The sequence below is a fragment of the Streptomyces sp. 3N207 genome (assembly GCF_052246355.1).
In the GTDB taxonomy this organism is placed as follows: domain Bacteria; phylum Actinomycetota; class Actinomycetes; order Streptomycetales; family Streptomycetaceae; genus Streptomyces.
In genome coordinates, this window is record NZ_JBQQBV010000009.1 from 1 (window position 1) to 55,320 (window position 55,320).

Consider the following 55,320-nt stretch of genomic DNA (forward strand, 5'->3'; position numbering starts at 1 on the left):
CTTCCCCACCACCGCCCGGGCCCTGGAACAGCGCAACGACATGCTGCGCAAACTCAGCACCATGCCCCCCGCCACGGAGGGACGACCGGCCCACTCGGCCCTCACCCTGCCCGAATTCATGCCCACGACGTGAACCCGGGCACGCGCACGGACGACGGACGCCACCGGAATTTGCCGCTCTGGCCTTGGAGTTCAGCGGCGATGGACTCGGAACCCGGCAGGCCGACCCGGACATCGGGATCGGCCCCATCGCCACAGACGGTGCGAGGGCTCGCTGAGCGGAGTACGCCGGACAGCGCCGCCTCCGACCGACCGGTCAGTATGCCCTCAGTGCCTTCGCGCAGGGCAGTTCGTCGGCGCGTAACGGTTCAACGTCAGGTCCGTCGCCCGGGTCCGATCCTTCTCCTGGCCCCCGGCGACGCGGCTGCCGGACGAGCCCGATCAAGGCTCAACCGGCATGTGACGGCTAGTTACGAGGGCGCGGCGGTCAGCCGTCCGGCGAGCCGCAGTCCGATGCCTTCAGCCGGTTGCTGGAGCACCGGGCGGCCCAGGCGACCACCAGGAGACAGACGCCCATGAGCGGATATCCCATGACGATCTTGGCCACGCCCCGCGCATCGACCTTGTCCGCTTGGTAAAGGTGCCCCTGGACGGCGTACCGGACGCCGAAGAGGAAGTAGTCCTTGGCGGATCCGGTCCGCCAGGAAATGCCGGCGGCGATCGCGACACCGAGCATGCCGCCGATGGCGGGCACGATCGACTCCTTGCGCCTCAGCCGGTCTGCGGCGATGGCCACCGCGACGACGCTGGGGGACGTGTGACGTGCGTCAGAGACGGAAGGCTGCCTGCTCGGCGCGCCGCCGAATCGGCGGAGAGCGCACGCGACATGTGTCCGGGTATTCCGAAGGGCGGTCAGGTCACGTCCGACGTCCCGGGCTCGGCTGGCCCGCGATCGTCAAGCCCGTCTTCGGCAGTGGCACCGTCGGTGTCACCGTGGTCGAGTCAGGGACGGTCGGAGGCAGTTCACGAGTGTGTTGCGGCGGTTGGCGGCAGTCCTGGACCGGCTGGCGGAGGCGCGTAGGGTGTCCCGATGCGCTTGCTGAACCTGCGTCACTCGGCCCGTGCGATCGTTCTGGACGAGGAGGACCGCATCCTGCTGTGCAGGTTCGCCCTTCCGGAGAGGGTTGTCTGGGCAGCTCCGGGAGGAGGCATCGAGGCCGGTGAGACACCTCACGCGGCACTGCGCCGCGAGCTGCATGAGGAGATCGGGCTCGTGATCGACGGGACGCCGCCGCACGTGTGGCATCGGAGAGTCGTCGCGTCCGGCTATGTGCGCGGGTATGACGGCGCGATCCAGGACTACTTCCTCGTCCGCACCGCGGCCTTCCAGCCAAACGGTGCACTGTCGAGGGACGAGCTGGCTGCCGAGAACATCACGGGGTTTCGGTGGTGGCGGCTGGCGGAGATCACCGACTACCAAGGGCCCGATGTCTTTGGTCCGCGTGATCTCGCCGGTCCACTGACGAGGTTGATCAAGGATGGAATCCCCGACCAGCCACTGCAGCTTGGTCCGTGAGTCTGATGACCCGTTGGTGAATGACCTGGTGTTCCAGTGGTGAGGCCGCTCGGCACTTGACGGCCAGGAGCCGGCGCTGCGCGGACTGTTCGGGGACGTGGAACGGACAGCGGGCGCAGGCCAGCCGGTGCGGGCAGTTGGCGAAGAAGTCATAGCTGCAGTAGCCCTCGCCCAGGTCGTCGTACTTCCCGGGTTGTTCTCCGCCTGCGGCGGCTTGGGTGAAGGATGGGCTCGCGGTCGATGAGGACCTGGATGGCGCGCAGAAGTGGTCGGCCTTCTTGCAGGCGGCGGGTGAGGGTGCGCTCCAGGATCGCGGCGTAATAGCGGGTGCTGGCGCGTTTCTGCCCGGTCTTGCGGTCGGTCGGGTCGGGCTGGGGCGGCCGGATGAGCCAAGCGTCGATGAGCTGGCCGACGATGGGGTCGACGGGCCATTGGTTACTCTCCGGCCCATAGAAGGAGGAGGCCATGGCACTGGTCAAGAAGGGCGCACGCCGCATCACCGTCGACGGCGTCACCTACCGATGGAGAACCCGAGGGCGACCAACTTATGACCAGGGACTGGTCTGGGGTCCGCTGACTTACGCCGTCGAACATGCCGAGACGCCGGGCACCACTTTGGTGGTCACCACCGACCAGCCGCATCCGAGCAACTCGTTCGACATCCCCGCCAGGCCCGTACTGCCCGCGGAGGTGGCCGCCACGATCCGCACGGCTCGCGCCAAAGGCTGGACACCTGAGAAGCCCGGATCCCCCTTCCTTCTCAACCAGGCCCAGGGCTTCGTGCCTGCTGGCTGACCGGCACAGCCGCAGCAAACTGCGCTGGAAGCGGGGGAGTCCCTAGTTCCGCTCGCGCGCGGGATGGACGTCAGAAATCGAAACTCCCCAGATTCTCCCCAGGTGTGATCACGGCAGGCCGCTGGGTCGGACCAGCCCGGCGGTCCGCCGTGAATCCCAAGGACAGACGGGCGTATAACCTGGGAAAATGCTCCCCGAAGTCACAGCCACGCGCTACGTCACACCACTGCGCGAGGGCGGTTCGCTCCCCGGTCTGGTCGAGGCCGACGACCTGGGGACCTATGTCATGAAGTTCACCGGCGCCGGGCAGGGCCGCAAGACCCTGGTGGCCGAGGTGCTGTGCGGTCGGCTCGCCCGGCGGCTCGGCCTGCGGGTGCCCGAGCTGGTGCGGACCTGGCTCGATCCGGTGATCGGCCTCGCCGAGCCGGACGAGGAGGTTCAGGAGCTCCTGAAGGCGAGCGGTGGGCTCAACCTCGGTATGGACTTCCTGCCCGGCTCGCTCGGCTTCGATCCGCTCGCCTACCAGGTGGGCCCTGAGGAGGCCGGCCGGGTGGTGTGGTTCGACGCGCTGGTGAACAACGTCGACCGCTCCTGGCGCAACCCCAACATGCTGGTGTGGCACGGCGATCTCTGGCTGATCGACCACGGTGCGACGCTGATCTTCCACCACAACTGGCCCACCGCGCAGGCCGCAGCGGAGCGCCCCTACGACGCCTCCGACCACGCACTGGCCCCCTTCGCGCCGCTGACCGAGGAGGCCGCGGCCGAGCTGGCGCCGCTGGTCACCGAGGAACTGCTGTCCGAGTGCGCCGCCGAGATCCCCGACGAATGGCTCGTGGACGAACCGGGCTTCGAGAACCCGGACGAGGTACGCGCCGCGTACACCAAGGTCCTGGCGTCCCGCGCCCGTACGATCCATGAGCGGATCACGCTCGGCGAGCCGAGCAAGGACGGGACCTCGCAAGCGCCGGGGTGGCTCACCGGGAAGGGCGGCGATGCCAAGTGACGCGGATTCGGACGGCGGCAGGTGCGCGCAGCGATCTCGACGTGTTCGAGTACGCGCTGCTGCGTGTTGTTCCCCACATCGAGCGCGGCGAGCTGATCAACGCGGGCGTCCTCGTCTACTGCCGGGCGCGCTCCTTCCTCGGCGCCCGCACCCATCTCGACGAGGACCGGCTGTTCGCCCTCGACCCGTGCGCCGACGTCCAGGGCGTACGGGCCGCGCTGCACGCCGTGGAGGGCGTCTGCAGTGGGGGCGCGCAGGCCGGGCAGGCCGCCGGGGAGGACGTGGGCCGCCGCTTCCGGTGGCTGGTGGCGCCGCGCAGCACGGTCGTCCAGCCCGGCCCGGTGCACACCGGGCTGACCGCCGATCCGGAGGCCGAGAGCGAGCGCCTGCTGGATCTGCTGGTGCGGTAAGGCGCCTGCGGGCCGGAAGGGGCTGCCTCGGTAGGGGCGGGCGTTGACACCGCATCGCCCGCCCCATAGCGTCACGACTGCCAAAGGTACTAAGCGGTTGCTCACCATCTCAGGCCGAGGAGATACCAGCATGTCCAGCACCGAGCAGCGAGTCGCGATCGTGACGGGCGCCGCCCGAGGGATCGGCGCGGCCACGGCCGTCCGCCTGGCGGCCGAGGGCTGTGCCGTCGCCGTCCTCGACCTCGACGAGGCCGCCTGCGCGCAGACCGTCGAGCAGATCACCGAGCAGGGCGGCAAGGCGATCGCCGTAGGCTGCGACGTCTCCGACTCCGCGCAGGTGGAAACCGCTGTCAGCCGCGTGGCCGAGGAGCTCGGGGCGCCCGTGGTGCTGGTGAACAACGCCGGTGTGCTGCGCGACAACCTGCTGTTCAAGATGAGCGACAGCGACTGGGACACGGTCATGAACGTGCACCTGCGGGGCGCCTTCCTGATGTCCCGCGCCTGCCAGAAGTCCATGGTGGACGCCGGCTTCGGGCGCATCGTCAACCTCTCCTCGTCCTCGGCGCTCGGCAACCGCGGCCAGGTCAACTACGCGGCGGCCAAGGCCGGAATGCAGGGCTTCACCAAGACCCTCGCCAAGGAACTGGGCAAGTTCGGCATCACGGCCAACGCGGTCGCCCCCGGCTTCATCGCCACCGACATGACCGCAGCCACCGCCGAGCGCGTGGGCATGAAGTTCGACGACTTCAAGGTCGCCGCGGCCGGCCAGATCCCCGTCCAGCGCGTGGGCGAGCCCGCCGACATCGCCAACGCGGTCGCGTTCTTCGCCGACGAGAAGGCCGGCTTCGTCTCCGGCCAGGTGCTGTACGTCGCCGGCGGACCCCTCAACTGACGGCCGGCGAGGAGCGGAACGGATGACAGAGCAGACAGCGGGCGGAACCAGGCCCGACACCGGGAAGGTCGCGCTCATCACGGGCGCCAGCCGCGGAATCGGCTACGGCATCGCCGAGGCGCTGGTGGCGCGCGGCGACCGGGTGTGCATCACCGGGCGGAACGAGGACGCGCTCAAGGAGGCGGTCGAACGGCTCGGCTCCGAGCGGGCGATGGCCGTCGCGGGCAAGGCGCACGACCTCGATCACCAGGCGGCCGTCGTCGAGCGGGTGATGGAGACGTACGGGCGCGTCGACCATCTGGTCAACAACGCGGGCACCAACCCGGTGTTCGGGCCGATGGCAGAGCTGGACCTGGGCGTTGCACGCAAGGTGTTCGAGACGAACGTGATCTCGGCACTCGGTTTCGCACAGCGCACCTGGGCCGCCTGGCAGCAGGAGAATGGCGGCACCATCGTCAACGTCGCCTCCATCGCGGGCATCTCGGCCTCACCGTTCATCGGCGCGTACGGCATGAGCAAGGCGGCGATGGTCAATCTGACCCAGCAGCTCGCGCACGAGTTCGCGCCGAAGGTGCGGGTCAACGCGGTGGCCCCGGCCGTGGTCAAGACGAAGTTCGCCGCAGCGCTCTACGAGGGACGCGAGGAGGAAGCCGCCGCCCGCTATCCGATGGGCAGGCTCGGCGCGCCTGAGGACGTGGCGGGTGCCACCAAGTTCCTCACCTCCGACGAGGCGGGCTGGATCACCGGTCAGACGCTGACCGTGGACGGCGGTCTCTTCCTCAACGCGGGCGTCGAGTAGCCGGGACGGGCGCCCGAGCGGCGGTCGCACCCCGGTGCGTCCGCCGCGCAGCCGATGTCCTTCCCGGCGCCGAACGGCTGACTCGGCTCCCTCGCGGCCCTCGGCCGGAGCGGGGCGCAGCGTGCCCGCGGGTCATTCGGTGCCGTGCGCAGGGGTGCGTTGCTCCTCTTCGTGCTCCCCCGCGTGTTCCCCTTCGCGCTCCTCGACGGCGGCGCGGAGCTGGGCGAGGAACTGTTCGGCGGCTCGGAGCTCCGGGCCGTCCAGCTGCACGGCGTCGAGCGTGGCCGTATAGCGGATCAGTGCGGAGCGCGGGTTGTCACGTGCCGCTTTGTCGGCGGAGACGCCGCCCTCGACCATGGTGCGCACGCGCTGCTGCCGCTGCTCGCGCAGGAGGCCGTAGACGCGCGACGGGGTGAGGCCGATCGCGGCGGCGATCCGGTCGGGCTTCATGCCGCGGATCGCGGCGTCCTCGACGACACGGGGTGTGACGGCCTGGGCGACTTCCCCGGCGATGCGCAGTGCGCGCACGTCGTCGAGGTCGAGCTCGTGGGCCAAGCCGTCGAGAAGGGCGGCCGTCTCCTTGCAGTCGTCGCGGCGCTGGTCGTATCGGTCGGCTATCCACCGGACGTATGCGAGCGGGTCGGTGCCGTTCTCGGGGTCTCCGCCGGCGGCGATGATCTCGGCACGGCGCGCACGGTCGAACTCCTCGACGGCTTTCATCATCTGCGCGCGGAACCGCTCGACGCTGCTCACGACGGCCGCGGCCTCCCCGGCGGGCGAGGTCGGCGACTTGGAAGTGTCGGTGCCCCCGTTGTGCGTCGCTGCCGGCCCGTCGTCGGTGCCGGTCGGCCGGTCGTTGCTGCTCATGCCTGCTGCTCCTGTCGATGACCGGGGGCCCCGCCTAGGGGCGCGGGACAGACCGCTCACTGTAGCGACTTGTGAAATTGCTACACAAGCGGATTCATGGCGAGGTCGGGGGTCGGGCTCGGCATGGCAACTCACCATCGGCGAGCGGGAGTTGCCGTAAGTCGTACGCCCGATGCGAGTCGGCCGAAGACCCGCTCGCCGAACCGGAACCCGCGAACCGGGAGAAGAACGAACTCTGCGGAAGCTGATCCGCCGTGCCGTGTGCAAGCGCATCCGCACCAGCGCTCGCACCGAACGCACCGTTCAGCCCCTGGGCGAGCCGGAATCTGGGCGGACGAGTACGGCACCGTACGGCCGCTTTTCGCAGGCCCAAAGGCGTCTGTTCACCTGGACCGGCCCAGCTCATCGCAGTCGGACGTCTTGTTCCGCTCCGTTGTCGGCAGTGGCTGGGGTAATGTCCAAGCAATTTCCCGTAGTTGGGTGTTGCCTCGGACCAAGGGCGCACCCCAAGGGCATCGCACCAGCAGTACAGGCACCGCCGACTGAGGAGCGCGCACGTGTTCATCCGGAACGGGCTGCCGAGAGTCGCAGCGACCATACTCCCCCTCGCACTTGTGGCCGGGTGCAGTTCGCTCTCTCCCGGCGACGGGGGCAAGGAGCACCGGATCGTGGTCGGCACCACAAGCGCTCCCAGCTCCCTCGATCCGGCCGCCGCATGGGACGGTTCCTGGGAGCTGTACCGGAACGTCTTCCAGACCCTGATGACCATCCCTAACTCCGGCACCACCCCTGAGCCGGAGGCCGCCAAGGACTGCGAGTTCACCGACTCGGCCAGCCGGGTCTACCGCTGCAAGCTGCGTGAGGGGCTGAAGTTCTCCAGCGGCCGGCCGCTGGACGCCCAGGCGGTCAAGCACTCCTTCGACCGCATCGCCTCGATCGACGCCCCCTCCGGCCCGGCGGCGCTGCTCAGTAACCTTGAGCAGGTCGACGTCCGGGGGAGTCGCACAGTTGTCTTCCGGCTGAAGAAGTCGGACGCCACCTTCCCGTTCATCCTCTCCACCCCCGCGACCTCCCTCGTCGACCCCATGGACTACCCGAGGGCCACCCAGCACCCGGGCAACTCGGTGACCGGCTCGGGACCGTACACGCTCAAGGACTACATACCGGGCAAGAAGGCCGAGCTGGTCAAGAACCCCGACTACAAGGGCAGCGCGAAGGTCAGGAACGACGCGGTCACCATCCGCTACTACAAGCAATCCACCACCATGGTCAGCGACCTCAAGGGGGGCCGAATAGACGTCACCTACCGCGGGCTGACCCCGGAGCAGATCCTGGAGTTCCAGGACGCCACCACCACGGGTGACACCTCCATCGACCTGAGCGAGATGACCGGCTCCGAGGTGCACTTCCTGGTCTTCAACCGTAAGGACAAGCAGGCCGCCAAGCCCGCCGTACGCCGGGCCGTCGCCCAGCTCGTGGACCGTAAGAAGCTGGTGCGGGAGATCTACGATCGGACGGCCGACCCCCTCTATTCCATGGTCCCGGCGGGCATCACCGGGCACACCAACGCCTACCTAGACCGCTACGGGGAGCCCGACCCCAAAAAGGCCCGCAAGACGCTCCGGGACGCGGGCATCTTCGACAAGGTGAACCTCACCCTCTGGTACGCCAAGGACCGCTACGGCGACGCGACGAGCCGGGAGTTCGCCGAAATCAAGCGGCAACTGGAGGACTCCGGCCTCTTCGACATCACCCTCAAGTCACGCCCGTGGGATACGTTCCAGAAGGGCTACCTCAAGAGGGAGTACCCGGTCTTCGGCCGCGGCTGGTCGGCCGACTTCCCCGACGCGGACAACTACATCACGCCCTTCGTGGGTGAGAAGAACGCGGTGGGCACCCCGTACCCGGACCGGAAGCTGACCGAGGAACTGCTGCCGTACTCACGTCGGCAGAGCGACCGCGGAGCGGCCGGGCAGTCGTTCGCGAAGGTCCAGCAGACGATGGCCGACGACGTACAGCTGCTGCCGCTGTGGCAGGGCAAGGTCTATGTCGCGGCGGAGAAGGACATCGCGGGTGTCGAGTGGGCGGTGGACGCCTCGGTCATTCTGCGCGTGTGGGAGCTGTACAAGAAGTCGAGTTGGTAGCGGCCTGCGGGGCTGTCAGAGCCGGGCGGTACCTTCGGAGCGATCACTGATCACCGCTCGCGATCACTGATCACCACTCGGAAGAGCACCACCGCAGCGGAGGTAACAGCGCGTGAAAGAGATGCTGCCCCAGTCCTGGCAGGGCGTCCTCGGGGAGGAGACCGAGAAGCCCTACTTCAAGGAACTGGCGGAGTTCGTCGAGGAGGAGCGGGAGCGCGGCCCCGTCTACCCGCCCCGTGAGGAGGTGTTCGCCGCCCTCGACGCGACCCCGTACGAGCAGGTGAAGGTGCTCATCCTGGGCCAGGACCCGTACCACGGCCCCGGTCAGGGGCACGGGCTGTGCTTCTCGGTCCGCCCGGGCGTCAAGACACCGCCCTCGCTGCGCAACATCTACAAGGAGATGCGTGACGAGCTGGGCCACGCCGTCCCGGACAACGGCTATTTGATGCCCTGGGCCCAGCAGGGTGTGCTGCTGCTGAACGCGGTGCTGACGGTACGCGAGGGCGAGGCCAACTCGCACAAGGGCAAGGGCTGGGAGAAGTTCACCGACGCCGTGATCCGCGCCGTCGCCGACCGCCCCGACCCGGCGGTGTTCGTGCTGTGGGGCAACTACGCGAAGAAGAAGCTGCCGCTCATCGACACCGAGCGGCATGCGGTGGTGCAGGGCGCTCACCCCTCGCCGCTGTCGGCGAAGCGGTTCTTCGGCTCCCGGCCCTTCACCCAGATCAACGAGGCCGTCGCGGCCCAGGGGCACACCCCGATCGACTGGCGCATCCCCGATCTGGGCTGAGTCACCCGGCCCGGGCCCAGCCACCTGTCCGGGCCGTGCCCTCCGGTCCGGGCCGAGCCACGAGGACCGGGTCGTGTCTTCCGGTCCGGGCTGAGCCCTCCGGTCCGGGCCGAGCCACGCGGAGCTCCTCCCGAGGTGAGCGCCATTGTCACAGGCGGCCGTTAGCGTCGTAGACCCAGCACACGGCGAACGGGAGGAGCCCCTCGTGGCGGAGCCCCAGCAGGACGCCCCCCAGGGCGAGCAGGACGCGACGATGGTCAGGATCGGCCAGGCGATCATGCTGCACCGCGGTGGTGACCGGGAGGAGGCCCGGAACCGCTTCGCCGCGCTGTGGACGGAGACCGACACGGACGCCGATCTCTTCTACCGCTGCACCATCGCGCACTACATGGCGGACACCCAGGACGACCCGGCCGACGAGCTCGCCTGGGACCTGCGCGCCCTCGCCGCCGCGGACGCCCTGGACCGGGACCGGGTCAGCTGGGGCGAGCACCAGCTGGCGGTCCGCTCGCTCTACCCCTCCCTGTATCTCAACCTCGCCGCCGACCACGTCAAACTCGGCGACGAGGAGGCCGCCCGGGGCGAGCTGGAGCGAGCGCGGGGCAAGCTGGACGCGCTGCCCGCGGACGCGTACGGAGAGGGCATCCGTGCCGCCATCGAGCGCCTGGAGAAGCGGATCGCCGACGGTGCCGCCTCGCCCGGCGGAACCGCGGACGGCTCCAGCGGCGGCTCGGATCACCTGCCGTAGGCATCTGCCGTAGATGGAGCGCTGACCGTAGACGGAGCGCTGACGTGCGCGGATCACTTGCCGTAGGTGGCACGGCAGATGCGGGCTTGGGCGCTGTCCGGGTCCCACCGCCCGTACGTCTCGCCCAGCTCGCACATGCCGGCGCCAGTGCCGGACCGGCCAGGGCCCTGGCCGCGCCCGTGCTGTCGGTGTGCGCCCGCGCCGCCGGGTCCGCCGCCTTCCGCCCGCCTTGGCCCCGCACCGTCATCTCCGGCTGCCGGAGCCTGCACCTGGGTGCCGGGCAGCGGAGCGGGACGGGGAACGGGCTGCTGCCCGGTGCGGGCCATCGCGTCGGTCGCGGTGCCGCTCTCGCGGGTGCCGACGGAGGTGCCGTGTCGCCGTGGGTCTTCCGGATCGTGCAGGCCGCGGGTAGTCCCGTGCTGGGGAAGCTGGGACAGCGCCTCCTTCACGAGAGGGCGCACCAGGCGGTGCGACGGCGCCGCGCGACCGGTGGGGGAGTGCTGGGGCGAGGGCCCGTCGCCGGGAGTGGGGCCGCCCGGGACGGTGAGGCATCCGGTCGTGGCCGAGAGCGCCACTCCCGCTACGGCCATGGCTTTCGTCATACGAGACACTCCGGTAACTCTTCCCACCGGCGCCCCCGCCGGGAAGTCCCCCCAGGAGTGATCACGGAGCGCTCAGAAGCCCGTTGCCCCGTCGATGCGCTCCCGCAGCAGGTCGGCGTGGCCGTTGTGCCGCGCGTACTCGCTGATCATGTGCAGGTGGATCCAGCGCAGGGAGTTGGTCCAGGTGGGCCGCCGAGGGTTGGTGCCGGCGTCGTCGAGGGACCGCCGGGCGGCGGACTTGCGGGCCCTGTCGACCTCGCGCTGCCAGATGGCCAGCGTCCCGGCGCCGGTGTCGGTGTCGGTCACCACGAAGTCGTCGTCGGGGGCCTCCTCGGTGAAGTAGATCGGGTCGGAGTCCTCCTCGCCGAACACGAACCGGAACCAGTGGCGTTCCACGTCGGTCATATGCCGCAGCAGCCCCAGCAGAGTCAGCCCGGACGGCGGGGCCGAGGCGTTCCGCAGCTGCTCGTCGCTGAGTCCTTCGCACTTCGCGGCCAGCGTGGCGCGGTGGAAATCCAGCCACTGCTCCAGCAGTTGTCTCTCGGAGCCGCTGCCCTGGGGGAGCGGAAGCCCGCTCACGGCTCCGACCGGGCGTCTCTGCGACTGTTCGGCGCCGTTGGGCTGTTCCTCTTCGGTCGTCATGCGGCCATCTTCGTCGCGGGAGCTGCGCGGAGCGACAGTTTTCCCAGCGACCGCTGAGGCGAGGGGCGCACGGCGCGGGGGCCCCGTGGTGCGTTGCCGCGTCAGCCGCGGGGCTCCAGCATCCCGCTCAGGATCTCCTCCAGGCTGGCCCGCAGTTCCTCCTCGGTGGGGACAACCGTGTTGAAGGTGCCCGCCGTGCAGGTGAACAGGATGCCGTCGCACCAGGCCAGCAGCGCACGGCCGCCTTCAGCAGGGCAGCGCGGGTCCGTGCGTGGTTGGACGTGGAGCCCAGTGGCAGCCCGGCTGTCTCGTCCACGGCGCGGTACGAGGCGTGGCGACATCACGTGGAGTCATGGCGGCAATCTGGCGCCCGCCGGAGCGCACGTATGCTGCGCAGACGCAGACGCAGACGCAGACGCAGACGCAGACGCAGACGCAGACGCAGACGCAGACGCAGACGCAGACGCAGTCACCCGTTCGACAGTGAGGGAGGGCCCGTGAGGATCGGTGTGATCGGCCTCGGTGACATCGCCAAGAAGGCGTATCTGCCGGTGCTCATGGCCCAGCCGGGCCTGGAGCCGCATCTGGTCACCCGCACCCCGGCCACCCTGGCGGCCGTCGGCGACGCCTACCGGGTGCCGGACGCGCACCGGCACACCGGCCTCGACGGGCTGCTCGCCACGCGCCCTGACGCTGCGTTCGTGCACGCCGCCACCAACGCCCATCCGGAGCTGGTGCACCGGCTGCTGGACGCAGGCGTGCCCACCTTCGTCGACAAGCCCCTCGCCCGTGAACTCGCCGACTCACGTGCCCTCGTGGAGCTGGCCGAGCGGCGCCGCACCAGCCTCGCCGTCGGCTTCAACCGGCGGCACGCTCCCGGGTACGCGCAGTGCCTGGAGCACCCGCGCGACCTGATCCTCCTCCAGAAGCACCGGGTGGGCCTGCCCGAGGAGCCCCGCAGGATGGTGCTGGACGACTTCATCCACGTCGTCGACACCCTCCGCTTCCTCGCCCCCGGCGAACCGGACGACGTCGAAGTGCGGGCCAGGATCCGCGACGGGCTGCTGCACCATGTGGTGCTCCAGCTCGCGGGCGACGGCTTCACCGCGCTCGGCGTGATGAACCGGCTCTCGGGCTCGGCCGAGGAGATCCTGGAGGTCTCGGGGCAGGACACCAAGCGCGAGGTGCGCGATCTCGCGGAGATCGTGGACCACAAGGGCCAGCCCAGCGTCCGGCGCCGCGGCGACTGGGTGCCCGTCGCCCGGCAGCGCGGCATCGAACAGTGCGTGCTCGCCTTCCTCGACGCCGTACGGGAAGGGCGGACGCTCAGCGCACAGGACGCGCTGCGCACTCACGAGCTGTGCGAACGCGTCCTCAACGACCTTCTGGAACAGTCGCACTGAGCTCCGCGCGCTCCCGGGCCCGTCGCCTCCGCGCCGCCCGCGCGCCCTCCACCACGCCGTACGCCAGCAGTGCGGTCGGCGCCAGCCACAGCATCCAGTCCCCGTGGCGTACGTACAGCGTCGTACCCGTGGCCAGCGGCACCTCGATGAGCTGCACGGAGCTGGTGTCAGTACCCATCGGGGCGCCGACCCGCTCGCCCTCGGGGCCGTAGAAGGCGCTGATGCCGGTGAGCGTCGAGTGCACCATGGGCCGCCCGGACTCGGCGGACCGCAGCGCCGCCAGCGACGCGTGCTGCTCCGGGGCCCAGCTCTGCTGGAAGGTGGAGGTCGACGACTGGGCCACCAGCACCCGGGCGCCCTTCGAGACCAGCTGTCTGCTCATATCGGGGAACGCCGTCTCGAAGCAGATCAGCGGCCCGAACCGCAGCCCGTCCGCGCGCATCACCACCGATGTGCGGCCCCTCTTGCGGTCCTCGTCCGCCGCCCGGCCCACCGATGTGGCCCAGCCGAGCAACGCGCGGGCCGGGATGTACTCGCCGAAGGGCACCAGCCGCATCTTGTCGTAACGCTGCCCGGCCAGCCCGTGCTCGTCGACGAGGACGGAGCTCTTGTAGATGCCCGGCCGGTCGTCCCGCCGCGAGTCGACGTTCACCAGCAGCGGCGCACCCGTCTGCCGGGAGAGCGTGGCGAGCCTGCGCACCAGCGCGGGGTGCGCGTTGAGGTCGTAGCCGACGCTGCTCTCACCCCACACCACCAGGTCGGGATCGCGGTTCGCCAGCCGGCGGGTCAGCTCCTCGCCGCGCGCGAACCGCTCCTGACGCGAGAGCGTCTCCCCGATCTGTACGACGGCGATGCGGGTGCTGCCCGCGGGCTGGGGCTGCGGCGCCCACAGCCACACCGCGCTGGTGATGACGGCGACGCACACCAGCCCCACCACGGCGGCCACCCGGGCGCGGGGCGCGGTCAGCACGGCGGCCAGCAAGGTGTTCACCGCCACCAGCAGGAAGCTCACCAGCCATACGCCGCCCACCGAGGCCAGCCGCAGCGCAGGTCGAACCTCCCACTGGCTCGCGCCCAACAGCCCCCACGGTCCGCCCAGGTACTCCCAGGATCTGACCAACTCCGCCAACAGCCAGCCCGACGGCACCAGCACCACGGCCGCCGCCAGCCGCCCGGCGCCCGGAGTGCCGGCCAGCAGCCGATGCACCAGCCAGCCCCACGGCAACCACAACAGCCCCAGCAGGGCGGCGAGGAGGAGGATGAACACATGCAGGTTCGGCATCAGCCAGTGGTGCATCACCAGCATGAACCCCGTACCGCCCAGCCAGCCCGCGAACGCAGCAGCGCGGCCCGAGGGTGCGTTGCGCAGCACCAGCAGCCACGGCACCAGCGCGACGTACGCCAGCCACCACAGCGAGGGGGCGGGGAACGCCAGCACGGGCACGGCGCCCGCCCCCAGTGGCAGCGCCACGCGAACCCAACGGGACGCCGGCCACGGACGCATGGGCCCCCTCCTTCATCCGGTGCTCCGATCACCAGTGTGCGGGAGGGGGTGCGGGCGAGCGAGGGGGCGTGCGGGGGCGGGCGCGGCGCGGCTGTGCGCGGACATACGCCGCGGCCCGCATCGGCCGCGCCCTCGGTCGCCGTTGGGGCGGGGCAGCCGGACGGCCCTGGTCCGTTACGGCGCGGGCACCGGTTGGCGGCCCGCGGGAGTGCGAGAGGCGGGGACGACCACGGTGCGCGTCGCCGCTTCCGGCGCCTGCTGTACCGCGAAATCGGCCTCTGCGGTCCGACCCGGTCCGCTGTTGCTCCGCGGTCGCGGCTCCCGGGGCCGGGGCTGCGGAGTCTCCTCCGCCCGTACCTGCCGGGTGCTGTCGGACGACAGCACGACCAGGCCCCAGGCGGCCAGCGCCCCGGCGCCCAGTGCCAGCACCGTGCCCGTCGCGCCGTACCGGAAGCCCTCGCCCAGCAGGAGTATCCCCGCGGCTGCGGCGACCACCGGGTTGGCCACGGTGGCGGTCGCCAGCGGTGTGGCCAGTCCGCCGTCCCGGTAGGAAGCCTGCGAGCTGGCCAGCCCGGCAGCCGCCAGCACCGCCGTCAGCACGGCCAGCGGCACGAAGGTGGCCAACGGGGCAGAGGTCCAGCCGTCGGCGAGCGTCTTCACGAACACCGAGGCGGCGCCGTACGCCACCCCCGCGGCCAGCGCCAGCGACACGCTCCGCAGCATGGCGGCGCGGCTGCCGGGGCGGCCGTGGCCCAGCCGCCGCACTCCCGTCGCCGTACCCACCAGCAGCGCGAGAGCGCCCAGCACACAGCCCGCGAGGACGAACTGGCCGCCGCCCTCCAGGGAATCGGCCCCCCGGTCACCGGTGAGCAGCAGAATTCCGGCCAGCCCGGCCGAGACGAGGACGATGCCCCGCCAAGCGGCCGGGGCCACCTGCCGCCGGCCCAGGAGAGCTGCCATCGGAGCGGCGAGGACGAGCGTCAGTACGCCGAGCGGCTGGACGACGGTCAGCGGCCCCAGGCCGAGCGCGACCACGTGCAGCAACCCGCCCGAGCCCTGCAGCACGGCCGCGGTCCACCACATGCCGGAGCGCAGCAGCCCCCATCGGCTCGGCGCTGTCGTCGTGGCGATCCGCTCCTGCACGATCGCGGCCAGCGCGTAGCTGACCGCGGAAACCAGGGACAGCAGCACCGCCGTGGTCAGTGCGCTCATATCCGGTCCGCGCGGCGCGGGTTGGGCATCGGGTTCATGCTGTCCACGATTCCGCGCACGCGGTGATCTGTCGTCACCTGTCAGCATCGTCTTGATGTACAGCCAGCGGAGTACGGCACCGAGCCGTGTCCCCCTGCCAGGTGACACCCCGGGGATGACCGGCATGCCGGTCAGCGGACGGCCCGGCACCGACCGTGGTGCGGTCTACGGCTGGGTCGGCAGCGGGCCCTCGCCCGAGACCTCGACCGGTCCGAAGCCGCTGCCCAGCACGGTGACCCGGCAGACGCGCCCGTCGGCCAGCCGCAGCCGCGCCGTGTCGCCCTCCAGATCGGTCCACAGCCGCCGGTCGCCCTCCGGCCTGATGGTGCCGGACCACGCGGTTCCGGGGCCGGTGGTCTCCGTGAACAGCGCCACGTCGACCGGCACCTCGGCGGCTCCGGTCAGCAGGGTCGCGGGACCACGGTAGAAGTTGTCCATACGGCCAGTGTGGCAGTCCTCGCCCCACCCGGCACTGCTGTACACAGCGGGATCGCTCGCCGCGGACCGACGGAACCCCGCCGCCCGCACGGTGCGGGGACGGGGTCCGACGGCCGACGTGCATCAGTTGCTGTCGTAAGACCTCAGAACTTGTTCTTGCAGTAGTTCTGAACGGCCGGGCTCAGGATCGGGATGCCGATGGGGTTGCCGCAGGCGTTCACGCCGACGTTCAGAGAGCCCGGCGATTTGCCATGGGGATCGTCGTTGGCGGCTGCGGTCCCCGCTGTGGAGCCGAGCAGGGCGATGGCGCTGAGGGCGCCGGCAGTGATGGCAGTACGGATTCGCATGTTCGCTCCCGACAGAGGGGTGGTTGTTGTCTCCACGCCCACCGTGACGGCGTACGGACATGTCGCGCATTTCGGGCTACTCCGGCCGGGTGTCCGTGTTGGTACGGTGCCTGCCGAGAGGGCCGTGTTAGGGCACGGAAGGGGGCCGGGAATGAACGCAGAGCAGGAGCCGGGGCACACCGCGGACCTGGAGCGGGAAGAGGCGGCCCTGCTGCCGGACAGTGAGCCGGTTCCGGGGCGGCGGGTGCTGTGCCGTATGTGCGGGCAGCCGTTGCGTGACCGTGCCTCGCGGCTGTGGGGCCTGGGCCCGGACTGCCGTCACAAGCTGGCCGTACGCTCAGCGCCCACGCCGCCCCGGCGCGAGGTCGACCAGGACGCGCTGCCCGGGCTGTGAGCTGCGGGCTCCTGGCGCGTCTGCGCGGGGATCCGGGAACGCGCCGGAATCATGGGAGAGTCCACCGGCGAAAGGCAGTTCCCGTGTCCCAGCCACCACAGCCCGGACCGCACCGGGACGACCACCGCCGCTCCCGCCGCCGCTCCGGCACCGAGCCGCTGACCGCGCGCAGCGATATCTGGCTGCGCACGCTGCTGTCGTCCATCGGAGTGCCGTTCTTCGCCGCGGCCACGGCGCTGTTCGCCTGGTGGGCCGCGTCCTCCGACAGTCACAGTTCGCCCAGCGACCGGGTGCTCATGGTGCTGGCCGCGGTCTGCGGCGCCCTGGCGCTGGGCGCCGCCGTCGATCTGCTGGTGCTCAGGCGCAGACGCCGCCAGGAGCGCGAACAGCGCCGCTGATCACCCGTTCAGCCGCCCGGCTCAGCCCACCGACTCGCCCGCGTGCGGACTGATCACGCCCGCCGCCATCAGGGCGAAGAGCACGAGCCCCAGCAGAATCCGGTAGATGACGAACGGCATGAAGCTGCGGGTCGAAATGAACTTCATGAACCACGCGATGACGACATAAGCCACCATGAACGCCAGCACCGTGGCGAAGATCGTCGGCCCCCAGGAGACGTGGCCCTCGCCGATGTCCTTCAGCTCGAACAGACCGGAGGCGAGCACCGCGGGAACGGCCAGCAGGAAGGAGTATCGGGCCGCCGCCTCGCGCCGGTAGCCCATGAACAGGCCGCCGCTGATCGTGGCGCCCGACCGGGACACCCCGGGGACCAGCGCCAGCGCCTGCGCGCAGCCGAAGAGCAGACCGTCGCGCACAGTGAGCTGTTCCAGGGACTTGCGCTCCCGCCGGGCCCGGTGGCGGCCGCCCTTGGAGTCGCGGGCCGCCATCCGGTCGGCGATGCCCAGGACGATACCGAGCCCCACGAGCGTCGTCGCGATCAGCCGCAGATCGCGGAAGGGGCCCTCGATCTGGTCCTTGAAGGCCAGCCCGAGCACACCGATCGGAATGGAGCCCACGATCACGAGCCAGCCCATCTGCGCGTTGTGGTCGCGGCGGGCCTCGCTGCTGTAGAGCGAGCGGAACCAGGCCGCCACGATGCGGCCGATGTCCTTACGGAAGAAGATCAGGACGGCTGCCTCGGTGCCGATCTGGGTGACGGCGGTGAACGCTGCGCCAGGGTCGTGCCAGCCGGCGAACGCCGCGACCAGCCGCAGATGCGCGCTGGAGGAGATCGGGAGGAACTCGGTCAGTCCCTGGACGAGTCCGAGGACGAAGGATTCAAACCAAGACATCGGCGGAGGGGCTCGTCCCTGTGGTAGTCGGGGTCAGTGGTGGGAGACCGGCTCGGATGCGGCCGTCGAGCAGGCTTCGGGCGGAACGGCGGGGCGGGCCTCCGTACCCGACGCGCCACCCTTCAGATGGGCGCGCTTGCGCCAGGCGACCACGCCGCCCGCCAGCCCGGAGAGCGCGATGAAGCCGAACGAGGCCAGGAAGACCGGTGAGGTCGGCTTCGCCGCGCTGCTGCCCGCGATGACGTACGCCGCGGTGTTGGGCACCGAGCCGAGCGCAGTGGCGCTCAGGAAGGCGGGCCAGCTCATCCGGGAGACGGCGGCGCCGTAGTTGGAGGCCGCGAACGGCACGCCCGGCAGCAGCCGGATCACCAGCATCGAGCGGAAGCCGCGCCTGCTCAACTGCCGGTCGGCGGCGGACAGCCAGCGGCCGCGGAGCAGCGTTCGCAGCGCGTCCTGGCCCAGCATCCGGCCCAGTCCGAAGGCGATGCCCGCGCCGATCACCGTGCCGGCCGTCGCCGAGAACGTGCCCGCCTGGGCGCCGAAGAGGACACCAGCCGCGACATTGAGCACGGGCCGCGGTACGAAGGCCGCGGTGCACAGCCCGTAGGCGGCGCCGAACAGGGCGACGGCCGTACCGCCGGCAGCCTGGGGAGACCAGCCGTGGGTGAGTACGCGCTGGGGCTCGTACAGCAGCATCGTCGTCGCCGCGCTGGACAGCAGCACGGCGAGCAGGGCGAGGCGGGACCAGGGAGAGAGCAGGGTCCTGGTGAGACGGCTGGGGAGTCCGTCTGGCTGCGTGGCGGGGACGGGCACGGTGGGAGCGTAACCGACGAACCGGCACCTCCGCCGTTCGGGGCTGTACGGAAAGCCCGAAAAATGCCGCTCCGCAGCGGTGTTCGCTCCCCGTCCACCACCGCGTTCACCTGGTACGGAGAGCCTCGTGCGGAACTTCGGCAGGGCGGCTTCGAAAACCGTTCGACGTCCGGCGGCCGGCGAGTGATGATCGGTCGGTGTTCCGGCAGTCCCGTCTCTGTGCTCCGGCCGCGGTCGCGGCCGCCCGGCGGGCTGCCCTCTTCCCGACCCGGGGCGTGTGTGTCCGCCCCGTCCCTCCCGGCGTCCGGCTCCGCCGACGCTGACCCTTCCCGGATCGATCGAGGACCCCACAGGGGGAGGGTCGGTCATCTCTTGGGGTCCGCCTCGTCCCGCACCGGTCCAGGAGGGCACCCATGTCCGGCCACACCCACCCGTACCCCACCCCGCATCTGACCATCGGCACGCTGGGCCACCAAGGGCACGGCAAAACCACTCTGGCCGCGGCGCTGGCCGCCGCCCGCACACCCGGCGCAACCGGCCCCCGCTCACCCGCGTATGCCGGCCCCCGCTCTCCCGGGTATCCGGACCCCCGTTCACCCGCGGATCCGGAGCGGCTCCGACGACGATTCCGGTACGCGACCGACACCCGGCACTACACCCTGCTGGATCCCGCCGGAAGTCCGGAACATCCCCTTGGGTCCCGCTTTCTGCGCGGCTTGGACGGTGCGGTGCTCGTCGTCTCCGTGCTGGAGGGCGTACGGCCCGGTACCGCCGACCACCTCTCGCTCGCGCGTCGCAGCGGCCTCGCACATCTGGTCGTGGCCCTCACCATGGCCGACGCCGGCAACGACGAGCTGACGGAGTTGGTGGAGATCGATGTACGGGCGCAGATGACGGCGCACGGCTTCGCGGGGGAGACGCTTCCGGCCGTCCGGGTCTCCGCCCGCCGCGCACTGGAGGGCGATGCGCGGTGGAAGGCCACGATCGAGGCGCTGCTGGATGCCGTCGACACCTACGTGCCCTCGCCTGAGGTGCTCTGAGCGGCTCTGCGGACCTCACAATGGAGCAGTGGACACCGAAGCACACGGGGAGCAGATACCCCGCACCCGAGCCGTCGCGGGCGGCACGGCCAAGCTGCTGCCGGACGTCGACCGGGCGCGCGCCTGGCTGCTGACCGTGGACGGTGCGCCGCAGTCGTACGTCGACCTGGATGCGCCCGAGCACCTGGAGTTCGAGTACGCGCGCCGGGTCGGCCACCTGCTGGATGTCACGGCGTCGCCGGGGGTGCCACTTGACGTGCTCCACCTCGGCGGCGGAGCGCTCACGCTGCCCCGCTATCTCGCCGCGACCCGTCCCGGCTCCCGGCAGCGGGTGGCCGACCCGGACGCGGAGTTGACCGCCTTCGTCGCCGAGCACCTTCCGCTCCCTGAGGGCGCGCACATCGCGGTGGAGGCGGCGGACGGGCGGGCCGTGCTGGAGTCCTCGGCACCCGGCAGCGCGGACGTACTGGTGGCCGACGTCTACGGCGGCTCGCAGGTCCCCGCGCATCTGACCACGTTGCCGTACGCGAGGGAGGCGGCGCGGGTGCTGCGGCCGGGTGGCACCTATGTGGCCAACCTCGCCGATGCCGCGCCGTTCCGCTTTCTCGCCTCCCAACTGGCCACGTTCGCTGCGGTCTTCCCGCAGCTGGCGGTGGTCGCCGAGCCCGCGGTACTGCGCGGGCGGCGGTTCGGCAACATCCTGCTGATCGCCTCGCGGCACGAGCAGCCGCTGCCGGAGCTGGCCCGACGCTGCTCGGCTGATCCGTTTCCCGCCCGGGTCGAACACGGCGCGGCGCTGGGGCGCTTGATGCGCGGCGTACGGGCGGTCGAGGACGGCGACGCTGTGCCGTCCCCGGAACCGCCGGACGGCGCCTTCAGCATCGGCTGAGGGCGCCGTCCTGGGCCTGGACCGCGGAGGCGGTGCGGGGTCAGCCGCGGGGCTCGTTTCCGCCGCCGTCGTAGTTGCGGAGGCTTCCCATGATCTTCTTGATGGTGGCGTCCGAGAGCTCGTCCTTGACGCCCGCGTCGGTGTAGAGGACCCAGATCGCCAGGTCACCGTTGCTGTTGATCCAGGACGCCGTGACCACCTTGCCGGCGCTGGTGGCGCACTTGTCGTCCGTGGGCGCCCCGGTGACCTTCGCGGTGGCGGTGTGCCCCTTGATGCCGTGCTTGTTCTCGAACGGCTTGGACTTGGAGACCTTGAGGGTGCCCTTCTGCTTCTGGTCGTAGCCGGCTATCGCGAAGTTGCCCGCCGCGATCCGCGCGGCCTCCTTGGTGGTCTTGGAGCCCTGCCCGCCCTTGGTGCCGACAGCGGCGCGGCTGCTCTCCTTGCACCACTCGTCCTTGAAGTAGGCGGGCGACGACATGGCGACCAGGACCTTGCCCTTGTCGTTCTCGAAGCCGGTGATGGTGCCCTCGCCAGCGAGCGTCCAGTCCTTGTTGTCCGGCACGTCGAAGGCGGAGTACCACTTCGGGTTGACGACGGTCTGCCAGCCGGAAACCACGGGCTCCGACGGGTCCTTGGAGGCCCCGCCGCCGCCACCCGGGTCGTCCTTCTTGCTCTTCTCCGGCTTCGTCTTCCCAGAGGGCGAGGCGGACTTGTCGGCCTTGTTCTTCTTGCCGCCCTTGTCATCGCCCCCGAGGACGACGACGCCTGTCACAGCTGCGGCGATGACCGCGACCGCGGCGACGATCGAGATGATGACCGTCTTCTTCCGGTCGCCGCCCCCGCCGCCCATGGGCGACTGCGGGCCGCCGGGCATGCTTGCCTGCCCCCACTGCCCCGACTGGCCGGGACCGCCCGGCTGCTGGCCGTACGGGTACGACGGTGCGCCTTGTTGGCCGTAGCCGGACGGCTGACCCGCCGGCGGCTGCTGCCCGTAGCCGGGCTGCTGGCCTGAAGGCTGTTGCCCGTAGCCGGGCTGTTGGTAGGGGTTCGGCTGCCCGTAGCCGGGCTGCTGATACGGGTTCGGCTGCTGCGGGTTCTGCTCGCCCCCGGGCTGCTGCTGTCCTGGCCACATGGCCGACAACCTTATGGTGCGTTCCTCGCACCGACTACGGGTCCCCTCCGATCGGTACCTACCCGCTACATGAAGGGGGGCGAAGGGGGAAGGAACGCCCCTCCCGCGCAGGGGTTACTCGATGGTAACGTGCGGCCATGACCACACAGTCACAGCCGGACATCGGCGAGCTGATGAGGGCTTCCGTGCCCATGGCCCGCACCCTCGACCTCGAGTACCTCGAGACCTCGCCGGAGCGGGTCGTCGTCTCCCTGCCCGACCAGAGCGCGTACCACAACCACGTCGGCGGTCCGCACGCCGGCGCGATGTTCACGCTCGCCGAGTCCGCGAGCGGCGCGGTGACCATGGCCGCGTTCTTCGACCAGCTCTCCCGGGCCGTGCCGCTGCCGGTGCGCGCCGAGATGGACTTCAAGAAGCTCGCCAAGGGCGTCGTCACCGCCACCGCCGAGCTCGGCCGCCCGGCGGCCGACGTGGTCGCCGAACTGGACGAGGGGCAGCGCCCCGAGTTTCCGGTGAAGGTCGCACTCCGGCGTGCGGACGGCGCCGTCACCAGCGAGATGACCATCGTGTGGACCCTGCGGCCCAACGACTGACCTCGTGTGTTTCCCGGCTCTGGCCGCACCGGCGGCACAGGGCTGTCGGTGCGGCGGGTGTGCGGTCGAGTAGGCTTCCGGGTTCGTGCTGCCATGACAGCTCGTGCCCTGATGTCTTGAGAGGAAGCCGCAGTTGCACATCCAGGAGTGGCTGGAGAGTGTCCCGGCCGTCAGTGTGTACCTCCTGGTGGGGGTGGTCATCGGACTGGAGAGCCTGGGCATTCCGCTGCCCGGGGAGATCGTTCTCGTCAGCTCCGCACTGCTGGCCTCGCAGCAGGGACACATCGACCCGGTGATCCTGGGCACATGTGCCACGGTCGGTGCCGTCGTGGGCGACTCGATCGGGTACGCCATCGGCCGTAGGGGCGGCAAGCCGATGCTGGAATGGCTGGGCGGGAAGTTCCCCAAGCACTTCGGGCCCAGCCATGTGGCCACCGCCGAGCGTTCCTTTCAGCGGTGGGGCATGTGGGCCGTCTTCTTCGGCCGTTTCATCGCTCTGCTGCGCATCTTCGCCGGACCGCTCGCGGGCGTGCTGAAGATGCCGTACTGGAGGTTTCTGACGGCCAACGTGCTGGGCGGAGTGGTGTGGGCGGGCGGTACGACCGCCGTCATCTACTACGTCGGCATCGTCGCCGAGGCGTGGCTCAAGCGCTTCTCCTGGGTCGGACTGGTGGTCGCCGTGCTGATCGGCCTCGGTTCCATGCTGATCGTCAAGCGCCGCGCGGCGAAGACGGCGGCGGAGGATGCTGTAGAGGCGGAGGATGCTGTAGAGGAGGACGCACCCGCACGGGTGCCGGCCTGTGACTAGAGCTTGCCCAAGCTTCGCTGGGGGAGGCACCCCGTAAGGGGCGCGGGGAACTGCGCGACTGGGCACCGACACAGCCGCAGGCTGCGGACGTCGGGCAGGGGCACCCTCTCAGCAGCCCCCGGACAAGGAGGACACAGTGGTGCAGCGCGGACTGATCGTGACCGTCGGCGGACACGAACCCCGGCTGGATCCCACGGCGTTCAACGCGCCGACCTCCGTGATCGCCGGTGAGGTCACCCTGGCCGCCGGGTCCAGCCTGTGGTACGGCGCCGTGATGCGTGCCGACGCCGGGCCCATCGTGCTGGGCGAGGGCAGCAATGTGCAGGACAACTGCACCGTCCACGGCGATCCGGGCTTCCCCGTCACCGTCGGCGCACACGTCACGGTGGGCCACAACGCGGTGCTGCACGGCTGCACCGTCGAGGACGAGGTGCTGATCGGCATGGGCGCCACCGTCCTCAACGGCGCGCACATCGGCGCCGGTTCCCTCGTCGCGGCACAGACCCTGGTGACCCAGGGCACCGTCGTGCCGCCCGGTTCGCTGGTCGCCGGGGTGCCGGGCAAGGTACGGCGCGAACTGACCGACGAGGAGCGGGAGGGCGTGCGCTTCAACGCGCTCGCGTACGTCGAGTTGGCCAAGCAGCACCGTGCGGCGTCCGTCGGCGAGGGAACCGCGCACCCCTGAGCGGGGCAACCGCCAGGTTACTGGTGAGGAACCTCACCAGGGTGAGCGAGCGCCGGGGCGCTACCGTGACGGCGTGCCCCTCAGGAACGCGCTCTCCTCCCTCAGCTCCCGCGCCGTGCACGGCATCTGGCGCCGGTTCCAGCGCGCGGGAGCCATCACGGCCGAGCGCCCCGGGCCGTACGCGTTCCGCCGACTCGGCACCGGGACCCGGCTCGCCTTTCCGCAGGGGACACTCTTCGGAACGCCGTGGATCGAGCTGGGCGACCACTGCATCGTCGGCCAGGACGTCACGCTGACGGCCGGGATGATGCCGGAGCTGGACCTGGGGCCCGAGACCGTGCTGCGGGTGGGGAACGGCGTGGTGCTGGGACGGGGCAGCCATGTCATCGCGGACACCGAGGTCACCATCGGGGACGACGTGTTCTGCGGTCCGTACGTCTACATCACCTCGACCAACCACTCCTACGACGATCCGGCGCGGCCGGTCGGTAAGCAGTGGCCCCGTACCGCGCCGGTCGAGATCGGGGCTGGCAGCTGGATCGGCGCGGGAGCCGTCGTACTGCCGGGCGCCAAGCTGGGGCGGAACGTGGTGGTCGCGGCGGGTGCCGTGGTGCGGGGTGAGGTGCCCGACCACGCGGTGGTCGCGGGCGCCCCCGCCAAGGTGGTGCGCCGCTTCGACCCGGAGCAGGGCTGGCAGCCACCGCTGCGCACCCCGCCGCCGGTGCCCGTGCCGGAGGGCGTCACCCCGCAGGAACTGGTTGCCCTCGCCGAACTGCCCCGCCAGCACGGCCGGCCGGACGGCGACACGGAGGGCGCGGAGGGCGCGGAGGGCGCGGAGGGCGTGCAGGGCGCGGAGGACGGCGTGGAGGGCGCGGAGGACGCCGCGTCCGACCGCTGAGGCCGGAGGCGGTCAGCCCGAGGCGAGCAGCACCGTGCCCAGCAGCGCCAGCCCGGCGCCCGCGGTCTGCATGGCCCGCAGCCGCTCCTGGAGCACGCCCCGGGCGGCCAGCGCGGTGACGACGGGGTAGAGCGAGGCGAGCACGGCGGCGACCGTGACCGGGCCGTGCTGCGCGGCGACGGCGTACGTGCCGTTGGCGGCGACGTCGGCCAGTCCGACGAAGGCCAGTGCGGGCAGTGCCGTCCACACCGCCCGCATCCCCTCCTCGGGAAGCGCGGGGGTACCCCGCCGTACCGAGGCGTAGAGCGCGCCGCCGCCCACCAGGACGTTGACCACCCGCTGCACGAAGAGCGTGAGGAAGAGCCCCGTGACGGTCGAGGACGCCTCGGCGACCAGGCTCATCGTCGCACCGAAGCCGAAGGCGGCGACGACGGTGAGCAGGATCGTGCGCTGCTGTACGGGCGCCCCGCCACCGCCCACGCCACCGGCCAGCACCACGCCGGTGACGGCGACCAGGGTGCCCACCGCCTGCACCATGCCGGGCCGTTCGCCGTGCAGCACCATGCCGACGGCCACCGGAACGGCCACGCTGCCGAGGGTTGCGACGGGGGAGACCACGCCCATCGGGCCGATGGCCAGCGCCCGGTAGAAGCACAGCATCGACACCGGTCCGATGGCCCCGGCCGCGACCGCGCACCACAGCAGGCGGGCGTCCAGCTCGCTCCAGGCGCCCGTGCCGAGCACGATGGCGCCGAGCACCAGGCAGGCCGCGCCCTGCGAGACGACCACCACGGTCAGCTCGCGCAGCCGTTTGCTGAGCAGCCCGCCGCCGAAGTCGGCCAGCCCCCATAGGAGACTGGTGGCCAGCGCGAAGACAGCGGTCATGACGGAATCCCTCGCAGTACAGTGTGGTGAACGCTTAAGTCCAGCACACCGTAGTTCACCATAGTGCACTCTGTCATCTATTATTTTGGATGGTGCGGAACACCGTGACGGACCTCGACAACCTCACGCAGGCGCTGGCCCGCAATCTCAAACATCTGCGGGCCGAGCGCGGCTTCACCCTGGACGCGCTGGCGGCGCGGGCAGGCGTCAGCCGGGGCATGCTCATCCAGATCGAACAGGCCCGCACCAACCCCAGCGTCGGCACCGTCGTCAAGATCGGCGACGCTCTCGGAGTCAGCATCACCTCGCTGCTGGACTTCGACCAGGAGCCGCAGGTCCGGCTGGTCCCGCCGGAGCAGGCCGTACGGCTGTGGTCCACCGAGGCGGGCAGCCACAGCACCCTGCTCGCGGGCACGGAGGCGCCCGGTCCGCTGGAGCTGTGGAGCTGGAAGCTGGTGCCGGGCGACACCAGCAGCTCCGACCCGCACCCCATCGGCACCACCGAGCTCGTCCACGTCACCGTGGGGACGCTCACCCTGGAGGTGGACGGGGACAAGTACACCGTCCCGGCCGGAACCTCCGCCTGCTTCGAGTCCCACGTACCGCACGGCTACCGCAACGACGGCACGGAAACCGTCGAGATGACGATGGCCGTCTCGGTCCCCGAACCGCGCTGACCTAGCATCGCGCGGTTGGCTAAGGTGCCGGTATGCGAGCGCCCATCGGAGACTTCGACAACGCCCGGCCGGCCCGCGAGGTGCTGGACCAGTTGGCCGCACCTGTCGCCGCCGCCGTCCGCGGCTGGGAAGGCCCGGTCGCCGCCGACCAGTTGCTCCGCGTCGACACCGATCCGGAGAAGGCCGACACCGCCGCCTTCGTCGAGACCTACGGTGCGGACCTGCTGGAGTCCTCGGCCAACTGTGTCGTCGTCGCCGCCAAACAGGGCGGGGTCCGCACCCTTGCGGGATGCGTGGTGCTCTCCTCCTGCCGCGTCGATGTCAACGGAGCGGTGCGGCGCACCCTGGGCGCCCGGAAGGTGTCCTTCGCGCCGCACGAGACCGCCGTCGGCGAGACCGGCATGGAGTACGGCGGCATCACCCCCATCGGGCTGCCCGCCGACTGGCCGCTGCTGCTTGACGCCGAAGTCGCCGCACTGCCCTGGGTGTTGATCGGCAGCGGCAGCCGCAGGGGCAAGCTGATCGTCCCCGGCAAGGCGCTGGCCGCGCTGCCCGGCGCCGAGATCGTGGAGGGGCTGGGGCAGCGCGGCTAGCTCCGCACTCAGCCCTGCGGCTGCCGGGTGGCCGCGTCCAGCGTGCTCACATCGAGCGACAGCGGAATCGAGTGCTCGGCGAAGCCCATGGACCGGTACATCGCCTCCGCCTCCGGCGTCGCATGCAGATCCACGCGCGTGACGCCGCTGCGGGCGAACTCCTCCAGCAGCGCGGCGGTCGTCGCCCGCGCGTAGCCGCGACCGCGGTACCGCTCGTCGGTGCATATGTTGAAGACGAAGCCGAACAGCCCCCGCGGGCTCACCGGTGCGGGCAGCCGCTCCTCGATCCGGCCCACCGCGCACGCCGCGAGGTGGGCCGACGCCCCCGCGCCGTCCACCACGAACGCCAGCAGCGGCGAGTTCTGCTGCGCGAGCTGCCGACGCGCGACCCGGACGGCTTCCTTCTCCCACGGCCCCGGCTCGTCCCGCCCGCTCATCGCGGCGAACATGAGCCTGCGCAGCCGTACGATCTCCTCGGCGTCGTCCGGGGTCGCTTTACGTATGTCGATCATGCGGCGGAGATTACCCGGAGGCTTTTATCGCGGTGATCGAGTTTTCCGCCGGACATGGTCCTGGGGGCTCGCCCCCAGGCCCCCGCGGGCTCAGCCCAGGCGGGGGATTTCGATTGCGGGGCAGCGGTCCATCACCATGCGGAGGCCGGCCGCGCGGGTGCGCTCATTCGCTGCCTCGTCCACGACCCCGAGCTGGAACCAGACGGCCTGGGCGCCGATCGCCACTGCCTCGTCGGCGACCGGCCCCGCAAGGGCCGAGTTGACGAAGACGTCCACCACGTCCACGGAGAAGGGGATGTCCGCGAGGCTCGCGTAGCCGCGCTCGCCGTGCACCGTCTCCGCCTTCGGGTGGACGGGCACGATCCGCTTGCCGTAGCGCTGGAGCACCTGGGCCACCCCGTACGCGGGCCGGGAAGTGTTCTGCGAGAGGCCCACCACCGCCCAGGTGTCACCCAGCTCGGTGAGGATCTCCCGTACCGTCCGGGAATCGCCGTCCATCGGTGTCTCTCCTCCATAGCAGCCCTTTCCTGGGACAACGGCTCGCACCCCGCGCCGATTCCCGTGGCCCTGGCCATAGGCTGGCGGGATGCAGCAGGAGCAGCAGCCCGAGGGGCCCGCGGAGTACATCACCGTCGCGGCGGAGGGCGTGCACGAGACCGAGGTCAACCGCTCCCGCTTCCTGTGCGCCCTCGCCCCCGCCGCCACCGAGGCCGAGGCGCAGGAGTTCATCGCGCGGGTCCGCAAGCAGCACCCCGGCGCCAACCACAACTGCTCGGCGTACGTCATCGGTGCCGACGCGAGCATCCAGAAGGCGAACGACGACGGGGAACCGGGCGGTACCGCGGGCGTGCCGATGCTCCAGATGCTGCTGCGCCGCGAGGTCCGCTACGCGGTCGCAGTCGTCACCCGCTACTTCGGCGGCGTCAAGCTGGGCGCGGGCGGCCTGATCCGCGCGTACGGCGGAGCGGTGGGCGAGGCCCTGGACGCCGTCGGGACGGTCACCCGGCGGCGCTTCCGGCTGGTGACGGTCACGGTCGGCCATGAGCGTGCCGGACGCCTGGAGAACGATCTGCGCGCCACAGGCCGCGAGGTGCGCGAGGTGCACTACGGCGCCGAGGTCACCATCGAGCTCGGGCTGCCCGACGCCGATCTGGCCGACTTCCGCGGCTGGCTCGCCGACGCGACCGCGGGCACCGCGCGGGTCGAGGTGGGCGGCGAGGCGTTCGGCACCGTCTGAGCGAACGGGACGGGCCGCGCGGCCAAGGGGTCCGGCACGGTGTGGTGCGGTGCCGTACGGAGCCGCACATCGCGCTCGGTCCGGGGTGCGGTACGCGCTGTCAGTGGTGGGCCTTAAGGTCGTTGACCATGCGTCTGCTGCACACCTCGGACTGGCATCTGGGCCGGAGCTTCCACCGCGTGAGCCTTCTCGATGCCCAGCGCGCCTTCCTCGACCATCTGGTCGCCACCGTCCAGGAGCGCGCGGTGGACGCCGTGCTCGTCTCCGGCGACATCTACGACCGCGCGGTTCCCCCGCTCGCCGCGGTCGAGATGTTCGACCACGCGCTGCACCGGCTGGCCGAGCTCTCCGTGTCCACCGTGATGATCTCCGGCAACCACGACTCGGCCCGCCGCCTGGGCGTCGGCTCCAAGTTGATGGGCCGCGCGGGCGTCCACCTGCGCACCGCTCCGCACGAGTGCGGCACGCCCGTGCTGCTCGACGACGCTTCCGGGGGAGGCCAGGTCGCCGTCTACGGACTGCCTTATCTGGAGCCCTCGCTGGTACGGAAGACCCTCGGCGTCCGGCGCTCCGGGCACACCGCTGTGCTCCGCGCCGCGATGGACAAGGTCCGCGCAGATCTCGCCACCAGGCCCGCCGGGACCCGCTCCGTCGTCCTGGCGCACGCCTTCGTCACCGGGGCCGAAGTCTCCGACAGCGAGCGGGACATCACCGTCGGCGGGGTCGCTTCCGTGCCCGCTTCGGTCTTCGACGGCGTCGATTACGCCGCGCTCGGCCATCTGCACAACTGTCAGTCCATCACCGAAAGGGTGCGCTACTCCGGCACCCCGATCGCCTACTCCTTCTCCGAGGCGGGCCACCCCAAGTCCATGTGGCTGGTCGACCTCGGCCCCGGCGGTGAACTCGCCGCCGAGCGGCTGCACTGCCCCGTACCGCGCCCCCTCGCCCGGCTGCGCGGCACGCTCGACGAGTTGCTGGCGAACCCGGACCACGAGCAGCACAAGGACTCCTGGGTGGAGGCCACCCTCACCGATGCCGCCCGTCCCCACGACCCGATGGCCCGGCTGGCGAGGCGCTTCCCGCACACCGTCAGCCTCGTCTTCGCACCCGAGCGGGAGGAGACCGACGACGGGCGCTCCTACGCCGTACGGCTGAAGGGCCGCACCGACCGGGAGATCGCCGAGGACTTCGTCGGCCACGTACGTCCCGGACGGCAGGCGGCGCCCGAGGAACGCGAGATGCTGGGCCAGGCACTCGAAGCGGTGCGGGTCGCCGAGTCCGCCGAACCGGGCGAGCCGCCTGCCGCCTCCCGTACAGGGCCTGCCGGCTCCCGTACGGCGCCCACGGTGCGCCCCGCCGACGGCGGCAGTCGGCGTCCGGCCGTCGACAGCGGGCGCGAGGTGGCACGTTGAGGCTGCACCGGCTCACCCTCACCGCCTTCGGCCCGTTCAGCGGCACCCACACCGTCGACTTCGACACCCTCTCCTCGGCCGGGCTCTTCCTGCTGCACGGTGCCACCGGCGCGGGCAAGACCTCGGTGCTGGACGCTGTGTGCTTCGCCCTCTACGGCGGCGTGCCCGGCGCCCGCCAGCAGCCGGGCGGCACCCTGCGCAGCGACCATGCCGACCCGCACACCCGCACCCAGGTGGTCCTGGACCTGACCGTCGCAGGGCGGCGGCTGGAGATCAGCCGCGCCCCCGAGCAGCTCCGCCCCAAGGCCCGCGGCACCGGCCTCACCCGTGAACGGGCCCGCTGCGAACTGCGCGCCTGGGACCCGGCGACCGCCGAGTGGCACGGCCTCAGCCGCTCCAATCAGGAGATCGGTGAGGAGATCAGCCAGGCGCTCGGCATGAGCAAGGACCAGTTCTGCCAAGTGGTCCTGTTGCCGCAAGGCGACTTCGCACGGTTTCTGCGCTCCAATGCCGAGGACCGGGCGAAGCTGTTGGGGCGCCTGTTCGACACCGGCAGGTTCGCGGCGGTGGAGGAAGAGCTGGCGCGGATGCGCAAGAGCGCGCAGCACGAGGTGATCTCGGCCGACGAGGAACTGCTGGCCCTCGCCCACCGGATGCGGCAGGCGGTCGGCGACCCGGCCGAGTTGGGCGAGGGCCCGACGGACGCGCCCGAAGCGGACTCCGTACCCGGTCAGCGCACTGGCCCGGCGTCCACCGCCACATCTGGCAGCACCGGCGGCGCGCCGGCCCGCACCCGCGGCGGCGCGCGTACCGGTACCCGGGCCAAGCAGGCCAAGGCCGCCGAGCGGGGGAGGCTCGCCCCGGGCGACCCGGGTCTCACCGACGCCGTCCTGACCTGGGCGGCACAGGCCCGCTCGTACGCCCGCGAGCGCCTCACCTCCGCCGCTCTCGACGCCGAGACGGCGCGCGAGCGGTACGGCATCGCCGTACGGGAGTTGGAGGCGAGCCGCGAACTCGACCGCGAGCAGCAGCGGTTCGCCCGCGCCCGGCAGCGCGCCGAGGAGCTGACGGCCAGGAGCCAGGAGCGGGACGCGCTGCGGCGCAGGCTGGAGCGGGCACAGGCTGCCGAGGCCGTGGCACCCGCACTCCGGCTGCACCACGCTGCACGCGATGAACACGCTCAGGCCCGCACCGCCGAACGGAACGCCCGCGCCCACCTCCCGCAGACCCTGGCCGACGCCGGGGACGAGCGGCTGTCGGCCCTGGAGCGGGAGCTGCGCCAGGAGCTGGGCGCACTACGGGCCACCCGCGAGGAGGAACCGCGGGCAGCCGGGATCGAGGCCGAACTGCGCCGCTTGGACGCCGAGTCCCGGGCCGACGAGGAACTGCTCCGCGAGGCGGGGGAGTGGCTGGCGGGCTGGGAGGAGCAGCGGCACGCCCTGCAGCGCCGGGTGGACGAGGCGCTGGAGGCCGCCACCCGCGCCGAACGCCTCGCGGGCCGACTGCACCCGGCCCGCGCCCGCCTGCAGGCCGCCCGCCGCCGCGACGAGCTCGCCGTCGAGATCGAGACCGGTGCCGAAGACCTCCGGAGCGCCAGGGAAGAGGCCGCCCAGGCAAAGGAGCAGTGGCTCGCCCTGCGGGAGCGGCGGCTGCGCGGCATCGCGGCCGAGCTCGCCGCGAACCTGACAGCGGGCGAGCCGTGCGCCGTCTGCGGCTCCACGGCACACCCCGATCCGGCGCGCGAGGAGCCGGACCACGTCGACCGCGCGGCCGAGGACGAGGCGCTCGCCGCCTCGCAACGGGCTGCGGAGCGCCGCCAGTCGGCCGAGCAGCGACTCGCCGCGCTGCGCGAGAGCCACAGTGCCGCGCAGTCGGAAGCGGCGGGGGAAGACATCCGGCCAGAAACGGATGAAGCAGCCGGGGAAGACGTCCGGCCAGGAGCGGCCGGGGACGCGAGCGCCGAGGCGCTGGCCGCCGCCGTCATTGCGCTGGAACACGAGCATGTGCAGGCCCACGCACAGGCGTCCGGCACCCATGAGGCCCGCGAGGTGCTGGCCGCCGCCGAGCGGGAACACGCCGAGAGGCAGACCGCGCGCCAGGACGCCGAGCGCCGTGCCGCAGCCCGCACTTCGACCCGGGACGCGCTCCAGCGGGAGCTGGCGGCCCTCACCGAGCGGCTGACGAAAGCCCGCGGCGAGGCTCCCAGCGTCGCAGCGCGCTTCGCCGAACTGGAGCGCCGCGTAGGGCTGCTGTCCCAGGCTGCGGAGGCGGCGCGTACGGCAGTCCGCACTGCCGAACGGCTCACGGACTCAGCCGCGCAGCTGGCGGACGCCGCGCGCCGGGCCGGTTTCGCCGACGCCGCCGACGCCGGACAGGCCGTGCTGCCCGAGTCCGAGCAGCGCGAGCTGCGCGCGCGGCTGGAGCGATGGCAGACCGAAGAGGCTGCCGTACGCGAGGAGTTGGCCGACCCGGTGCTCGCCGCGGCGGCTGCCAGACCGGCGGCACGGCCGGAGGCGGCCCAGGCCGTCGCCGAGTCCGCCGAGGAGCGGCTGCGTGCCGCCGACGCCGAGCACCACGCGGCGCGCGGCCGGGTGGCGGCGCTGGAGGAGCTGGCCGGGCGCGCCGCCGACCGTGCCCGTCGGCTGGCGCCGCTGCGTACGGCCTACGACCGCATCGCCCGGCTGGCCGGGCTCGCGGCAGGCACCTCCGCGGAGAACGAGCGCCGTATGCGACTGGAGTCGTATGTGCTGGCCGCCCGGCTCGAACAGGTCGCCGGGGCCGCCTCGGCGCGGCTCGCCCGGATGTCCGACGGGCGCTACACACTGGTGCACTCCGACGAACGGGCCTCCGGGCGCGGCAGATCCGGGCTGGGACTGCATGTGGTGGACGCCTGGACGGGCGCCGAGCGGGACACCGCCACGCTCTCCGGCGGCGAGACCTTCTTCGCCTCCCTCGCCCTCGCCCTCGGCCTCGCCGACGTGGTCACCGAGGAGGCCGGCGGCACCCGCTTGGAGACCCTCTTCATCGACGAGGGGTTCGGCAGCCTGGACGAGCAGACGCTGGACGAGGTGCTGGACGTGCTGGATTCCCTGCGCGAGAGGGATCGCTGCGTGGGCATCGTCAGCCATGTGGCCGACCTGCGCCAGCGGGTGCCGGCTCAATTGGAGGTCGTCAAGTCGCGTTCGGGCTCCGCATTGCGGCACCACGCGGCCCCCGCGGATGGCTAGGCATGGCGTGCCGGTCCGGCGGTGCCGAACCCACCCCAGGCGGGGGGCGCGTTCGGCACCGCCGGTAGTACGGCGGAAAAGGGTTGCTCAGAGCACCGAGAGCTCCGCCACCAGGTCATCCAGCCCCAGGGAGCCGAGCGAGAGGGCTGCCATGTGCCAAGACTTGGCATCGAAGGCGGCGCCGCGCTCGCGCTGCGCCGCATCGCGGCCCTCCAGCCAGGCGCGCTCGCCCAGCTTGTAGCCGATGGCCTGGCCCGGCATGCCCAGATAACGCACCAGCTCGCTCTCCACGAAATCCGCGGGGCGCCCGCTGTGCATGCCGAAGAACTCCTGCGCGAGCTCCGGGGTCCACCGCTCGCCCGGATGGAAGGGGGAGTCGGCGGGGATCTCCAGCTCCAGGTGCATGCCGATATCGATGATCACCCGGGTGGAGCGCATCATCTGCGCGTCCAGATAGCCCAGCCGCCGCTCGGCCGTGGTCAGGAAGCCCAGCTCGTCCATGAGCCGCTCTGCATACAGCGCCCAGCCCTCGGCGTTGGCGCTGATCATGCCGATGGTCGTCTGGTAGCGGGAGAGCCTGTCGGCGACGTACGTCCACTGCGCGAGCTGCAGATGATGTCCCGGCACGCCCTCGTGGTACCAGGTGGTGACCAGGTCGTAGACCGGGAACCGGGTCTCTCCCATGGTGGGCAGCCAGGTGCGGCCCGGCCGGGAGAAGTCCAGCGAGGGCTGGGTGTAGTACGGCGCGGCGGCGCTGCCGGGCGGGGCGATCCTGGCCTCCACCCGGCGTACCGGCTCCGCCAGCTCGAAGTGGGTGCCGTCCAGCGCGGTGATGGCCTCGTCCATCAGCCCCTGGAGCCACACGCGTACCGTCTCGACGCCCTCGATGGCCTCGCCGTGCGTGTCCAGGTAGCGCAGCGCCTCCCAGGGGGTCTTCGCGCGGGGGAGGATCTTCCCGGCCTCGGCGCGCATCTCGGCGAGCAGCCGGTGGAACTCCTCCCAGCCGTAGCGGTACGCCGCCTCCAGGTCGAGGTCGGCGCCGTTCCAGTAGCGCGACCAGAGCGCATACCGCTCGCGGCCCACCGTCTCGGGGGCGCCCGCGATGCCCGGTGCGTACACGTCCCGCAGCCAGTCGCGCAGTTCGGAGATGGCGCGGGTGGCCTCGGCGGCGGCTTCGCCGAGTTCGGAGCGGAGGGAGTCGGGGCAGCCGCCGGCGAACTGTGCGAACCAGCCCCGGTCGTCCTCCAAGTCCTTCTCACCCAGCCACTGCGCCAGCTGTCCCAGCACTGTCGAGACTTGGCGCGGCCCGGCGTACAGGTCGCGCGAGAGCCCCTCGGCGAGGGAGGCACGGTACCCGTCGAGCGTGACCGGCATCGCGCGCATCCGGGCGGCGACCGCCTTCCAGTCCTCCTCCGTCTCGGACGGCATCACGGTGAAGATGCCGCGCACCGAATGGAGCGGCGAGTGGATGTTGCTGACGGCGCGCAGCCCCTCGCCCGCCTCGTGGACGGCCAGCTGGGCGGTCAGCCGCTCGTGCAGCAGCCGTGCGCAGCGCCGCTCCTCGTCACTGTCGCCGCCGGGCCGCGCCTGAGCCGCTGCCAGCTCCTCCAGGGTGGTGCGGCACAGTACGGCCATCGCCTCCTGGCCCGCGGGCGAGAAGTCGGGCAGCTTGCTGTGGCTCTCGGGCACCCCGAGGTAGGTGCCGGAGATCGGGTCGAGTTCGACGAGCGCGTCGACGTAGGTGTCGGCCACCTGGCGCGGCAGGGGGCCGGGGGTCGCTGTGTTGATCGCATCGGACATGGGCCCATCCTCGTACGCCGGTGCCCTCGCCGTCAGCACCGGGACGGCGCAGCCGGGGCACCGGAGCCCGGTGCAGGCGCGGTGCTCAGCGCGGTGCCACCGCAGCGGACGCCAGCGCGGCGGTCACCACCAGGGTGCCCTCCTCGACCTGGTAGTCGAGCGGCAGCCCGAGTCCGCGCATCGCCGCGACCATGCCCGTGTTGGACGACTGGGTGACCGCGTAGACGCTCTCGCAGCGCGTCTCGCGTGCCATTCCGATCAGCCGTCGCAGCAGTGCCGAGCCGATGCCCCGGCGCTGCCAGGCGTCCTCGACCAGCAGCGCCGCCTCCGTCTCGTCGCCGTCCCACAGCAGATGCCCGAGCGCCACCAACTCGCCCGCGGGTGACTCCACGGCGAGGGTGCGGCCGAGGCGGGGGGAGAGCAGATGCCGCAGATAGCGGTCGGCGTCCTTGACGGGGCCGTGGTAGCGCCGGCTGAGCGTCTGCTTCGAGCAGCGGGCGTGCATGGCCAGCGCCGCTTCCAGATCGCCCTCATCTGCGCGGCGGATGGTGACAGCCCGGCCCTCGGGCAGGGTCAGTGCGTGCTGCTCGCGCGGGGTACGCCGCCCCAGCCGCGCGTCCAGCTCCACCAGGGCGTGCGCCCGCGCGAACTCGGTGGGGGTGAAGGGCACATGGTGCCGTTCCACGACGATCTCTCCTCCGGCAGGGTCGGGCAGGCGCAGCAGCGTACCCTCCAGTGTGCCCTCTGCGGGGGTGTCGCCGGGGACCGAACGGATCGTGCAGCGGCCCAGCAAGGTCCGGAGGGCCAGCGGGAGTTCGGCGGTGTCCAGGGCTGCCCGGGTGGCCAGGCCGAGGATGCGGGTGGGGGTGTCGACCAGATCGTGGGCGTCGGCCCGCTCGGTCCAGGTCTCGCTGCCGCCCGCCTCGGACAGCAGCCGGGCCAGCTCGTGCGGCTCCAGTGCCGCGGGGGTGCGCAGCAGGAACTCGTCCACCGTGCGGTCGCCGAGCGGGTGCGTCTGGAGCGTGAGGATGTCGACCCGGCCGGCAGCCAGTGCACTGCACACCCGGGCGAGGGAGCCCGGTTCCTCGCGTACGGTCGTCCGCACCCGCCACAGCGCGGTGGCGTCGTCGGGGCCCGGGCCGTCGGCGCGGGTGCTCTTGCCGGAACGTTCGCCGTACTGTTCCCGGGCGCGCCAGGCCCGCCAGCCGTTCCGTGCGGCCAGCGTCGCACGGTGCCAGGGGCCGGTCGTCGCGCCGGTCGCGGTGCCCGTCTTCTTCTCGGCAGAGTCATCAGCCATACGGCCACCCTGCTGGACGGTCATTGCCTGACCACGAACGAAGCATGACAGGTGCGTAAAATGAGCGCCTGGCGGTCAAACGCCCCTTTTTGGCTGACTGTTGAGCGTTCATCCTGTAGCAGGCCACTCCCGGGTCAGCCGCCGCAGCACCTGCCCGCACCGGTGTGCGTACAGCCGTTGCAGCACCCGCACCACGGGACCCGCCGCGCGGGTCCACCACACCGCCGGCCTGCTGTAGGCCCACACGGTCAGCCAGACCCGGTCGTCCTCGGCGTGCTCGACCAGGAACGCCTCCTCGCCGCGCTCCGGATGCCCCGGCAGCGTCCCGTACGCCCATCCGGCGCGGCGCTCCTCCACGACGGTCCACACCACCCGGCACGGCCCGTACACCCGCAGCCGCCCCACACCCAGTCCGACCGTCACCCGCACACCGGGTGCCGCCCGTTCGGCGTCCGTCTCCACCCGTACGCCCATGGCACGGTGCATGCGCCACTCCAGCAGGGCCAGCGAGGCCGCCGTGAAGGCGGCCTCACCGGCGCCCAGCCGGGTGCGTACGCACAGCGGATGGAAACCGGGCGGTGTCACCCGGTGTGCGGTACGGCCGACGGGTGTGTAGCTGAACGCGGGCTGCTGTGCGGTCACGGCCGGCCCTGCCCGCGTTACTGACCCACCCGGCCTGGTTCGAGCACCTTGGTGAAAAGCACCGCACCGCTCTCCTCGCGCAGCCGCACCGTCATCTCGCCGGTCGAGCCGTCGATGTCCACCTGGCCGAAATACTGTCCGCCCTCGCTGGGCGGCGTGTTGGGGCGGGTCGGGGCCTTGATGAACTTCTGGTCGGGCCCGAAGGTGCCGTCCAGCTTCAGCGCACCGAACCCGCCCGCGTTCAGCGGCCCGGAGACGAACTCCCAGAACGGCGCGAAGTCCTTGAACGCCGCACGGTCGGGGTCGTACCGCTGAGCACAGGTGTGGTGCACGTCCGTGGTGAACCACACGGTGCCGGTGATCCGGTGCTGCTTGATGTGCCGCAGCAGCTCCGCGATCTGCAACTCCCGACCGAGCGGGGCGCCCGGGTCGCCCTGCGCGACCGCCTCGAAGTCGGTCTTGCCGTCCGGTACGACCAGCCCCAGCGGCATGTCCGAGGCGATCACCTTCCACACCGCGCGGGAGCGCGACAGCTCACGCTTGAGCCACTTCAGCTGCCGCTCGCCCAGGATGCCCTGGGTGTCGTCCGGCTGGCGGCCCGGCGAGTTGGCGTTCCGGTAGGCGCGCATGTCCAGTACGAAGACGTCCAGCAGCGGGCCGTGCCGCAGTACGCGGTAGACGCGCCCGTCCTCGTCCTTGGGCGGCAGCGTGCTGACGGGGAAGTACTCGCTGAAGGCGCGCAGCGAGCGGGCCGCGAGGGTGGAGACGTTCTTCTCGGTGTACCTGTCGTCGTCCAGGATCTCGCCCGGGTACCAGTTGTTGAGCACCTCGTGGTCGTCCCACTGCACGATCGAGGGCACCTGCGCGTTGAACCGGCGCAGGTTCTCGGCCAGCAGGTTGTAGCGGAAGTTGCCGCGGAACTCCGCCAGCGTCTCGGCCACCTTGGACTTCTCCTCGGTGGTGACGTTCCGCCACACTCCGCCGTCCGGCAGCTCCACCCGCTCCTGGATGGGCGCGTCGGCGTAGATGGTGTCGCCGCTGTTGAGGAAGAAGTCCGGGTTCAGCTTCCGCATCTGATCGAAGATCGGGTAGCCGCCCCGGTCCGGGTTGATGCCCCAGCCCTGGCCCGCCAGGTCACCGGACCACAGGAAGCGCACATCGCGCCTGCGCGCCGGCGCCGTACGGAACGTCCCCTGCACCGGCCGGCCGGAGCGCCGCGGGTCGTCGGGGTCGCTCAGGAGCACCCGGTAGTGGATCTGCTCGCCGGGCGGCAGCCCGTGCAGCGCCGTACGCCCCGTGAAGTCGGTCTCCGGGCCCACGACCGGGCCGTACCACCGTTTCGGGTTACGGAACGTCTCGGTGGCCGCCGTCTCCACCACCATCCGCGCCGGGCGGTCCGCACGTACCCACACCAGCCCGGAGGACGCCGTCACGTCCCCGGCCTGTACGCCCCACTCGGCTGCCGGGCGGCCGCGCCGTACCTGGGCCGGCGCAGCGGCGCTGAGCAGCGGCAACGACAGCGCCGCGCTCGCGCCGACCGTGCCGCGCAGCACTGCCCGCCGCGCGGGGGATCTACCGGTCGCCGGATCGCCTTGTGCCATGTGCGGGCCTCCTTGAAACATGCGGTGTCGAAGAGTCTGCGGTACGCAGGCGTCAGCTGTTGCCTGTGTTACCTGTATCCCGTCCGTGTGCCGTACACACGAAGCCACAGTGAACACCGGTGTCACACCGGACAGAAGGGGGGCGCCGCGACTCCGTGTGTCCGACCGCTCCCAGCGGCCTAGGATGCCGCTTCACGGACAACTCCACCCGCATGCCGCCCGCTCGCTCCACCCCGGCCCAGGAGGCCCGATGACCACCAGCCGTACGCCTGCCCAGCTCCGTGCGGACATCCGGGCGTGGGCCGGCGCGCCGCACGGTCCCGAGCGTGTCGCCCGGGCGGCGGATCTGGTCGCGGAGGCCGAGGCACTGGCGGAGGCGGGCACCCGGGAGGGGCGGGCCGCACTGGGTGCTGCCCTGCTGCATCTGGCCGCCAGCCGCGCCTTCGGCTCCGCGGCGCGCACCACTCCGGCCCCCGTCGCGCGGGCACTGCGGCTGTGGGACCAGGACCCGGAAGCCTTCGACGCCGACGCCGCGTTCGCACTGCTGTGGTCCCTCAGGTGGGTGGTGGAGGACCTGGTCGCCGACCCGGAGACACCGGTGGCGGACGTCGACGAGTGGCTCACCCTGATGGCCCGCAGCCATGCCGACGCGGGGCTGTCCCAACGTGCCGTGTACGCCCGCGAGTTCCTCGCAGCCCAGCGGTTCGGCAACCGGCCGCGCGCCGCCCGCGCCTACGACGACTGGCTGGCGGCCGAACGCGACCGGAGCGCCGACTGCGCGGGCTGCGAGCTGGCCTGGCGCGGCAGGGCGCACGCCATCCGTGCGGAGGAGGCGGAGGCCGAGGCGCCCGGCAGCGGGGCGGCGGAGGACGAGGCCGCGCTGCGGATGTGGGAGCCGGTGCTGCGCGGCGAGTACCCGTGCGACGGACGGCAGCCGTACGTACTGGCCGCCTCGCAGGCCCCGCTGCTGCGCCTGGGCCGCACCGCCGAGGCCCGCAGCAGGCACCTCGCCGGCTATCTGCTGGTCCGCGAGGCGCCTGCCGAGCGCGGCTCCCTCGCACGGCATGTGGAGTTCTGCGCCCGCACCGGCAACGAGCCACGCGGGCTGGAGATCCTCGCCGAGCAGGACGAGGCACGCTGGGAGCCGCAGGAGGACGCCCCCGGCTACGAGGCGTGGCTGTCCGCCGTGGCGCTGCTGATGCGGCGGCTCGGCGATCTCGGCCACGGTGCCCTTCGCGTCCCCGGGCCCCCGGGACAGGACTGGGACGCCGCATCCCTGCTGGAGTACGCCGCCGCACAGGCACAGGACGTGGCAGACCGGTTCGACCGGCGCGCCGGCACCACGCTGCACGGCGCGGCCGTCCGCGCCAGGCTCGCCGCGCAACCGCTGGCCGCGCACCTTCCGCTCGGCGTCGGCGCAGTGGCGCTCCCACCGGCCGGTACACCGTCAGTGGGAGGGGCCGGGACCGGGGCAGCGGCGGAGACCGCGGCTGCGGATCCGTACGGGCTGCTGGACGAGGCCCGGCAGCTGAGCGCCGTCGGGCATCCGGACGCGGCAGCCCGGTGGGCCGCAGCGGACGAGGCCGTCGCCCGTACCGGCGTACGGCTCGGCGAGGGCGAGCGGGCCGAACTCCTCGACCACCGGGCCATGGAGCTGGCCCGTACCGACCCGGCGGCGGGCGCCGCCCGCTTCACGGAGGCGGCAAGCATCTTCGCCGGTGCGGAGCTGCCGGGCGAGGCCCTCGCGTGCCGGGCCCGCGCCGCTTTCGCGGCCTCCTTCGCGCCGGAAGGGACGGCGGTGCCGCCCGAGTCCGTCGAGGCGCTGTGCGCGGAGGCCGAGCACCTGCACGCCGAGGGCCGCATCAGCACCCGGCACGCCACCGCCGTGCTGCTCACCCGCGCCCGGCTGCGGGCGCACGACCTCGGCGGGGCACACGACGGCGCCGGGAACGGAGGTGGTACGCCCTTCGACGCGGCGAACCCGGCCAACCAGTCGCAGGCTGCCGACACCGCGGACACCGCCGGGGCGGAGCAGGCGGACGGGGCCGCGGACCTGCTGGGACCGGAAGCCGACGCGCTCGACGCCGAGCTCGCCCACCTGGTCGCCCTGGCCATGCCGGACAGCTCCGAGCCCGCTGTCCGCGCCCGGATCGCCGAGGCCACCGAGACCCGGGGACGGCTTGCGGCCCAGCGCGGCGACGCCGTACGGGCCGGCGAGTTGCTGGCCGATGCCGCCGACCTCTTCCACGAGGCGGGCCGCCCCTGGTCGGCCACCGGGCCCGAACTCGCCCTGGCCCGGCTGCTGACGGAGACCGGCGACCACAAGCGCGCCGCCGAGGTGCTGCGCGGTGCCCTCCAGGACCGGGCAGGGGCGGCCGACCGCACCCCGGCCGACCTCGCACGCCTCCACCTGATGCACGCCGACGTGCACGCCGCACAGGGTCTGCTCGCCGAAGAGGCCGAATCCCTCCGGCACGCCGTGCACGCACTCCAGACCTCGGACGGCGGTATCGAGGTCACCCGCGCCAGGCTCCGGCTCGGCGGCTGTCTGCTCGCCCTCGAACGGCCCGACGAGGCGGCGGCCGTCCTCGTCGCCGCCCTCGGGGAGCTGCTGGACGCCGCCGACGAACCGGGCATCGTGCAGGCGTGCGTCTGGCTCGGCCAGTCCTGTGCGCGCCCCGAACAGCTGCACGCCGCAGCCCGGTTGCTGCGCCGCGCCGCCGATCTGCCGCACCCGTGGCAGGACCCGCACGGGCACGCCGTCGTCACCCATCTGGCCGCCGACATCCACCGCGCCTCCGACCGGTACCCCGCAGCGGCGGAGCTGTACGGGCGGGGCGAGGAGCTGTGGCGGGCGCTCGGCGACCCGCATGCGGTGATCCGTACGCTGCACGCACGGGGCTGGCTCGCGATGGAGTCGGGCGCGCCGGTGGAGGAGTCGCTGCGCTTCATGGACGCGGCGCAGGAGGAGATCACGGCGGTGCTCCACGGCCCGGAGGAGGCACTGGAGGAGGAGCAGCGGCTCCGGCTCCGCCTGGAGACGGGCCACACCTACCGACAGACCGCGGAACTGCTGATCGAGGCGGTGTCGGTGCCTGCAGCCCCGGCCCCCGGCGAGCAGGGCGCTGCGGCGCTGGACTGCTATGCGCGGGGCATCGAGTACGCGGATCGCGCCGTGACGGCGTTCCATGCCTGCGGCGAGGCGGGGTTGCACGAGGCGACGAGCGCGGAGTTGAGGGCTGCCGCGCTGGAGGTGGACCTGGGACGGTACGACCAGGCCGTCGCCCGGCTCACCCGGGTGCGGGGCGCGTATCCGGCGGGCACGCCGGACCCCAACGGCGTCGTCGCGGAACGGGTGAGTGAGGCCGGGGCCCTGGAGCTCCGCATCGAGGGTGCGTTGAGCTGAGGGGGCGCCCCGAAGGGACGCGGGGAACTGCGCGACCAGCTACAACGGACCCGCAGTCCGCGGGTTTCGGGCAGGGGCACCCTCTCATGCGCGCAAAGGAGGGGCCGAGGCCCGCCGGGCGGTGTCCGCGATGACGCGGGCCACCGTGGCGGGGTCGTCGTTCATCGGTACGTGGCCGCAGCCCCGCAGCCGTACCAGGCGGGCGGCGGGGATGGTCCGCTTGGCGCGTACGCCCTGGCGGCGCAGCAGCAGCCGGTCCCGGTCGCCCCAGCCGATGGTGACCGGGATGCCGGGGACATCCGCCTCGAAGAGCGCTCCGGGTCGCTGCCCCTGGGCCAGGACGGGCGCGAAGCCGGGGGCCTGCCGCAGGGCCCGGGTCTCGGCGACCACGGCATCGGCCGAACGCCGCCCCGGCCGCGCGTAGATGGTGCTCGTCAGGGCGGCCCGGCCGGCTGCCGTACGGGCCAGCGCTCCCAGTACCGGGTCCGGCAGCGCCCGTGCCCCGGCCCGCATGCCGCGCAGCACCGCGAAGGCGTACAACCGCTCGGGACGGGTGAAGAACCCGGCGGGGGAGAGCGCTGTGACGGAACGGGCGAAGCCGTGCAGCCCCAGCTCCAGCGCCAGCAGCCCGCCCAGGGAGTTGCCCACCACGTGCGGGCGTTCGACGCCGAGTGCCGTACACGTTTCGGCGAGCAGCGGTACCACGCTCTCCAGCCCGTAGGAGACTCCGTCGGGCAGCCCGGGGGAGGCGCCGAACCCCGGCAGGTCGAGGGCGATCACGTCATAGCTGCCCGCGAGCACGGTCAGCACGGGCTCCCACGCCTGCCAGTGGTGGCCGATGCCGTGCAGCAGCAGCATCGGTTCACCGGAGCCGCGCCGCTCGTACACCACCTCGAACGGCGGCTGCCCGTCGGGAGAGACCGCTATGACGGAGGCGGAGACGCGGGCGGGCGTCTGCGGGGTGAAGACGGCGGGCATGACCACTCCTACGGTTCCTGCGGTGCTGCGCGGCTGTCCGCGGCGCTGTGCACGCCGGGGAGCGAACGCTGCTGCGGCTCGTTGACACGATGTCAGCAAGCGCCTGCTCAGGGAAGCCCCAGTAGCCGCCGGTTCCGGTCCCGGTGGCATGATGACCAGGTGACCGCTGACCTGACCGCTGCTGTGACCGAGGTCTTCGAGGAGCACCGGCCGGTGCTCGACGGGGTGGCCTACCGGATGCTGGGCAGGGTGGCCGACGCCGAGGACGTGGTGCAGGAGGCATGGCTGCGGTGGTCGGCGGCCGATCACGCGCAGGTGCGCGAACCGCGCGGCTATCTGGTACGCATCACCACCCGGCTGGCCATCGACCGGCTCCGCCAGGCACAGTCCAGGCGGGAGTCGTACGTCGGCTCCTGGCTGCCCGAGCCGCTGGTCACCGACCTGGATCCAGCGGCGGTGACGGCCCAGCAGCAGGACGGCGCGGACCGCGTGGTGCTGAGCGAGTCGGTCTCGCTGGCCATGCTCGTGGTGCTGGAATCCCTCTCGCCGCTGGAGCGCGCTGTCTTCGTACTGCGCGAGGCGTTCGGTTTCCCGTACGCCGAGATCGCCGAGACGCTGGAGCGCAGCGAGGCCGCCGTGCGTCAGCTCGCGGGCCGCGCGCGGCGGCACGTGGCGGAGCGCAGGCCGCGGTTCGAGGTCGATCCCAAGCTCCGGCGCGACCTGACCGAACGCTTCTTGAAGGCCGCGGTGGAAGGCGATGTGCAGGGGCTGGTCTCGGTGCTGGCTCCGGACGTGCGGATGGTCTCCGACAGTGCGGACGGGGCCAAGGCGCCGCGCCGCGTCATTCTCGGCTCCGGCAAGGTCAGCCGCTTCCTGGCCGCCGTCGGCCCGCAAGGCGCGCAGGACCCCGCGTTCGGCTTCCGTCTCCTGGAGCTCAACGGCGGTCCCGCTGCGCTGGTGACCTACGACGGCCGACCGGATGTGGTCTTCTCCGTGGATGTGGCCGACGGCGTCATCCAGACCGTCTATCTGATCCGGAACCCTGGCAAGCTCGCCCACCTGGACGACTCAGGGGAGTGACCCCTGGACGGTGCGCTCTCACAGGCCGCCCGCGACCCTGAGCACAGCGCCCGAGACGTACGACGCCTCGTCGGACAAGAGCCAGGCGACGGCGTCGGCGATCTCCTCCGGTTCGCCCGGGCGCCGGGCCGGAGTGATCTCGGCCTTCTTCCACGCCCTGTCCGGATCGCCCATCTTCGCGTGCATCTCGGTGAGTACGGAACCGGGCTGTACGCAGTTGACCCGCACGCCCTCGCCGGTGAACTCCTTCGCCAGTCCCACGGTCATGGCGTCGACGGCCGCCTTGGACGCCGCGTAGTGCACGTACTCGCCGGGGGAGCCGAGCGTGGCGGCTGAAGAGGAGATGTTCACGATCGCTCCGCCCGGCCCGCCGTACGCGGTGGACATCTCCCGCAGCGCACGCCGGGCACACAGCAGCGCGCCCGTCACGTTGACGTCCACCACCCTGCGCATCACCTCCGGCGAGGTCTCGGTGAACCGACCGAGCGGCCCTGAGACGCCCGCGTTGTTGACCAGCCCGGTGACGGGGCCGAGTGTTTCCCGCACGGTGTCGAAGAGCCGGTCGACACCGTCCGCTTCGCTGGTGTCCAGCTGGACGGTGACGGCTTCGCCGCCGGCCGCGCGCACCGCCGCCGCCGTACGTGCTGCCGCCGCCTCGTCCTCCGCGTAGCCGATGCCCACATGGTGGCCGTCCCGGGCGAGCCGCAGGGCCGTGGCGGCGCCGATGCCCCGGCTGCCGCCGGTGACGACGGTGACGTGCTGAAGGGAGGCGGACGTGCGGGCGCTGGCCATGGGTCCTCCGGGCGTCGGTGGCCGGTCGAACGGTTTGATCGATGATCGATCAAAGCACCTGGACCGCAGCTCGGCAAGGGGTTGGCCGGGGGGCATTGGTCTTGACCAAGGGTGGGGCCCGTCCTATGGTCAGGGAGGCATACGCAAGGTCCTTTAAAAAACAAGGACGCAAAAAACACCGCCACACATCGCCCGCGGGGCGTACGGGGATTGCGGAGGCAAGGGTGGGGACCACGCAGCTGGAGACGGTGCCGGAGCCGAAGTACTGGCACTTGAAGACCGTGCTCTCCGACGCGCTCGACTCCGAGTTCGCGGTCGGCGAGATCCTGCCGAACGAGCGTGAGTTGGCCGCCCGCTTCGGCGTGGCCAGAGCGACCCTCCGCCAGGCCCTCGAACAGCTCGAGCTGGAAGGCCGCCTCCAGCGCCGCCGCGGCGTCGGCACGACGGTCGCGCCCCCGCGCGTGGGGGTGGACGTCGGCTCCGAGTCCGGCCCCCACACCTGGCCCGGAGCGCCGGGCGACGCCTGGCAGGCGGAGGACCACGAGGAGGCCCCGGCCCCCGCGCCCGTGGCCCGCATGCTCGACGTGCCGGTCGACGCGGGCGTGCACGCGGTGCGTCGCGGCCGCGCGACCGGCGGCCAGCAGGTGGCGGCCGAGGTGCTGTACGTTCCCGAGGCTTCGGTTCCCGACCTCCCGCCGGGTGCCGACGCCGAACCGGACGGCTCGGCACGGGCCCGCGCGGTGCTGCGCGAACTCCACCGGCTCCAGCTCGCGGGGCAGGACCGCACGGTCGAGCTGGGATCGGCACGCGCGGAGGACGCACGGCGGCTCGACCGGTTGCCCGGAGCGCCGGTGCTGGTCGTCACGACGCGGTATGTCTCCGACGGTCGTACCGCGGCGGTCTCCGTTGCCACGTACCGCGCTGATACGTGTCGGCTCTCGTTCAGTGACAGCGACGACGTCTCGTTGTTGGCCAGCTGAGGAAGGTTGCCCCTCGTCTGGTGCTGGGGAGGGGGTGCCCCTGTCCGTCCGTTGCAGTCTGCGGGCATGTTGTGGTTGCGCGCGCAGTTCCCCGCGCCCCTTCGGGGCGCGAGCCCCCCCCGGCTGCGCCGGGTACGCCCTAGGTGCGGGTGGGTTCCGTCTCCTCCAAGGTGAACAGTTCGCTCTCCGCATGGTCCAGGGCGACCCGCAGGGCTCCCGTCGCCACGGCTGTCTCGCCCAGCCGTGAGAGGGCTACCCGGGGTGGACGCAGGCAGTAGCGCTCCAACTCGGCGCGCAGCGGGTCCAGTACGCCGTCCAGGCCCGAGGCCCAGCCGCCGACGACCAGCAGCTCCGGATCCAGCGCCAGCACCAGGGCCGCCACATCGTGCACCAGCCGGGCCAGGAACCGGTCCATGGCCCGGCGCGCCTGGTCGTCCCCGCCCCTGGCCAGCGCGAACACCCGCGCCACCGCTGCCTCGTCGAGCGGGTGCAGCGGCTCGTCCGTCGTGGACAGCAGCCGTTCGGGCCTGGCCTCCCTGCCCAGCAGGTGCAGCGCCCCGATCTCACCCGCCGCGCCGCCGAAGCCGCGGTGCAGCCGGCCGCCGATCAGGGAGCCGGCGCCGGGGCTCAGCCCGGCGAGCACCATCACCACGTCGTCCACGCCGCGCGCCGCGCCCTTCCAGTGCTCGGCCAGCACCGCAGCGTTCGCGTCGTTCTCCACCAGTACGGGGCAGCGGAACGACCGTCGTAGCCGCTCGCCCAGCGCGAGCCCTGTCCAGCCGGGCAACGCCGTGCCCAGCCGAACCGTCCCGTCGGCCTCCACGATGCCCGGGGTGCCGACGCCGACCGCGCGCAGCGTGTCCCGCGCGGTGCCGGTGCGGCGCAGCAGTTCGGCGACCGTACTGCGGACCCGCTCCAGCCGCGCGTCGGCCCCTGCCGTCTCGTCGACCTCCCGGGTGAGGGAGCCGGTGAGGCGGCCGGTCAGGTCCGAGAGGACGGCCGCCACCCGGTGTGGGCCGATCTCCAGGCCGAGCAACTGACCCGCCTCGGCCCGGAAGCGGAATCTGCGCGCAGGACGCCCGCGCCGTGCCGCACCGCCCGGCCGGGCCGGATCGTCCGCCGCCTCGGCCACCAGGCCCGCCTCGATCAGGTCCTCGACCACGCCCTCGACCGTGGGCCGGGACAGCTCGGTGGCGTGCACCAGCTCGGTGAGGGTCAGCGCCGCCGGGGTCGTGGAGCCGCGCAGGGCCCGCAGCACGACCGTGGAATTGATCCGCCGCAGCAGGGACGGGTCCCTTCCGGACAGCCTGCTCACGCTCCGCCTCCCTGCCTGTGCGTGTGGGCGGATCGTAACCGCTGTGGGGAGTCACGGCGAGCCGCCGGGGAACCCCGGCCGTCCCACCCGTTGTGCCCTCGTCCGGGCGGGCCGCTCAACCGGCTGTCAGCGCCGGGAGGTTGGATGTCAATGCCGGGAGGTTGGCTGTCAGTGCCGGGAGGTTGACTGTTCCCATGCACCTTGCCCACCACCTCACCGCCATCGGCCGCCTGCACGCCGAGCCCGAAGCGCGGGTCGCCGAGTTACGTACGGCGGACCCGGACCCCGACGGCGACCCGGTCGAACTCCTGGAGGCCGAGCGGGAAGTGCGGGCCGACCACGAGGCGCTGGTCACCCTGCTGTCCCAGCAGTGGGGCGAGCCGCGGACCGTCGATCTCGGCGCGCATCTGCTGGCCGCCGCCGAAGGGGCGCGGCTGCCCGAGCCCGAGCGCACACTGTGCTGGCGGGTCGCAGAGCTGACCGTATGGACGGTGGACGGCCGCTGGATAGGCGTCGGCCTGGCGCGCCGCAGCGAGGAGATACCGCTGCAACTCCTCGCGGCGGCCGGGGAGCAGGGCAGCAGCGCACCGTCGGTCCCCGGGTGAGTCCGCGCGGCACTCACTCCTCGGCCGACGCCGCCATCCGCAGCTTGCGGAACTCCTCGGCCAGTGCGGGCGGCGTGTAGTGCGCGTTGAGCCTGCTGGGGTTGGGCAGCAGCCACACCGGCACCCCGCCGACCAGCCGCTGCTGCGGGCCCACGGCCGCAGCGGGCTCGTCGAAGGCCGCGCGGTAGGCGGTTATGCCCAGCACCGCCAGCCAGTTCGGCCGCAGCCGCGCCACCTTCGCCGCCAGCATCCCCCAGACTCCGTCCGGGAGGTGCCCCCACCGCCCTCGGTGAACTCCTCGCGGGTCAGCTCGTCGGCGCGCGCCGTGGCCCGGGCGACGACGTTGGTGATGCCCAGCCCGTACGACAGGAGCTCCCGCTCCTCCTCGGGGTGCAGCCTGCGCGGCGTGAACCCGGAGGCGTGCAGGGCAGGCCAGAACCGGTTGCCGGGACGCGCGAAGTGGTGGCCCGTCGCCGCCGAGAGCAGCCCCGGGTTGATGCCGCAGAACAGCACCCGCAGCCCCTCGGCGGCCACGTCGGGCACCAGCTTGTCGCGGGCCGCCTCCAGCTCCTCCTTGGTGAACCGCGGACTCAGAGGATCGCTCCCGGACGGTAGGCGGCGGCGTCGGGGTGCAGCTCGGCGACCTCTTGCACGCGGCTGACGACCTCCGCCGTCTGCGCGGCCGCGGCGCCCGTGAACGCCAGCCGGTCGGCCATCAGCTCGCCCAGCGCGGCGCGGTCCAGCGGGATGCGGGAGTCCGCAGCGAGCCGGTCCAGCAGCTCGTTGTGCTCGGCGCCCTGGCGCATCGCCAACGCGGAAGCCACCGCGTGCTCCTTGATCGCCTCGTGCGCCACCTCCCGGCCGACCCCGGCGCGTACGGCGCCCATCAGCACCTTCGTCGTCGCAAGGAACGGCAGATAGCGGTCCAGCTCGCGGGCCACCACGGCCGGGAAGGCGCCGAACTCGTCCAGCACCGTCAAGAACGTCTCCACCATCCCGTCGAAGGCGAAGAACGCATCGGGCAGTGCCACGCGCCGCACCACCGAGCAGGACACATCGCCCTCGTTCCACTGGTCGCCCGCCAGCTCGCCCGCCATGGAGGCGTAGCCGCGCAGGATCACCATGAGGCCGTTGACGCGCTCGCAGGAGCGGGTGTTCATCTTGTGCGGCATCGCCGAGGAGCCGACCTGGCCCTCCTTGAAGCCCTCGGTCACCAGCTCCTGGCCCGCCATCAGCCGGATCGTCTTGGCCAGCGACGAGGGTGCGCCGCCCAGCTGCACCAGCGCGGTGACCACCTCGTGGTCCAGCGAGCGCGGATACACCTGCCCGACGGAGGTGAACACCCGGCCGAAACCGAGGTGCTCGGCGATCCTGCGCTCCAGGTCGGTCAGCCGCTCAGCGCCTTCGGATCCTCCGCCGAGCAGGTCCAGCATGTCCTGCGCGGTGCCGACCGGGCCCTTGATGCCGCGCAGCGGGTAGCGGCGCAGCAGCTCCTCCAGCCGCTCGAAGGCGACCAGCAGCTCGTCGGCGCCGGTCGCGAACCGCTTGCCCAGCGTGGTGGCCTGCGCCGCGACATTGTGCGAGCGGCCCGCCATCACCAGCGCCGCGTGCTCGCCCGCCAGCGTGCCCAGCCGGTGCAGCAGCGCCACCGTACGGTCCCGTACCAGCTCCAGCGAGAGCCGGATCTGGAGCTGCTCGACGTTCTCCGTCAGATCGCGCGAGGTCATGCCCTTGTGTACGTGCTCGTGCCCGGCCAGCGCGTTGAACTCCTCGATGCGGGCCTTCACGTCGTGCCGGGTGACCTTCTCGCGCTCCGCGATCGAGGCGAGGTCGACGTCCTCGACCACCCGCTCGTAGTCCGCCAGCGCCTCCTGGGGCACAGCGATGCCCAGGTCCTGCTGTGCCTTCAGTACGGCGAGCCACAGCCGCCGCTCCAGCACGATCTTCGACTCGGGGGACCAGATACGGACCAGCTCGGGGGAGGCGTAGCGGGACGCCAGGACGTTCGGGATGCGGGGCTTGTCACTCACGTCGCCCGAGTCTACGGGCCGCTGCGCAGGGCTGTGCCGCTGACCTGGCTGGGGAGGGGCTGCCCCTTCCTGTGCGTCGCAGGCCGCGGGTGCGTCGTGGTTGCGCGCGCAGTTCCCCGCGCCCCTTCGGGGCGCAGCCCCCCCATGCCGGGCACGCGCAATGTTCGGGCCCCTAAAGGTCGCACGACAGCGGGGCGAGCTCCGGGCGCTTGGGGGAGCGGCCGTCGCCCGAGGAGCGACCCGTGAGCCGCCGGCCGATCCAGGGCAGCAGATGGACGCGGGCAAAACGCAGATCCGCTGCGCGGCGGGCGGGCCAGGACGGCGGGTCGGCGGACGGCAGAGGCGTGTTCCAGTCGGCCTCCGGGGGCAGGCCGAGGCGTTGCCAGACGGCCTCGGCCACCCGCCGGTGCCCCTCCGCGGTCAGGTGCAGTCGGTCGTCGGCCCACATCCGCGGGTCGCCCAGCGCCTCCGAGGCGAAGAGGTCGACCACCACCGCGCCGTGCCGCGCGGCCAGCTCGTCGATGAAGTCGAACAGCTGCTCCATCCGGGCCCGGTAGCGCTCCAGCACCGGGCCGCGGCGGCCGGGGCTGCGCATCAGCACCAGCGTGCCGCAGCTGGGCGCCAGCGTGGCGACGGACTCCTCCAGCAGCGCACACACCCGTGCGGTGTCGCAGCCCGGCCGCAGCACGTCGTTGAGCCCGCCCACCAGCGTCACAAGGTCCGCCTTCATCGCCGCCGCGGGCGCCACCTGGTCCGCGGCGATCTGCCCGATGAGCTTGCCCCGCACCGCGAGATTGGCGTACCGGAACTGCGGCTCAAGGGCCGCGAGGCGGGTCGCCAGGACGTCGGCCCAGCCACGGTAGGCACCGCCGGGCAGCAGGTCCGACATGCCTTCGGTGAAGGAGTCACCCAGGGCGACGAACGAGCGGAAGGCGGCGGGTGGTTGGGCGGATTTCGCGGGCGAGGCGGGAGCTGCACTGGTCACGGTGGCTCATGGTAGCCCGTTGCCCCGAGCAACGATCTCTCGCCCTCGGGGCAACGCAGCTGTCACCGGGCCGGCGGCCGTTCTATGCCTGGCCGAGCAGTTCGCGCAGCACGTCCTCCATCGTCACCACGCCCGTCGCCCGCCCGTCCTGGCCGGTGACGGCGGCCAGATGGGTGCCGCTGGAGCGCATCGCACCCAGTACGTCGTCCAGCGGCAGCGAAGCCCGCACCCGGGCGATGGGGCGCATCGCCGTCAGCGGGAACGGCGCTTCTCGGGGGGAGGCGTCCAGCGCGTCCTTGACGTGCAGATAGCCCAGCACCCGCCCGTCGTCGTCCACCACGGGGAAGCGCGAGAACCCGGACCGGGCCGAGAGGTTCTCCAGTCCCTCCGGCGTCACACCACGGCCCGCCGTCACCACCTTGTGCAGCGGCTGCGCCACGTCGCCGATCGGCCGTCTGCCCAGCTCCAGCGCGTCCCGGAGCCGCTCGGTCGAACGGTCGTCCAGCAGCCCTGCCTCACTGGAGTCGGCGACCATCTGCGCCAGGTCGTCGTCCGAGAACGCGGCCTCGACCTCGCTCCGGGGCTGCACCCGGATCAGCTTGAGCAGCGCGTTGGCGAAGGAGTTCACCGTGAAGATCACCGGACGCAGTGCCCTGGTCAGCCCCACCAGCGGCGGGCCCAGCAGCAGAGCGGCCCGCTCAGGCCCGGCCAGCGCGATGTTCTTCGGCACCATCTCGCCCAGCAGCATGTGCAGGTACGTGGCCAGCGACAGCGCGATCACGAAGGAGATCGCGTGTGCCACTCCGTCCGCCACGCCCATCGTGTGGAAGACCGGCTCCAGCAGGTGCGCGATGGCCGGCTCGGCGACGACGCCGAGGACCAGCGTGCACAGGGTGATGCCGAGCTGGGCCGCGGCCAGGATCTGCGCCACGTGCTCCAGCCCCCACAGCACCTTGCGGGCCTTCTTGTCGCCGTCCTCGACCAGCGGTTCGATCTGTGCGCGCCGCACCGAGATCAGCGCGAACTCGGCGCCGACGAAGAACGCGTTGAGCACCAGGGTCAGTAGCCCGATGAGGAGCTGGATCGCCGTCATCGCCGCGCCTCCCTCCGGTCGGCGGCCTCGGACCCGGCCGGGTCGTCGCCCGGCCTGGGCCCGTACAGCCGCACCTGTGCGGCGCGCCGTCCGGTCGCGTCCATGACCTCGATCTGCCAGCCGGCGACCGAGACCGTGTCACCGGCGGCCGGAATGCGTCCCAGCTCGGTGGCGATCAGCCCCGCGAGCGTCTCGTACGGGCCCTCCGGGGCGCGCAGCCCTATGGTCTGCAGCTGGTCGGTGCGGGCCGCGCCGTCCGCGACGTAGATACGCCGGCCTTCCGCGTCCTGTCCTGCGGGTGCCAGGTCGGGCGCCTCCAGCGGGTCGTGCTCGTCGCGGACCTCGCCCACGACCTCCTCGATGATGTCCTCCAGGGTGACGACGCCGGCCGTGCCGCCGTACTCGTCGATGACGACCGCGATGCTGCGGTCCCCACCGGAGAGCTGGTCCAGCAGCCGGTCCACCGTCAGCGACTCGGGCACCAGCAGCGGTTCGCGCATCAGATCGGTCACCGGGCGCAGCCGTCGCTCGACGGCGGGCACCGCCAGCACATCCTTGATCCGGACGATGCCGACAACGGTGTCCAGGTTCCCCCGGTAGACCGGGAAGCGGGAGAGCCCCGTGGCGCGGGTGGCGTTGGCGACGTCCTCTACCGTGGCCTGCACCTCCAGCGAGGTGACCTGCACGCGCGGCGTCATCACGTTCTCCGCCGTCAGCTCCGCCAGGTGCAGGGTGCGGACGAACAGATCGGCCGTGTCCTCCTCCAGCGCGCCCTCCTTTGCGGAGTGCCGCGCCAGTGCCACCAGCTCCTGCGGCGAGCGGGCCGAGGCCAGCTCCTCGGTGGGCTCGAGCCCCATCCGCAGCAGCACGCGGTTGGCGGTGTTGTTCAGGTGCCGGATCAGCGGGCGGAAGGTCGCGGAGAAGATCCGCTGCGGCGTCGCCACCTTTCGGGCCACCGGCAGCGGCTTGGAGATCGCCCAGTTCTTCGGTACCAGTTCGCCGATCACCATCAGCACGACCGTCGAGAACCCCGTGCCGAGCACCAAGGCGACGGACGAGGAGGCCGAGGGCGGTACGCCGAGCGCGCGCAGCGGTCCGGCGATCAGCTTCGCGATGGACGGCTCGGCGAGCATACCGACGATCAGGTTGGTGACGGTGATGCCCAGCTGTGCGCCGGAGAGCTGGAAGGTGAGGGACCGTACGGCCGCCAGCGCGCTCTTGGCGCCCCGGTCGCCGCGCTGCTCGGCCCGTTCCAGTTCGCTGCGCTCGACAGTCGTGAGGGAGAACTCCGCAGCCACGAAACCACCGCAGGCCAGCGACAGCAGCAGTGCCACGAACAGCAGCAGTACTTCCGTCATCGGCCCTTCACCTCCTTCCCATCGTGGGACAGGGGGCGCCGGTACGCGCGATGTCGCTCACTGCTTCGGTGGCTGGGACTGGGAGGGTCGCCCATGGGCGGACGCTCACACCTTTCGGATCCGATGGCTGTGCCGGACCTGTGGGAATGCAGGCCCGGCGATGTACAGCGTAAACCGGCCCGGCGGTGGGCCGGTTCCCACGCTGGTGCAGGCGTGCACCGCAAGGAGCTCAGGGAGTGAGTGTCTTGACCCAGCGGCTCCATTGCGGTTGCGGAGCGTAACCGGCGGCCTGCCAGGCCCGGTGTGCCGACTCGTTCTCGTCCAACACCATCGCATCGCCGCGCCGCCCGCCCAGCGCCGCGAAGCGCTCCTCGGCGGCGGCCAGCAGCGCACGGGAGACGCCCTGCCGCCGCTGGGAGGGCAGCACCGCGAGCCGGTAGAGGGAGCAGCGCCAGCCGTCCCACCCGGCGATGACGGTGCCGACCAGCTGCTCGTCCCGCTCCGCCAGCAGCAGGGCCTCCGGGTCGCGGTCGAGCAGCCGGGCGACCCCGTCCCGGTCGTCGCTGACGCTGGTGCCCTCGGCGGCATCCCGCCAGAAGGCCAGTACGTGGTCGATGTCCCGCTCGGCCGCGGCCCGTATCCGAAGATCGCTCATGGCCGGTATCCCAGCACGGCCCGCGCTGCCGCCGCCACGCTGTTTCGCCTGGTGAGCCGCGGCCCGGCGCGGGTCAGCCGCCGTGCAGCTCCTGCACCACCGGAGCGAACGCGTCCATATAGGGGTCGAGGACGGTGAGGTACGAGAACCCGAACCGCTCCCGATGGGCACGCAGCTGCTCGGCCATCTCCTTGGGCGAGCCCAGCAGGAGGGCCGGGTGCTCCAGCAGCTCCTCGTCGCTCATCCGCGGCCCGTACGGGCGCAGGCCCGCCAGCGCCTCGCCGGGATCGGAGGTCTGGGCGACGTACTGGATGAGGTAGTTCAGCTCGGGCGGCTCGGCCCTGTCCTCGGCGAAGGTGCGGAGCGCCCTGGTCCGCTCCTCCAGCTCCGCAGGGGTGATCAGCTCCATCGTGCCCTCGGGCCCGCCCGGCACCTGCCGTCCGCCCGTGAAGGCGGCCACCGCGGCGGTGCGGGCCGCCAGCTTCAGTACGCGGTCACCATTGCCGCCTATCAGCAGCGGCACCGGCTCCTGTACGGGACGGGGCGCGTGCTCGGAGTCGGCGAGCAGCCGGGTCAGCTCGGCGACGGTGTGCTCCAGGTGGTCCACCCGGCCGCCCGGCGAAAGCCACGGCAGCCCCGCCTTGTCGTGCTCGGCCTTCACATAGCCCGCGCCCAGCCCCAGCTCCAGCCGGCCGCCCGACAGCTGGTCGACGGTGGCCGCCTCGCGGGCCAGCAGTGCCGGGTTCCAGAACCCGGCGTTGAGCACGAAGGTGCCCAGCCGGGGCCGCTCGGTCACCTCGGCGGCGGCTGCCAGCGCCGGGAACGGCGCGCACATGCCCAGGTGATCGGGTACGTGGATGACGTCGTAGCCCTGCTCCTCGGCCCGACGGCAGCGCTGCCGGAACTCCTTGCCCGAGTCGAAACTCAACATATTGACACCGAAACGGAACGGCTTTTCGGGATCCGTCATGCCAACCCTCCCTGGATGACGCCGCGTTGGGCGACGCGCGGATGGACCCCCGATCCTATGGACGGCTTCGCCGTCGGGCCACGGTGCCGTTTCCGATCCCTCGGGCCTGCGCCTTGGGGGTACGCCGCCTTCAGCCGGGCGCCACAGCGGTCCCTCCCAGTTCAGGCGTCAGCCAGCCCGGCGCCGCCGCACCGAAGCGCGGCGGAGACAGCGCCCCGGCGCCCTCGGGCACGGCACCCAGCAGCGGCAGCCCCGAGTACCGCGGCAGGTCCGCGATGTTGCAGCGCTCCGCGAGCCCCGGCGCCGCGGGCATGCTGCCGATCACCGTCCCCGCACACTCCACCCGCCGGGTCCGCAGCGCCTCGGCCGTCAGCGTCGCGGTGTTCAGCGTCCCCAGCCCCGCCTGGACGACCACCAGTACGGGTGCGGCCA

The 55,320-nt window shown here is 72.0% G+C and carries 55 protein-coding genes and 3 pseudogenes (1 of these 58 only partly in view); 28 read left to right on the top strand and 30 right to left on the bottom strand.

The features are described 5' to 3' along the window. A pseudogene (locus tag ACTWP9_RS15595) lies at positions 1-133 on the top strand (FAD-dependent oxidoreductase); the annotation flags it as partial. Between the two features lie 354 nt (positions 134-487). On the opposite strand, the gene ACTWP9_RS15600 reads toward ACTWP9_RS15595, so the two are convergent. After that, positions 488-796, bottom strand: coding sequence for a DUF3159 domain-containing protein (locus ACTWP9_RS15600; protein WP_443246742.1), 309 nt, complete (start codon positions 794-796; stop codon positions 488-490). Positions 797-1,090: 294 nt separating this feature from the next. Here ACTWP9_RS15600 and ACTWP9_RS15605 point away from each other — a divergent pair, with 294 nt between their 5' ends. From ACTWP9_RS15605 to ACTWP9_RS15630, 6 genes are all read left to right on the top strand, one after another. Next, positions 1,091-1,576 carry an NUDIX hydrolase gene (locus ACTWP9_RS15605; protein ID WP_443246743.1) on the top strand — a complete coding sequence of 162 codons (486 nt, stop codon included), beginning with the start codon at positions 1,091-1,093 and terminating at the stop codon, positions 1,574-1,576. Between the two features lie 465 nt (positions 1,577-2,041). Beyond that, the gene (locus ACTWP9_RS15610; RefSeq protein ID WP_443246744.1) at positions 2,042-2,371 is read left to right on the top strand and encodes a hypothetical protein; all 330 of its coding nucleotides are present in this window, start codon (positions 2,042-2,044) and stop codon (positions 2,369-2,371) included. Between the two features lie 187 nt (positions 2,372-2,558). Further along, entirely contained in the window at positions 2,559-3,377 is an 819-nt protein-coding gene (locus tag ACTWP9_RS15615; RefSeq protein ID WP_443246745.1) for a HipA family kinase, read from the top strand. Then, positions 3,374-3,787, top strand: a complete 414-nt coding sequence (locus ACTWP9_RS15620) for a DUF3037 domain-containing protein (RefSeq protein WP_433103946.1) — start codon at positions 3,374-3,376, stop codon at positions 3,785-3,787. Before ACTWP9_RS15615 ends, ACTWP9_RS15620 begins: the two co-directional genes overlap by 4 nt. Positions 3,788-3,917: 130 nt before the next feature. Continuing rightward, positions 3,918-4,679, top strand: a complete 762-nt coding sequence (gene fabG, locus ACTWP9_RS15625; protein ID WP_443246746.1) for a 3-oxoacyl-ACP reductase FabG — start codon at positions 3,918-3,920, stop codon at positions 4,677-4,679. A 22-nt stretch (positions 4,680-4,701) separates the two neighbouring features. Next, the gene (locus tag ACTWP9_RS15630; RefSeq protein ID WP_443246747.1) at positions 4,702-5,478 is read left to right on the top strand and encodes an SDR family oxidoreductase; all 777 of its coding nucleotides are present in this window, start codon (positions 4,702-4,704) and stop codon (positions 5,476-5,478) included. Between the two features lie 132 nt (positions 5,479-5,610). Here the strand turns inward: ACTWP9_RS15630 and ACTWP9_RS15635 are convergent, their stop codons facing one another. Then, positions 5,611-6,345, bottom strand: a complete 735-nt coding sequence (locus ACTWP9_RS15635; protein WP_443246748.1) for a hypothetical protein — start codon at positions 6,343-6,345, stop codon at positions 5,611-5,613. Positions 6,346-6,902: 557 nt separating this feature from the next. On the opposite strand from ACTWP9_RS15635, the gene ACTWP9_RS15640 reads away from it, so the two are divergent. The 3 genes from ACTWP9_RS15640 to ACTWP9_RS15650 all read left to right on the top strand — a co-directional run bounded on the left by ACTWP9_RS15640 (position 6,903) and on the right by ACTWP9_RS15650 (position 10,027). Next, positions 6,903-8,489 (top strand): ABC transporter substrate-binding protein, encoded by a 1,587-nt coding sequence (locus ACTWP9_RS15640; protein ID WP_443246749.1) that lies wholly within the window; start codon positions 6,903-6,905, stop codon positions 8,487-8,489. A gap of 121 nt (positions 8,490-8,610) precedes the next feature. Further along, the gene (locus ACTWP9_RS15645; RefSeq protein WP_443247010.1) at positions 8,611-9,279 is read left to right on the top strand and encodes a uracil-DNA glycosylase; all 669 of its coding nucleotides are present in this window, start codon (positions 8,611-8,613) and stop codon (positions 9,277-9,279) included. Between the two features lie 205 nt (positions 9,280-9,484). Continuing rightward, on the top strand, positions 9,485-10,027 hold the full coding sequence (locus ACTWP9_RS15650) for a hypothetical protein (RefSeq protein WP_443246750.1): 543 nt from the start codon (positions 9,485-9,487) through the stop codon (positions 10,025-10,027). Between the two features lie 53 nt (positions 10,028-10,080). Here the strand turns inward: ACTWP9_RS15650 and ACTWP9_RS15655 are convergent, their stop codons facing one another. The 3 genes and pseudogenes from ACTWP9_RS15655 to ACTWP9_RS15665 all read right to left on the bottom strand — a co-directional run. Then, positions 10,081-10,629 (bottom strand): hypothetical protein, encoded by a 549-nt coding sequence (locus ACTWP9_RS15655; RefSeq protein WP_443246751.1) that lies wholly within the window; start codon positions 10,627-10,629, stop codon positions 10,081-10,083. A gap of 72 nt (positions 10,630-10,701) precedes the next feature. After that, a complete protein-coding gene (locus tag ACTWP9_RS15660; RefSeq protein WP_443246752.1) occupies positions 10,702-11,271 on the bottom strand; it encodes a DinB family protein in 570 nt (189 codons plus the stop codon). A 232-nt stretch (positions 11,272-11,503) separates the two neighbouring features. Next, positions 11,504-11,608 (bottom strand): annotated as a pseudogene (locus ACTWP9_RS15665) (TetR/AcrR family transcriptional regulator); the annotation flags it as partial. A gap of 160 nt (positions 11,609-11,768) precedes the next feature. On the opposite strand from ACTWP9_RS15665, the gene ACTWP9_RS15670 reads away from it, so the two are divergent. Next, positions 11,769-12,674, top strand: coding sequence for a Gfo/Idh/MocA family protein (locus ACTWP9_RS15670; protein ID WP_443246753.1), 906 nt, complete (start codon positions 11,769-11,771; stop codon positions 12,672-12,674). On the opposite strand, the gene lnt is transcribed toward ACTWP9_RS15670, so the two are convergent. From lnt to ACTWP9_RS15690, 4 genes are all read right to left on the bottom strand, one after another. Continuing rightward, on the bottom strand, positions 12,646-14,178 hold the full coding sequence (gene lnt / locus ACTWP9_RS15675) for an apolipoprotein N-acyltransferase (RefSeq protein ID WP_443246754.1): 1,533 nt from the start codon (positions 14,176-14,178) through the stop codon (positions 12,646-12,648). The two genes, ACTWP9_RS15670 and lnt, sit on opposite strands and share 29 nt — an antisense overlap. 174 nt (positions 14,179-14,352) lie before the next feature. Continuing rightward, complete coding sequence (locus ACTWP9_RS15680; protein ID WP_443246755.1) at positions 14,353-15,390, bottom strand: DMT family transporter; 1,038 nt, start codon at positions 15,388-15,390, stop codon at positions 14,353-14,355. 204 nt (positions 15,391-15,594) lie between these two features. Further along, entirely contained in the window at positions 15,595-15,867 is a 273-nt protein-coding gene (locus ACTWP9_RS15685) for a hypothetical protein (protein WP_443246756.1), read from the bottom strand. Between the two features lie 143 nt (positions 15,868-16,010). After that, complete coding sequence (locus ACTWP9_RS15690; protein WP_443246757.1) at positions 16,011-16,214, bottom strand: chaplin; 204 nt, start codon at positions 16,212-16,214, stop codon at positions 16,011-16,013. 151 nt (positions 16,215-16,365) lie between these two features. On the opposite strand from ACTWP9_RS15690, the gene ACTWP9_RS15695 reads away from it, so the two are divergent. Together ACTWP9_RS15695 and ACTWP9_RS15700 are read left to right on the top strand one after the other, a co-directional pair. Next, positions 16,366-16,608 carry a DUF6011 domain-containing protein gene (locus ACTWP9_RS15695; protein WP_443246758.1) on the top strand — a complete coding sequence of 81 codons (243 nt, stop codon included), beginning with the start codon at positions 16,366-16,368 and terminating at the stop codon, positions 16,606-16,608. A gap of 83 nt (positions 16,609-16,691) precedes the next feature. Continuing rightward, complete coding sequence (locus ACTWP9_RS15700) at positions 16,692-17,006, top strand: DUF6343 family protein (RefSeq protein ID WP_443246759.1); 315 nt, start codon at positions 16,692-16,694, stop codon at positions 17,004-17,006. A gap of 21 nt (positions 17,007-17,027) precedes the next feature. Here ACTWP9_RS15700 and ACTWP9_RS15705 read toward each other — a convergent pair whose 3' ends face one another. Together ACTWP9_RS15705 and ACTWP9_RS15710 are read right to left on the bottom strand one after the other, a co-directional pair. After that, positions 17,028-17,900 (bottom strand): undecaprenyl-diphosphate phosphatase, encoded by an 873-nt coding sequence (locus tag ACTWP9_RS15705; RefSeq protein WP_443246760.1) that lies wholly within the window; start codon positions 17,898-17,900, stop codon positions 17,028-17,030. A 33-nt stretch (positions 17,901-17,933) separates the two neighbouring features. Next, positions 17,934-18,713, bottom strand: coding sequence for a TVP38/TMEM64 family protein (locus ACTWP9_RS15710; protein WP_443246761.1), 780 nt, complete (start codon positions 18,711-18,713; stop codon positions 17,934-17,936). A gap of 413 nt (positions 18,714-19,126) precedes the next feature. On the opposite strand from ACTWP9_RS15710, the gene ACTWP9_RS15715 reads away from it, so the two are divergent. Further along, positions 19,127-19,753, top strand: a complete 627-nt coding sequence (locus ACTWP9_RS15715; protein WP_443246762.1) for a GTP-binding protein — start codon at positions 19,127-19,129, stop codon at positions 19,751-19,753. A gap of 28 nt (positions 19,754-19,781) precedes the next feature. Then, positions 19,782-20,642: a spermidine synthase gene (locus tag ACTWP9_RS15720; protein ID WP_443246763.1), complete on the top strand. Its 861-nt coding sequence runs from the start codon at positions 19,782-19,784 to the stop codon at positions 20,640-20,642. Between the two features lie 40 nt (positions 20,643-20,682). Here ACTWP9_RS15720 and ACTWP9_RS15725 read toward each other — a convergent pair whose 3' ends face one another. After that, a complete protein-coding gene (locus ACTWP9_RS15725) occupies positions 20,683-21,774 on the bottom strand; it encodes a hypothetical protein (RefSeq protein WP_443246764.1) in 1,092 nt (363 codons plus the stop codon). Between the two features lie 137 nt (positions 21,775-21,911). On the opposite strand from ACTWP9_RS15725, the gene ACTWP9_RS15730 reads away from it, so the two are divergent. From ACTWP9_RS15730 to ACTWP9_RS15745, 4 genes are all read left to right on the top strand, one after another. Further along, the gene (locus ACTWP9_RS15730; protein ID WP_443246765.1) at positions 21,912-22,367 is read left to right on the top strand and encodes a DUF4442 domain-containing protein; all 456 of its coding nucleotides are present in this window, start codon (positions 21,912-21,914) and stop codon (positions 22,365-22,367) included. 133 nt (positions 22,368-22,500) lie between these two features. After that, the gene (locus tag ACTWP9_RS15735; protein WP_443246766.1) at positions 22,501-23,175 is read left to right on the top strand and encodes a DedA family protein; all 675 of its coding nucleotides are present in this window, start codon (positions 22,501-22,503) and stop codon (positions 23,173-23,175) included. A 136-nt stretch (positions 23,176-23,311) separates the two neighbouring features. Beyond that, on the top strand, positions 23,312-23,860 hold the full coding sequence (locus ACTWP9_RS15740; RefSeq protein ID WP_443246767.1) for a gamma carbonic anhydrase family protein: 549 nt from the start codon (positions 23,312-23,314) through the stop codon (positions 23,858-23,860). Positions 23,861-23,933: 73 nt separating this feature from the next. After that, positions 23,934-24,758 (top strand): acyltransferase, encoded by an 825-nt coding sequence (locus tag ACTWP9_RS15745; protein ID WP_443246768.1) that lies wholly within the window; start codon positions 23,934-23,936, stop codon positions 24,756-24,758. A 12-nt stretch (positions 24,759-24,770) separates the two neighbouring features. Here the strand turns inward: ACTWP9_RS15745 and ACTWP9_RS15750 are convergent, their stop codons facing one another. Continuing rightward, positions 24,771-25,643 carry an EamA family transporter gene (locus tag ACTWP9_RS15750; protein ID WP_443246769.1) on the bottom strand — a complete coding sequence of 291 codons (873 nt, stop codon included), beginning with the start codon at positions 25,641-25,643 and terminating at the stop codon, positions 24,771-24,773. Between the two features lie 89 nt (positions 25,644-25,732). Between ACTWP9_RS15750 and ACTWP9_RS15755 the strand changes: the two genes are divergently transcribed. Both ACTWP9_RS15755 and ACTWP9_RS15760 read left to right on the top strand, forming a co-directional pair. Continuing rightward, positions 25,733-26,320 (top strand): helix-turn-helix domain-containing protein, encoded by a 588-nt coding sequence (locus ACTWP9_RS15755; protein WP_443246770.1) that lies wholly within the window; start codon positions 25,733-25,735, stop codon positions 26,318-26,320. 32 nt (positions 26,321-26,352) lie between these two features. After that, a complete protein-coding gene (locus ACTWP9_RS15760; RefSeq protein ID WP_443246771.1) occupies positions 26,353-26,913 on the top strand; it encodes a YbaK/EbsC family protein in 561 nt (186 codons plus the stop codon). 8 nt (positions 26,914-26,921) lie between these two features. Here the strand turns inward: ACTWP9_RS15760 and ACTWP9_RS15765 are convergent, their stop codons facing one another. Both ACTWP9_RS15765 and ACTWP9_RS15770 read right to left on the bottom strand, forming a co-directional pair. Continuing rightward, a complete protein-coding gene (locus tag ACTWP9_RS15765) occupies positions 26,922-27,425 on the bottom strand; it encodes a GNAT family N-acetyltransferase (RefSeq protein ID WP_443246772.1) in 504 nt (167 codons plus the stop codon). A 90-nt stretch (positions 27,426-27,515) separates the two neighbouring features. Continuing rightward, complete coding sequence (locus ACTWP9_RS15770) at positions 27,516-27,923, bottom strand: CoA-binding protein (protein ID WP_443246773.1); 408 nt, start codon at positions 27,921-27,923, stop codon at positions 27,516-27,518. Positions 27,924-28,011: 88 nt separating this feature from the next. On the opposite strand from ACTWP9_RS15770, the gene ACTWP9_RS15775 reads away from it, so the two are divergent. The 3 genes from ACTWP9_RS15775 to ACTWP9_RS15785 all read left to right on the top strand — a co-directional run bounded on the left by ACTWP9_RS15775 (position 28,012) and on the right by ACTWP9_RS15785 (position 33,301). After that, positions 28,012-28,662, top strand: a complete 651-nt coding sequence (locus ACTWP9_RS15775; protein ID WP_443246774.1) for a YigZ family protein — start codon at positions 28,012-28,014, stop codon at positions 28,660-28,662. 128 nt (positions 28,663-28,790) lie between these two features. Further along, positions 28,791-30,074, top strand: a complete 1,284-nt coding sequence (locus ACTWP9_RS15780; RefSeq protein WP_443246775.1) for an exonuclease SbcCD subunit D — start codon at positions 28,791-28,793, stop codon at positions 30,072-30,074. Next, positions 30,071-33,301 carry an AAA family ATPase gene (locus ACTWP9_RS15785; protein ID WP_443246776.1) on the top strand — a complete coding sequence of 1,077 codons (3,231 nt, stop codon included), beginning with the start codon at positions 30,071-30,073 and terminating at the stop codon, positions 33,299-33,301. The genes ACTWP9_RS15780 and ACTWP9_RS15785 overlap by 4 nt, the downstream gene beginning before the upstream one ends. A gap of 87 nt (positions 33,302-33,388) precedes the next feature. Here ACTWP9_RS15785 and ACTWP9_RS15790 read toward each other — a convergent pair whose 3' ends face one another. The 4 genes from ACTWP9_RS15790 to ACTWP9_RS15805 form a co-directional block, all read right to left on the bottom strand. Next, a complete protein-coding gene (locus ACTWP9_RS15790) occupies positions 33,389-35,101 on the bottom strand; it encodes a DUF885 domain-containing protein (RefSeq protein WP_443246777.1) in 1,713 nt (570 codons plus the stop codon). A gap of 85 nt (positions 35,102-35,186) precedes the next feature. Further along, positions 35,187-36,398: a GNAT family N-acetyltransferase gene (locus ACTWP9_RS15795; protein ID WP_443246778.1), complete on the bottom strand. Its 1,212-nt coding sequence runs from the start codon at positions 36,396-36,398 to the stop codon at positions 35,187-35,189. 108 nt (positions 36,399-36,506) lie between these two features. Beyond that, positions 36,507-37,040 (bottom strand): DUF1990 family protein, encoded by a 534-nt coding sequence (locus ACTWP9_RS15800; protein WP_443246779.1) that lies wholly within the window; start codon positions 37,038-37,040, stop codon positions 36,507-36,509. Between the two features lie 17 nt (positions 37,041-37,057). Beyond that, positions 37,058-38,641: an alkaline phosphatase D family protein gene (locus tag ACTWP9_RS15805; RefSeq protein ID WP_443246780.1), complete on the bottom strand. Its 1,584-nt coding sequence runs from the start codon at positions 38,639-38,641 to the stop codon at positions 37,058-37,060. 250 nt (positions 38,642-38,891) lie between these two features. Here ACTWP9_RS15805 and ACTWP9_RS15810 point away from each other — a divergent pair, with 250 nt between their 5' ends. After that, on the top strand, positions 38,892-42,047 hold the full coding sequence (locus ACTWP9_RS15810) for a hypothetical protein (RefSeq protein ID WP_443246781.1): 3,156 nt from the start codon (positions 38,892-38,894) through the stop codon (positions 42,045-42,047). 84 nt (positions 42,048-42,131) lie between these two features. On the opposite strand, the gene ACTWP9_RS15815 is transcribed toward ACTWP9_RS15810, so the two are convergent. Next, a complete protein-coding gene (locus tag ACTWP9_RS15815) occupies positions 42,132-43,025 on the bottom strand; it encodes an alpha/beta fold hydrolase (protein WP_443246782.1) in 894 nt (297 codons plus the stop codon). Between the two features lie 159 nt (positions 43,026-43,184). Between ACTWP9_RS15815 and sigJ the strand changes: the two genes are divergently transcribed. After that, positions 43,185-44,105 carry an RNA polymerase sigma factor SigJ gene (sigJ, locus tag ACTWP9_RS15820; RefSeq protein ID WP_443246783.1) on the top strand — a complete coding sequence of 307 codons (921 nt, stop codon included), beginning with the start codon at positions 43,185-43,187 and terminating at the stop codon, positions 44,103-44,105. Between the two features lie 18 nt (positions 44,106-44,123). Here sigJ and ACTWP9_RS15825 read toward each other — a convergent pair whose 3' ends face one another. After that, positions 44,124-44,897 (bottom strand): SDR family oxidoreductase, encoded by a 774-nt coding sequence (locus ACTWP9_RS15825; RefSeq protein ID WP_443246784.1) that lies wholly within the window; start codon positions 44,895-44,897, stop codon positions 44,124-44,126. A gap of 224 nt (positions 44,898-45,121) precedes the next feature. On the opposite strand from ACTWP9_RS15825, the gene ACTWP9_RS15830 reads away from it, so the two are divergent. Further along, positions 45,122-45,877 (top strand): GntR family transcriptional regulator, encoded by a 756-nt coding sequence (locus tag ACTWP9_RS15830; protein ID WP_443246785.1) that lies wholly within the window; start codon positions 45,122-45,124, stop codon positions 45,875-45,877. Positions 45,878-46,016: 139 nt separating this feature from the next. On the opposite strand, the gene ACTWP9_RS15835 is transcribed toward ACTWP9_RS15830, so the two are convergent. Then, a complete protein-coding gene (locus ACTWP9_RS15835) occupies positions 46,017-47,192 on the bottom strand; it encodes an ROK family protein (protein ID WP_443246786.1) in 1,176 nt (391 codons plus the stop codon). 194 nt (positions 47,193-47,386) lie between these two features. On the opposite strand from ACTWP9_RS15835, the gene ACTWP9_RS15840 reads away from it, so the two are divergent. Beyond that, positions 47,387-47,797, top strand: coding sequence for a hypothetical protein (locus tag ACTWP9_RS15840; protein WP_443246787.1), 411 nt, complete (start codon positions 47,387-47,389; stop codon positions 47,795-47,797). Positions 47,798-47,810: 13 nt separating this feature from the next. Here ACTWP9_RS15840 and mug read toward each other — a convergent pair. The 8 genes and pseudogenes from mug to bioD all read right to left on the bottom strand — a co-directional run. Then, positions 47,811-48,340 (bottom strand): annotated as a pseudogene (gene mug, locus ACTWP9_RS15845) (G/U mismatch-specific DNA glycosylase). A gap of 47 nt (positions 48,341-48,387) precedes the next feature. Continuing rightward, positions 48,388-49,827, bottom strand: coding sequence for an adenylosuccinate lyase (purB, locus tag ACTWP9_RS15850; protein ID WP_443246788.1), 1,440 nt, complete (start codon positions 49,825-49,827; stop codon positions 48,388-48,390). Between the two features lie 172 nt (positions 49,828-49,999). Further along, a complete protein-coding gene (locus tag ACTWP9_RS15855; protein ID WP_443246789.1) occupies positions 50,000-50,812 on the bottom strand; it encodes an SGNH/GDSL hydrolase family protein in 813 nt (270 codons plus the stop codon). Positions 50,813-50,894: 82 nt separating this feature from the next. Beyond that, positions 50,895-51,905: a hemolysin family protein gene (locus ACTWP9_RS15860; RefSeq protein ID WP_443246790.1), complete on the bottom strand. Its 1,011-nt coding sequence runs from the start codon at positions 51,903-51,905 to the stop codon at positions 50,895-50,897. Continuing rightward, positions 51,902-53,263, bottom strand: a complete 1,362-nt coding sequence (locus tag ACTWP9_RS15865) for a hemolysin family protein (RefSeq protein WP_443246791.1) — start codon at positions 53,261-53,263, stop codon at positions 51,902-51,904. The genes ACTWP9_RS15860 and ACTWP9_RS15865 overlap by 4 nt, the downstream gene beginning before the upstream one ends. A gap of 229 nt (positions 53,264-53,492) precedes the next feature. Continuing rightward, the gene (locus ACTWP9_RS15870; protein WP_443246792.1) at positions 53,493-53,918 is read right to left on the bottom strand and encodes a GNAT family N-acetyltransferase; all 426 of its coding nucleotides are present in this window, start codon (positions 53,916-53,918) and stop codon (positions 53,493-53,495) included. A 73-nt stretch (positions 53,919-53,991) separates the two neighbouring features. After that, the gene (locus ACTWP9_RS15875; protein WP_443246793.1) at positions 53,992-54,888 is read right to left on the bottom strand and encodes a TIGR03621 family F420-dependent LLM class oxidoreductase; all 897 of its coding nucleotides are present in this window, start codon (positions 54,886-54,888) and stop codon (positions 53,992-53,994) included. Between the two features lie 130 nt (positions 54,889-55,018). Next, on the bottom strand, positions 55,019-55,320 hold the final stretch of the coding sequence (bioD, locus tag ACTWP9_RS15880) for a dethiobiotin synthase (protein WP_443246794.1). The gene runs 442 nt beyond the window's last position; only the last 302 of its 744 coding nucleotides appear in the window; the start codon falls outside the window, past its right edge; its stop codon occupies positions 55,019-55,021.

Coding starts and splice junctions, on each gene's coding strand:
- ACTWP9_RS15875 (WP_443246793.1), bottom strand. CDS start 54,888: ATGACGGATCCCGAAAAGCCGTTCCGTTTCGGTGTCAATATGTTGAGT.
- ACTWP9_RS15655 (WP_443246751.1), bottom strand. CDS start 10,629: ATGACGAAAGCCATGGCCGTAGCGGGAGTGGCGCTCTCGGCCACGACC.
- ACTWP9_RS15610 (WP_443246744.1), top strand. CDS start 2,042: ATGGCACTGGTCAAGAAGGGCGCACGCCGCATCACCGTCGACGGCGTC.
- ACTWP9_RS15765 (WP_443246772.1), bottom strand. CDS start 27,425: ATGATCGACATACGTAAAGCGACCCCGGACGACGCCGAGGAGATCGTA.
- ACTWP9_RS15870 (WP_443246792.1), bottom strand. CDS start 53,918: ATGAGCGATCTTCGGATACGGGCCGCGGCCGAGCGGGACATCGACCAC.
- ACTWP9_RS15805 (WP_443246780.1), bottom strand. CDS start 38,641: ATGGCACAAGGCGATCCGGCGACCGGTAGATCCCCCGCGCGGCGGGCA.
- ACTWP9_RS15695 (WP_443246758.1), top strand. CDS start 16,366: ATGAACGCAGAGCAGGAGCCGGGGCACACCGCGGACCTGGAGCGGGAA.
- ACTWP9_RS15860 (WP_443246790.1), bottom strand. CDS start 51,905: ATGACGGCGATCCAGCTCCTCATCGGGCTACTGACCCTGGTGCTCAAC.
- ACTWP9_RS15755 (WP_443246770.1), top strand. CDS start 25,733: ATGGTGCGGAACACCGTGACGGACCTCGACAACCTCACGCAGGCGCTG.
- ACTWP9_RS15790 (WP_443246777.1), bottom strand. CDS start 35,101: ATGTCCGATGCGATCAACACAGCGACCCCCGGCCCCCTGCCGCGCCAG.
- ACTWP9_RS15685 (WP_443246756.1), bottom strand. CDS start 15,867: ATGGACAACTTCTACCGTGGTCCCGCGACCCTGCTGACCGGAGCCGCC.
- ACTWP9_RS15810 (WP_443246781.1), top strand. CDS start 38,892: ATGACCACCAGCCGTACGCCTGCCCAGCTCCGTGCGGACATCCGGGCG.
- ACTWP9_RS15770 (WP_443246773.1), bottom strand. CDS start 27,923: ATGGACGGCGATTCCCGGACGGTACGGGAGATCCTCACCGAGCTGGGT.
- ACTWP9_RS15760 (WP_443246771.1), top strand. CDS start 26,353: ATGCGAGCGCCCATCGGAGACTTCGACAACGCCCGGCCGGCCCGCGAG.
- ACTWP9_RS15815 (WP_443246782.1), bottom strand. CDS start 43,025: ATGCCCGCCGTCTTCACCCCGCAGACGCCCGCCCGCGTCTCCGCCTCC.
- ACTWP9_RS15660 (WP_443246752.1), bottom strand. CDS start 11,271: ATGACGACCGAAGAGGAACAGCCCAACGGCGCCGAACAGTCGCAGAGA.
- ACTWP9_RS15775 (WP_443246774.1), top strand. CDS start 28,012: ATGCAGCAGGAGCAGCAGCCCGAGGGGCCCGCGGAGTACATCACCGTC.
- ACTWP9_RS15605 (WP_443246743.1), top strand. CDS start 1,091: ATGCGCTTGCTGAACCTGCGTCACTCGGCCCGTGCGATCGTTCTGGAC.
- ACTWP9_RS15780 (WP_443246775.1), top strand. CDS start 28,791: ATGCGTCTGCTGCACACCTCGGACTGGCATCTGGGCCGGAGCTTCCAC.
- ACTWP9_RS15825 (WP_443246784.1), bottom strand. CDS start 44,897: ATGGCCAGCGCCCGCACGTCCGCCTCCCTTCAGCACGTCACCGTCGTC.
- ACTWP9_RS15690 (WP_443246757.1), bottom strand. CDS start 16,214: ATGCGAATCCGTACTGCCATCACTGCCGGCGCCCTCAGCGCCATCGCC.
- ACTWP9_RS15635 (WP_443246748.1), bottom strand. CDS start 6,345: ATGAGCAGCAACGACCGGCCGACCGGCACCGACGACGGGCCGGCAGCG.
- ACTWP9_RS15840 (WP_443246787.1), top strand. CDS start 47,387: ATGCACCTTGCCCACCACCTCACCGCCATCGGCCGCCTGCACGCCGAG.
- fabG (WP_443246746.1), top strand. CDS start 3,918: ATGTCCAGCACCGAGCAGCGAGTCGCGATCGTGACGGGCGCCGCCCGA.
- ACTWP9_RS15645 (WP_443247010.1), top strand. CDS start 8,611: ATGCTGCCCCAGTCCTGGCAGGGCGTCCTCGGGGAGGAGACCGAGAAG.
- ACTWP9_RS15865 (WP_443246791.1), bottom strand. CDS start 53,263: ATGACGGAAGTACTGCTGCTGTTCGTGGCACTGCTGCTGTCGCTGGCC.
- ACTWP9_RS15680 (WP_443246755.1), bottom strand. CDS start 15,390: ATGAGCGCACTGACCACGGCGGTGCTGCTGTCCCTGGTTTCCGCGGTC.
- ACTWP9_RS15725 (WP_443246764.1), bottom strand. CDS start 21,774: ATGTGGCCAGGACAGCAGCAGCCCGGGGGCGAGCAGAACCCGCAGCAG.
- ACTWP9_RS15750 (WP_443246769.1), bottom strand. CDS start 25,643: ATGACCGCTGTCTTCGCGCTGGCCACCAGTCTCCTATGGGGGCTGGCC.
- ACTWP9_RS15795 (WP_443246778.1), bottom strand. CDS start 36,398: ATGGCTGATGACTCTGCCGAGAAGAAGACGGGCACCGCGACCGGCGCG.
- ACTWP9_RS15715 (WP_443246762.1), top strand. CDS start 19,127: ATGTCCGGCCACACCCACCCGTACCCCACCCCGCATCTGACCATCGGC.
- ACTWP9_RS15630 (WP_443246747.1), top strand. CDS start 4,702: ATGACAGAGCAGACAGCGGGCGGAACCAGGCCCGACACCGGGAAGGTC.
- lnt (WP_443246754.1), bottom strand. CDS start 14,178: ATGCGTCCGTGGCCGGCGTCCCGTTGGGTTCGCGTGGCGCTGCCACTG.
- ACTWP9_RS15730 (WP_443246765.1), top strand. CDS start 21,912: ATGACCACACAGTCACAGCCGGACATCGGCGAGCTGATGAGGGCTTCC.
- ACTWP9_RS15615 (WP_443246745.1), top strand. CDS start 2,559: ATGCTCCCCGAAGTCACAGCCACGCGCTACGTCACACCACTGCGCGAG.
- ACTWP9_RS15705 (WP_443246760.1), bottom strand. CDS start 17,900: ATGTCTTGGTTTGAATCCTTCGTCCTCGGACTCGTCCAGGGACTGACC.